This window comes from Rhizobium sp. WYCCWR 11146, from assembly GCF_013591995.1.
Taxonomy (GTDB): domain Bacteria; phylum Pseudomonadota; class Alphaproteobacteria; order Rhizobiales; family Rhizobiaceae; genus Rhizobium; species Rhizobium indicum.
The window spans coordinates 1-57,164 of record NZ_JACCEY010000007.1 but is presented as its reverse complement, the minus strand read 5'-3'; the positions used below and the strand labels follow the sequence as shown (position 1 = coordinate 57,164).

Genomic DNA, 57,164 nt, shown 5'->3' with positions numbered 1-57,164 from the left:
CGCCCACCCGCCTTATGCAAACCGGGCGGTTCAAACGCTTTCGGGCGTAATCGTTTCGAAGGGAACCACGCGCTGAAGGATGGTTGTGCTGTCGCGGTGTTCCAGCGCGGCGATCATCGTGGCGATCAATTCGTCCGATATCTGATCGAGCGGATGGCACAATGCCGCCATGATCAGGCCTTCCGTCAAGCCCTTGCGCGTTTCCGGGCCGATGTCGCGGCAGACGACCCTGACCTTATCTCGCTTTTCGACAGGGGCTTCGCGAAGAGCGCGCAGCACACCGGAAATCCCCCCTCCGACAATGAAAATGCCTCTGAGGTCATCGAGTTCGGAGAGCAGCTGGCTGACGATCCGGTAGGCTTCCTGCGGCTCCTCATGTGTCGGTCTGCTGTCATCCACCTGAAGATGGGGTGCATGCTCGCGCATATAGGATCGAAAGCTCGCATCGGAGACATCTTGGCACTGATAACGATGATTGCCGATGAAGACGGCGATCCGGCCCGGCATCGGCGTGGTCTGAGCCAGAAACCATGCGGCGGTCCGCCCGAGTTTCCAGTTGTCGGTGCCGACGAAGCCGGCGCGATCCCGGGCGGACTGATCGGTTATGTAGGCGACAACCGGCTTTCCCCTCTCCTTGAGGGATTGGATTGTCTGTCCGATCAACGGGTGGTCACCCGCAATGACAGCAACTGCATCACAGCGTTTGCCAAGCGCTTCGAGACGATCTGCAATATTTTGTGGCTCGAGGACATCGACGAAATCGACCACAGCCACGACTTTCTCGTGCTGGCGTCTCGCGGCCGCCTCCGTGATCTTCGAGCCGAACAGCCGGTAGAGCTCACGGCTCGACTGCTGGAGAAGAAAGCCGAAACGGTAATTCGGCAGGAGCCGCTGCCTGCGGTCCTCGATCACGCCTCGGCCATAAAATCCAATCTCTTCCGCGGCATTTTGTACCCTCTCGATCGTTTCCGCGCGCACTGCGCCGGTACCTCCGAGAATGCGGTTGACCGTGGCGATGCTGACGCCGGAGGCCTGGGCAAGATCGGCAATGGTCGGTCTCTTCATGATATATTTCATTCCATTTTCGGATGAAATGAAATGATACATTAATTTCATCAAAACGCAATAAGCATTCCATTTTCAGCGGTCGGTTGATACAAATATTCCAGCGAGTTGGGAGCCTTGCTTTGAGGAATTGTTACTCTCGACCGCCTTTTTGGGAGGAAATCACATGAGTTTTTCAATGCGCGCCGTACGCGGGCTGCTGGCTGGCGCTGTTTTCGTTCTTGGCGCGTCTTCAGTCATGGCCGCGAATATTGCTGTCGTCGGCGGCAAGACCGACGACGAATTCTGGAGCCGTATCAAGAAGGGCGTCGATGACGCCCGGCTCGTCGTCGAGAAGAATGGCGGCTCCGTCAGCTATCTGCAGCTGCAGACCTACGACAATCTCGGGCCTGACGCCGCCCAGCTCGTCCGCACGGCCATCAGCCAGGGCGTGACCGGCATCGTGGTGCCGGACTGGGTGCCCGAGGCGGAAGACGAGGCCATCAAGGCTGCCGTCGCTGCGGGCATCAAAGTCATCCTCATGAATGCCGGCAGCATCGACAAAGCTCGCGAGCTTGGCGCGATCAACTATGTCGGCTCGGATGAATACACCGCCGGCAAGGCAGGCGGCGAATATTTCGCGTCCAAGGGTGCGAAAAATGTCATTTGCGTCAATACGCTCCCGGGTGCCGCAAACCAGGAGGCCCGTTGCAAGGGTGTCATCGACGGCATCACCGGAAAGGGCGGTGCCGGCAAGCAGCTGCCATTGCCGGCGACCAGCTTCGGCGATCAGACGGCAATCGCCGAGGCCGTCAAGGCGACACTGCTGCAGGACGACACCATCGACGGCGTCCTCAATGTTGGGGCTTCCGACGCCGATGCGGCTGCAAGCGGGATCGTTCAGGCGAACAAGGGCGGCAAGGTCGCGCATGGCACCTTCGACCTGAACGCCTCGGGGCTTGCCCGCATCAAGGATGGTTCGCAGACCTTTGCAATCGACCAGCAGCCTTACCTGCAGTCGCTGCTGGGGGTTTCGCTTCTCGCCGCGCATATCGACTACGGCACCAACCTGCCGACCGCACCGGTGCTGACCGGCCCGGGCATCGTCGATGCCGCGAACATTGACGCCACCCTGGCCGGCGTCAAGGAAGGCGCTCGCTGATCATTCGAAACGGGCTCCGGCCCGCGGGATATCCGCGGGTCGAAGTTTATCGAGCGTGCGGACCACCGCGTCCGCACGCCTGGAGATTCACGCCCAAACTGGGGTAGGCATATGAACAATCTTTCATTCGGCAACCTGTTGCGCCGTCCCGAGGCGGGTGCATTCCTCGGACTTGTCGGCGTCCTCCTGTTCTTCGTCGTATTCGGCAGCACCAAGTTCCTGGAGCCCGCCGGCGCCGCAAGCTGGCTCAACGTCGCCGCCAATCTCGGCATTATCGCTCTTCCCATCGGACTTTTGATGATCGCAGGCGATCTCGACATTTCAATTGGCGCGATGATCCCCGCCGGCTCCATGACGGTCGCGGTCCTCTCGGGCTACTACGATCTTCCCATATGGGTCGGAATGCTCGGTGCGCTTGCCTTCGGCCTCATCGTCGGGCTGGTCAACGGCTACCTCGTCGTGCACACCGCCGTGCCTTCGCTGATCGTAACGCTCGGCACCCTCTTTGCGGTACAGGGCCTGATGCTTGGCACCTCGGTTCTCGTCACCGGCACCACGAGCGTGGCGCTGACGGCCGACCCCTGGGCAAAGTTCCTTTTCGGGCAATTCCTGGGCGGATCGTTTCAGGTGATCATTCTGTGGTGGGTGGCCATCACCGCGATCTTTATCTTCTTCATTCACTTCTCGCCTTACGGGAACTGGATTTTCGCGATGGGCGGAGACAAGGTCAGTGCCCGCAACGCCGGCATTCCGACGACCCGTCTGACGATGGTCCTCTTCGTCCTCTCGGCGATGAGCGCGTCCTTCGTCGGCATGTGTCAGGCCATCCTGTTCAATTCCGCGCAGGTTTCGGGCGGAATGACATTCATCTTCAACTCGATCATCTCGGTCGTCGTCGGAGGTGTGCTGCTGACCGGCGGTTTCGGGTCGGTGATCGGGATCTTCTTCGGCACGATCACCTTCGCCGTCGTCAACCAAGGCATCTATTTCACGACCTTCGACCGCAATTGGTCGAGCCTGATCATCGGCGTGATGCTGCTCGTGGCCGTCCTCATGAACAATACGTTCCGCCAGATGGCGCTGACCTATTCACCCAAGAAGAAGAAGTGAGAGCTGAGACATGGCTGGCCCAATTCTTGAACTTGAAAACGTCAACAAGTCATTCGGCCCGATCGATGTGCTCTACGACATCACATTGAGCGTCCATCCCGGTGAAGTACTTTGCCTGCTGGGTGACAACGGTGCGGGAAAGTCCACCCTGATCAAGACCTTTGCCGGTGTCTACAAGCCGACGAGCGGCGCGGTGAAGTTCGAAGGACAACCCATCGTCTTCCAGAATCCGCGCGAAGCCGCAGACCTCGGCATCGCAACCGTCCATCAGTTCGGCGGCACCTTTCCGCTGATGAGCATCGGCCGTTCGTTCTTCGTGGGGCGGGAACTGACCAAGGGCTTCGGCCCGTTCAAAATCTACGACCGCAAGGCGGCTAATGAAATCGCGGTCAAGGCCGTGCGCGAGTTCGGCATTACCCGCATCGACGATGGCGATCGCCTGATCGGCGGTCTGTCGGGCGGGGAGCGGCAATCCCTGGCAATCGCCCGAGCCGTCCACTTCGGCGCCCGGGTGCTGATCCTCGACGAGCCGACCGCCGCTCTCGGCGTCAAGGAGGCGGCGCATGTGCTGCGTATCGTCCTGGAAGCGCGCCGTCGCGGCCTCGCCGTCATCTTCATCACCCACAACGTCATTCACGCCATGACGGTGGGAGACCACTTCGCGGTGCTCATCAAGGGTGCGAAGGCGGCCGACTTCCGCAAGGGCGAAAAGACGCGCGAAGAGATTACCGACCTGATGGCAGGAGGCGAGGCCATGGCCGAACTCGAAGCCGAAATCGAAGCGTACTCGACGGCGCATAGCGGACATCCCCCGCCGGTCTGACCGACCGCCGCGGATGAACTCCAGAAACTCTAAAGAGCTCGCCTACCCCGGCGGGATGGCCCAGCACAATCATCGGACGGGTAACAGCCATGAAGATTGCAATCGACCCCTTTATGCATCGCCACCTCTCACTCGAAGAATTGCCCTCGAAAGTGGCTGAACTCGGATACGAGTGGATAGAGCTCAGCCCGAGGGCCGATTTTCTCGAGTGGTTCAAGGCGCCGCGCGTGTATCCGGCCCGCGCCAAGGCATTCAAGAAAGCGCTCTCCGATGCCAATGTCGGCATTGCCTCGATCCTGCCGATGTATCGGTGGGCCTCGAACGATGAAAATGAGCGGCAAGCTGCCGTCAAGCACTGGAAGCGCGCCATCGAGATCAGTGTCGAACTCGGCGTCGACACGATGAACTCGGAATTCGGCCGCGGCCCGCATCCGGACAAGGGTTCGTGCTACTGCTGCCATACCGGTTCCATGATCGAGGCCTGCGAAGACGCCTGGTGGCGCTCGATGGAAGAATTGGTGCCGATCTTTGAAAAGGAAGGCATAAACCTGCACGTCGAACCGCATCCCGAGGATTGGTGCGAAACCCTGCAGCCGGCTCTCGATATCATCAGGACGGTCAACTCGAAGAACGTCAAGTTCCTCTATTGCGCGCCGCATACCTTCTATTTTGGCGATGATACCAAGGCGATGCTCCGGGAAGCAAAGGACGTGCTCGCCCATGTCCATGTCGGCGACACCTTCAATCACAAGGCCTCTTCGGGGCTCCGCTACATCCTCAACCCTCCGGGCACACAGGCCAGGGTGCATCAGCACCTGAACATCGGCCAGGGCGAGGTTCCCTGGGAAGATTTCTTCAGCACGCTGGCGGAGATCGGGTTCGACGGCATCATGACCGCATGCGTTTTCGCCTGGGAGGACAAGGCCGACCACTCCGGCAAATTCATGCGCGCCGAAATGCAGCGCTTCGTCGACAAGTACTGGACCGCGAAATAACGCGCGATGCCCCTCTAGCGGTTCGCGATGCAGCCAAGCGATTGGCGCGAGCGACCGCGACCGGGGTTCCGCCCGGAACGCTTAAACATCACAGACATCATTCCTGGAAGGACAGAAGATGATCAACGGAGAAAGATCCATCGAGCGCCCGCTACGCTGGGGCATGGTCGGCGGCGGCCGTACCGGGCAGGTGGGCTACAAGCATAGAACCGGCGCCCAGCGGGACGGCACCTACCGGCTCATCTGCGGAGCCTTCGATCTCGACGCCGAGCGTGGACGCGACTTCGGCACGAAGATCGGCGTTACTGCGGACAGATGCTATGGCGACTATAAGGAGCTGATCGCCAAGGAGGCCGGGCGCGAGGACGGCGTCGAGGTCGTCTCGATCGCCACGCCGAACTTCACCCACTACGAGATCACCAAGGCGTGCCTGGAAGCCGGCCTTCACGTGATCTGCGAAAAGCCGCTGTTCTTCACCGTCGCCGAATGCGACGAGGTCGCGAGGCTCGCCGAAGAGAAGGGCCTGATCGTCGGCGTCACCTACGGCTTCACCGGCCATCCGCTGGTTCATCAGATGGCGGCGATGGTCAAGAAGGGCATGCTCGGCGATATCCGCATCGTCGACATGCAATATAGCCACGGGTTCAACGCGGGCGACGATGTCGGCGCCGGCGAAGCCGTGAAGTGGCGCACCAATCCCAAGACGGCTGGCCCGACCTTCGTTCTCGGCGATATCGGCACGCACCTCTACTATCTCTCCGAAGTGGTGCTGCCGCATATGAAGATCGAAAAGCTGCTCTGCGACCGCAAGGCCTTCATTCCGACCCGTGCGCCGCTCGAAGACCACGCGACCGTTCTCATGCATTACGACAACGGCGCCCGCGGCCGTCTTTGGGTGTCCTCGGTGGATGCCGGGAATATGGGTTCGCAGCGCTACCGTTTCGTCGGCTCCAAGGCCTCCGTCGAATGGTCCGATTCCCATCCCGACCAGTTGATTTACGAAGTGCAGGGTGAACCGAACCGCACCTTGCATCACGGCATGCCCTACCTCGAAGAAGAAAGCCTCGCCTACGATCGCATGGGCGCGCTGCACACCGAAGGCCTGGGCGACAGCTGGGCGAACATCTACCTCTGGATCGCCCAGGCGATCGACGCAAAACGCCGCGGCGACGAGGCCTTCCTCAAGGGCCATCATTATCCCGGCATCGAAGCCGGCACCGAAGGTGTGCGCTGGCTGGAAAACTGCGTCCGCTCGGCAGACGCAGGTTCGGCCTGGGTCGAGTTCAAGTGATCAACAGGGGACGTGCTGGATCTCCTCCATCCTCCTCCCAGGTGCGTCCCCAACCTCTCTTTTGGAAAGACAATGATATGAAACTATCGATCTGCACCGACGTGATGGGCGACCTTTCCTTTACTGACATGCTCGACAAATGCGTCAAACTTGGTGTCGAAGGTATCGAGATGACTGGCGGCGGCTGGTCGCGCGGGCCGCACTTCCGTGCGGACGAGCTGCTGGCCGACAGAGGCCTGCTCAAGACCAAGCTGAAGGAAATCGAAGCCCGCGGCCTGGAAATCGCCGCGCTGAATTGCTCGGCAAACCCGCTCGATCCGGGTGACATGGGCAAGCGCCACCGCAAGGAAATGGAAGACACCATCCGGCTCGCCGGCGAAATCGGCGTGAAGAAGATCGTCACCATGTCCGGCCTTCCAGAAGCCGCCCCCGGCGACACGGTGCCGAACTGGCTGGTCTACACCAAGAGCTGGCCGAACGAGATGCCTGAGCGCGACCGATATCAGTGGGAAGATCGGGCTTTCCCGCTCTGGCACGGCCTGGTCAAGCTCGCCGATGAAGTCGGCGTCGAAAAATATGCGCTGGAAAACTTCTCGGCCATGCTCGTATGGAACCCCGAGACCCTCTTCCGCCTGCGCAACGAAGTCGGTGCGAAGGTCGGCATGAACCTCGATCCGTCGCATCTGATGTGGATGGGCGCCGACCCGATAGCCTCCGCCCGTGCGCTGGGCAATGCCATCCATCATTGCCATGGCAAGGATACCCGCATCGAGCGGGGCCTCGCCGACGTCAACGGCTTGCTCGAGCTCAAGGACGTAACTGACGTCGCCAACCGCACCTGGAACTATGTCGCGGTCGGCGCCGGCCATGACCTGCAATGGTGGAAGGAGTTCTTCTCCGTGGTGCGCATGGTCGGCTACAACGATTGGGTCAGCCTCGAGATGGAAGACTTCACCATGTCGACCGAGGCGGGCATCCAATCCTCCATCGATGCGCTGCAGGCAACAATCAGCCGCTGATGGACTGGCGCGGGCGGTCGTTCGCCCGCGCTCCCTTGCATTGGTCGTTTCTTGTGAAGAGGCCGACGGTGCCCAACCCCGATCAGCATGACCGAATTCAATACTATTTCGAGGAAACCGACATGACCAAGACATTGGACGTGATCACGATCGGGCGCGCCGGCGTCGACCTCTATGGGGCACAGGTCGGAGGACGGCTGGAGGATATGGGATCCTTCGAAAAATATATCGGCGGCAGTCCGACCAACATTGCCTGCGGCACGGCGCGACTGGGCCTCAAATCGGCGCTGATCTCCCGGGTGGGCGATGAGCATATGGGCCGGTTCATCCGCGAGGAGCTTGCCCGGCATGGCGTCGATGGCAGGGGCGTCGTGACGGATCCCGAACGGCTGACGGCACTCGTCATTCTCGGGATCCGGGACGAAGAACGTTTCCCGTTGATATTCTACCGGGAAAATTGCGCCGACATGGCGCTTTGCGAGAAGGATATAGACGAGGCTTTCGTTTCCAGCGCCCGTTCGGTGCTGGTGACGGGAACACACCTCTCCCATCCGCGCACGGAAGCGGCCGTGCTGAAGGCGCTCGGCTTTGCGCGCAAGCATGGCGCCAAGACGGCTCTCGACATCGACTATCGTCCAAATCTTTGGGGTGTGGCCGGCCATGGCGAGGGGGAAAGCCGCTATGTGGCAAGCGGGCAGGTGACCAAAAAGCTCCAGACGACGCTTCATCTGTTCGATCTGATCGTCGGGACAGAGGAAGAATTCCAAATCGCCGGCGGGACGACGGATACCGTGGCGGCCCTGCGCGCCGTGCGCGCCGTGACTGCGGCAACGCTCGTCTGCAAACGCGGCGCCAAGGGAGCGGTCGCATTCGAAGATGCGATACCGGACAATCTGGACGAGGGCATTTCGGGCGAAGGTTTCCCGGTCGAAGTCTTCAACGTTCTCGGCGCCGGAGACGGCTTTTTCGCCGGACTGCTGAAAGGTTGGCTTGACGGCGAAGATTGGCCGACCGCGCTCCGATACGCCAATGCCTGCGGCGCTTTTGCCGTCTCCCGCCACGGCTGCACGCCGGCCTATCCGTCACTTCAGGAGCTGAATTTCTTCCTTAAGCGCGGCATGACGCGTCCTGACCTGCGCAATGATGCCGCGCTGGAGCAGATACACTGGTCGACCAACCGGCATGGCGACTGGTCCGAGATGCGCGTCTTCGCCTTCGATCACCGGATGCAGCTCGAAAATATGACGGGTTACACGCCGTCGAAGGGCGGAGCCTTCAAGGAGCTTTGCCTTCAGGCAGCCCTGAAAGTGCAGAAGGGGCGATCCGGCTACGGGATCCTCTGCGACGACCGTATCGGCCGGCGCGCGCTCCACGCCGCCTCCGGCACCGGTCTCTGGATCGGCAGACCCTGCGAATGGCCGGGGTCTCGGCCGCTTAGCCTGGAGCCGTCGCTCGGTCCCGATTGCGGAGGACTTTTGGAATGGGCGCGCGAGAACGTCGTCAAGGTGCTCTGCTTCTGCCACCCGGACGACGATGATGCGACCTGGGACCGGCAACTGGCGGAAGTGCGGCGGCTTTACGTGGCGTCGCGCCGCAACAGGCTGGAATTCCTGCTCGAGGTCATCCCCTCCAAGGTCGCCAGGGTCACCGCGGATACGACCGCGACACTGATCCGCCGCTTCTATGCCGAAGGCATTTATCCCGACTGGTGGAAGCTCGAGCCGCTGGACGAACCTGAAGCATGGGCGCGGGTCTGCGCCGCCATCGAGGAAAACGATCGCCATACAAGAGGGATTGTCGTCCTCGGCTTGGATGCGCCCGAGGATGCGTTGAAGGCAAGCTTCGAGGTTGCCGCGCGCTTCCCGCTCGTCAAGGGATTTGCCGTCGGCCGGACGATCTTCGGCTCGGTCGCCCGAGGCTGGTTCGAGGGCTCGATCAGTGATGAAGAGGCCGTCGAGGAAATGGCGAAACGATATTCCCGGCTTTGCACGGTCTGGGACGGCGCGCGGGCGCGCGTGCAGGAGGCAGCAGAATGACAACGATACGACAGACAGCCGCGCAGGCCATGATGAAATGGCTCTCGGTCCAGATGACCGAGGATGGCGAGCGCTTCATCGAAGGCGTCTGGGCGATCTTCGGTCACGGCAACGTCGCCGGCATCGGAGAGGCGCTGCATGGGATCGGCGACGTCCTTCCCACATGGCGGGGCCAGAACGAACAGACCATGGCGCATGCGGCGATCGCCTATGCGAAGACACTGAAGCGCCGGCGCGCCCAGGCCGTGACATCGTCGATCGGCCCGGGCGCCACCAATATGATCACGGCCTGCGCACTTGCCCATGTCAACAGATTGCCGGTTCTTTTCATACCCGGCGACGTGTTCGCCAATCGCCGCCCCGAGCCGGTGTTGCAGCAGATCGAGGATATGAATGACGGAACGGTCAGCGCCAATGACTGCTTCCGGCCGGTCTCGGCCTATTTCGACCGGATCGCCCGTCCCGAGCATCTCCTGACTTGCCTGCCCCGCGCCCTGGCCGTCATGACCGATCCCGGCAGCTGCGGCCCCGTTACGCTCGCCTTCTGCCAGGATGTGCAAGCAGAGCACTACGACTACCCGGAAGCCTTTTTCGAACCGAAGGCGTGGCGCATCCGCCGTCCCGAACCGGATCCGCGCGAGGTCGCAGATCTTGCCGATGCGCTCCGGGCTGCGCGCAAGCCAGTCATCATTTCCGGTGGCGGCGTCATCTATTCGCAGGCCGAGGCCGAACTCGCCGCATTCGCAGAGAAGCACCATATCCCGTTTGTCGAAACGCAAGCCGGGAAGGGCGCCAACAGCTGGGAGCACCCGCTGAATTTCGGGTCGCCGGGTGTGACCGGATCGGCGTCGGCCAATGCGCTTTGCGCCGAGGCGGACCTCGTGCTCGGCATCGGCACGCGCTTCCAGGATTTCACCACAGGCAGCTGGGCTCTCTTCCGCAATCCCTCGCGCCGGCTCGCTTCGATCAACCTTGCCGGATATGATGCAACCAAGCATTCGGCATTGCCCTGCGTCGGCGATGCCAGGGTCACGCTGGCGCGCCTGTCCGCCGCGCTCGAGGCGTATCGTGGGCCTGGCATCGACGCCGGGAGCAGGACCGACTGGCACCAAACGGTCGAGCGCGTGACGGCGGCGCCGGAAGCGGACGGGCCTGGAAACCTGCCCACCGATGCGCAGGTCATCGGCGCCGTGCAGCGGGTGGCGACGGAAAAATCCGTGGTCATGTGCGCGGCCGGCACCATGCCGGGCGCATTGCAGGTGCTGTGGCAATCGGCCAAGGGCGGATACCACATGGAATATGGTTTCTCCTGCATGGGGTACGAAGTGGCGGGCGCCATGGGCATCAAGCTCGCCCGCCCCGACAAGGAGGTCATCTGCTTCGTCGGCGACGGCTCCTACATGATGGCCAATTCGGAACTCGCAACCGCCGTCATGCGGCGGGTGCCGTTCACCGTCGTGTTGACCGACAACCGCGGTTACGGCTGCATCAACCGCCTCCAGATCGAGTGCGGCGGCGCCGAGTTCAACAACATGTACAAGGACTGCAATGTCGCCGTGCAGCCCGAGATCGACTTTGTCGCCCATGCCGCCTCGATGGGCGCCCATGCCGAGAAGATAGGGTCCATCGCCGAGCTTGAGGCACGCATTGTCGCCGCGCGGGAACGGAACATTCCGAGCATTCTGGTGATCGACACCGATGCGGTTCCCGGAACCGACGCAGGCGGCCATTGGTGGGACGTTGCCGTTCCGCAGGTCGGCGGGCCGGAGCGGCTCGGGCAGGCTCGCGCGCGTTACAACGAGAATGCTCACAATCAACGTGCGTTTGACTGAAGGACAGGTGCTCCCCGCGGGCGTCTGCGGACGCCCGCGCTCAAAGATCAGTCTGGACACTATTATGGACACGTGTTCTATAAAATGGACAGAATTGACGGGAGCACGCCATGCATCTTTCCATGTGGACTTACCCTTGGGATATCCAGGATCAAGGGCTCGGCGCGTTTGCCGCCGAGCTTACCGGCCGGGCGGGCCTGACGACGGTCAGCCTGGCGACCTCCTATCATGCCGGCCGGTTCCTGCAACCGCGGAGCCCGCAGCAGAAGGCCTATTTCCCTGAAGACGGGACGGTCTACTTCCAGCCGGACGAGAGCCTGTGGCAGGACAAGCTGATCCGGCCGCTGATGGCTGGGAATGTCACTGAGCGCGGTGACATGCTGGAAGCGCTCGTCAAGGAGCGCGAGGCGACGGGTCTCAAGGTCTCCTGCTGGACGGTCTGCCTTCACAATAGCCGTCTCGGCATGCTGCATCCCGATCACGTGACGCGGAATGCCTTCGGCAATGCCAATTATTACAATCTTTGCCCTTCCAGCCCGGCGGCGCGGGATTATGCCGTCACCCTTGTGCGCGACATCACGACGAACTACCGGCCCGACATGGTGGAACTCGAGAGCCCGAACTTCATGGGATTCGCGCATGAATATCATCACGAAAAAGACGGCGTCGGCCTGAACGCCGAAGACGATTTCCTGCTGTCGCTCTGCTTCTGCGACCATTGCACGGCGCGCGCCGAGAAGGCCGGTGTGCCGGTCGAAGGTGCGCGCCGGTCGGTCGCGCGCTTCATCGCCGAACTTTGTGAACGAGCTGTCCCGGAACGGCAATTCCCGGATTTCCCGGCAGCCGGTATCGATGCCTTTCGCGACCAGCCTGATCTGCATGCCTATCTCACCTGGCGCAGCGAACCGGTGACCAGCCTGATCGGTGAGATCAAGGCGGCAGCCGATCCGGCAACCCGCATCGTGCTCATCGACCTGAAGGACGGCTGGCTCGGCGGCGTCGATCTTGCCGCCGCCGGCAAGCTCTGCGACGGGGCGATCCTCTGCTGCTACGACATGGAGCCGGATGCCGTCGGCGATGTCATCCGGACGGGCCGGGCGGCAATCGGACCGGGCAAGTTCCTCGGGGTGGGCCTGCGCGTCTTCTATCCCGAGGTCAGCGGGCCGGCGATCCTGGCCGCACGCGCCAAGGCCGCCGTCGATGCCGGCGCTGACGGCGTGAACTTCTACAATTATGGCCTAATACCGGCAAAGCGTCTCGACTGGGTCAAGGCAGCAGTCGACGCAATCACTTGAACAGATCAGCGTCCCTCAGGATGCGATGGGTTCGGCGACCTGGATCAGGCAGTCGCCGGCCTGGCTGTCGCAGTGCAGCCTGTGGGAAATGACAATACCGCTCTCGGCAAAGCGCAGCTCTTCCTCCGGCTGCTCCAGGCGTTCCAGATCATGATACCATCCGGCAAGCTCGCCGGCGGAAACGGTGGCGCCGAGGGCCACGGCCGGCTCGAACCAGCCTCTGCGGTTCGCATAGATGCCCTGGCTGTGCCGGGATAGTGACAGCAGCTGCAACGGCCCGGGCTCGGTGAGCGGCACACGCGACAGGACCGGACGCTCAACGATGCCGAGTGCGACGAGCAGCCGGTCGATCGCCGCCGCCGTGAAGGCCATTGTCTCAGGCGTCACGGTGCCGCCGCCGCCGAACTCGCCGGAAAGGCCGACGGTCCCGGCCCTTGCCGCAGCCCCCATCGATGTCGGCGCCGTTGGCCCGTTGTCGGCGATGAAGGCATGCGCCGCCCCCATGGCGCGCATCAGCGAAACGGACCGTTCGAAGCGGGCGGTATCGGCCTGCCGCTCAATCAGCGTGCAGGGCAGGTGGGCCATGGAGGTGCCGCCCGAATGCAGGTCGAGCACGACGTCATGGCGAGGAAAGAGCTCGTGTTCGAGGAAGTGCGCGAGGCGCGCCGTTGGTGATCCGCTGGGATCGCCCGGAAACGCCCGATTGAGATTGCCGCCGTCGAAGGGCGAGCAGCGCTTGGCCGCCATCACCGCCGGCAGGTTCGCCATCGGCAGGATGGTGACGGCGCCGCGGATCTCGGCGACATCCAACAGGCGCATCAGCCGGCCGAGCTGGAGTTCGCCCTCATACTCGTCGCCATGGTTGCCGGCCATCAGCAGCAAAGACGGCCCCTCGCCATTCTTCAGGCGAAGGATCGGAATGCGGATCTGATAATAGGGCGAACGGTCGATCGAATAGGGAATGGCGAGGTGGCCGGCTTGCCGGCCCTCGCGCGAAAAGTCGATCGGATTGACGAGACCGCTATGCATGATGTCTCCAGTGCGGGCGGTTGCGATGCCGTTACAACGCCGCGCGTCTTCTTGAGACGCGCAAAGGACGCTGTAACACTTTCGACCTACGCATCGTGCTTTCCGAAAATCGAATCCGATTTTCGGGCCGATGCGTTAAAGCGCGGCGATCGCGGTCATTTCGACGCGCAGGTCAGGATCGGCGAGGCGAGCTTCGGTACAGGCGCGGGCCGGCGGGTTTTCGATGTCGATCCAGTCATCATAGACGCTGTTCATCGCCTCGAAATCGACGATCGCCGGCAGGAAGACGTTGACGGCGATGAGGCGCGAGCGATCGATGCCGGCCTCCTTCAAGAGGGCGTCGATCTTGCCGAGCACGTCGCGGGTCTGGTCCTCGATGCCCGCCTTGCGATTTTCCGCGACCTGGCCGGCAATATAGACGAGGCCGCCGTAGCTGACGGCTTGGCTCATACGCGAACCTTTCTGATAACGCTGGATCATTGCGGGTTTTCCTTTTCTTGCTTTTGGAGGGAGAGTTCAGCCGAAGCTGGTCAGATAGGCTGTCGTCACCGAATGGTCCGGGTCGAGGCCGTAGAGGATGGCATGCCGGTCAAGGCAGGTGCAGGGATGCGAGATGCCGCACTCGATGACGTCGCCCACCATGACGTCGCTGCCATCGGCAAGGGCAACGAAGGCGTGCTGATCGTTGAGGCGAAACACTTCAGCGCTTTCGAGATCGGCAAAATGGGCCCCATCGCGATAGAGCGCCAACGGCCGCGGCAGACCCTGGTCCATCGCCACGTCGCGCATGCCCATGCCGCAGATCGCCAGCCGCGGTTCCGGCCGGGAGAGGACCTCGGCCCAGACCCGCAGCGCCGGACGGAAAGCTGCGGCCGCCGAAACCGTCTCGCCGCCGATGCGGAAACCGCCGCGTGCATCGAGGCCGGCAAGGCCGCGCTCGTAGACGCCATGATCGTGGAAGAAGATCGCGCCGCTGCGCAGCACCAGCCGGCAGGCGGGATCGGCCGCAACGGCGGCTGAAAGCCTGGCAATCACAAGGTCGAAAAACACCGAGCCGCCGGCCGTGACCAGGAGCGGCCGCTCGTCGCCGATGCGGGCGCGCACCTTCGGCAGGAAATCGGATGTCACCGCCATCAGCGCTTCGATGCGACGCATCGTCTCTTCCGCATCGGCGGTCGCGGCCGCACCCTCATAGGCGGCGATGCCGGTCAGCCGGAAGGCCGGCGTCTCCACGGCAAGGATCGCCTCGAGGATTGTCTCGGCGGCGTCGACGCTGCGGGCACCGGCACGGCCGGCGCCGAACTCCACCAGCAGGCCGAGAGGCGGTAGATCTGCGCGCTCCTGCCATGCGGAGCGAAGAGCATCGACGAGCGCCGTCGAATCCACGAAGATATGCAGTTCCGCATCGGGATAGCGGCCAAGCAGGGCCGCGAGCCGGCGGGCAGCGGCCACCCCGCCGATCTCGTTGGCGAGGATCAGCCGGCGTTGTCCCGCCTTGAGCAGGACAGCGGCCTGGCGGATGTCGGCGACCGTCGTGCCCCAGGCGCCTGCCGCCAGAAATGCCTCCGCCAGCGCCGTCGACATCGGTGTCTTGGCGTGCGGGGCGATGTCGGCGCCGTGGCTCTTCACATAAGCCATCATCAGTTCGACATTGCCGGTGAAAGCCTGCCGGTCGAGCGAGATCAGCGGCAGGGCCATCCTGCCGTCATAGGGTTTCCATCCCTGCTTGCCGATGGCATCAAGCGGCAGCGGCGGATTGCCCGGCGGAAAGCCGCGCACCCGCTCGTCGATCAGCATGTTTTCCGTCGTGGTATGAAGGTCAGACATGGCAGCCCCTGATCTCGGCCGGATCGGCGATGCCGAGGCGATAGGTGTCATTGGCGGTGGCAAAGAACAAAGCACGCTGCTCGTTGTAAGAGAGCTGGGAGGCGACCGTGCGGAAAACCTGGTAGACCTCATCGAAAGAGGCATGCAGGCCCGCAACCGGAAAGTCGCTCGCGAACATGGCGCGCGCCGGGCCGAAACACTCGAGGCAATGCTCGATCACCGGCCGCAGGCTTTCGAGCGTCCACGCATTGTCGTAGGCGACGAGGTCGGAGATCTTCAGGCGCGTGTTCTGCTCATTGCCGAGCGCCCGCAGACCACGGCGCCAGAGCGCCATGCCGTCCTCCGTCCGATCCGCCGGGCTGCCACCGTGGTTGAGCACAAAAAGCGTTTGCGGCAAAGCGCGCACCAGTTCGAGCGCCTCACTCATCTGCCAGGGATAGAGCATCAGGTCGAAGACCAGTCCGAGCCGCGTGGCATGGGCAAGCCCCGCCCGCCAGGCGGGATCGCCCATACGGTTCGGGCGCGGCGCAAAACTCTTCGCCGCGTCCGGATGCCAGCTCAAAATATCACGGATGCCGACGACATTCGGGTTCGCCGCCTCCGCCTCGAGCAGGCGCATGGCGTCCGGCCCGTCGAGGGGCACGCGCGCGATATAACGATGCGCCACACCGGAGCTGCGGTCGAGGCCATCCAGCCAGCGGCTCTCTTCCAGCGGGTAGGCAACGGACCAGCCGGCTTCCACATGCACGGTTGCAATCACGTTCTGGCGGGCAGCATCGGCACGATAATCGTCGATGCCATAGTCGCGCAGGATCGGTGCGAGGCTTCCGAAAACCATCTCTTCGCCGGAAGCTCGGGCCTTCTGCAGCCAGGGATGGCGTTGCAGGCTGAGGTCCCAGAGGTGGTGATGCGGGTCGATCACCGGCCCGTCGTAGCGCTCCGTCATCTGCGCGCCTCGCGGCCGGAAACCAGCAAAAGAGCAAGGATCAGCGTGCCGAACATGATCGACCGCCAGCCGGGCGAGGCATTGACGACAGTAATCAGCGCCGTCGTCGTGACGAGCAGGATTGCCCCGGGAATGGTCCCGGCATAGGTGCCGCGGCCGCCGAGGATGGAGGTGCCGCCGAGCACGACGGCGGCGATCGAGGTCAGCAGATAGGGGTCGCCGATGCCGACATAACCTTGCCGGTTCATGCCGAGCACGAGAATGCCCGCAAGCCCTGCGAAAAAGCCCGACAGAGTGTGGACGATCAGCGTGTTGCGCGTGACGCTGACGCCGGAAAGCCGGGCCGCCAGCGGGTTTGCCCCAAGCGCCAGGAAACGCGCGCCGATCGGCATGCGGTGGACGAGCAGCAGGACGACGATCGAGACGACGAGCCACAGAATGATGCCCGAGGGAATGCCGAGCGGCCGCGCCTGCCCGAGCAGAATGACCGCCGGGTTGCTGACGGTAACCGCGCTGCCGCCGGCGACGATGACGAGCAGGCCCTGCAGGAAGGTCGCCATGGCAAGCGTCATGATGATCGGCGGCACGCGAAGATAGGCAGCACCGGCGCCGTTCATCAGGCCGATGCCGGTGGCGATGGCAAGGGCCGCCGCGATGCCGGCGAGGCCAGTCGGGTCCCAGGCGGGCGAAATCAGCGGCAGCAGAATGGCCGTGACTGTTATGACCGCGCCGACGGAAAGATCGATGCCGCCCATCAGGATGACGAGCGTCTGCCCGGCGGCGGCAATGCCGATCACCGCGGCGAGTTCGAGCAGATAACGCAGGTGGCCATAGGCGCCGAAACCGCGCAGCGAGCCGCTTGCGACGATCCAAACGAGCGCGACCAGAAGGAAGGTCAGCAGCGGCGGATTGCGGACCGCGGATCTGATGATGTTCATCGTCTTGCCCTCCATTGCCCGAGAAGTTCCGGCACGGCGACTGCGCCGACGATGATCAACCCTTGAGCGACATATTGCGCGACCGGCGGGAAGCCCAGGAAGAACATGACGTTGATCATCACCGACAGCAACAGGCTGCCGCAGATCGCGCCGCGCATCGTGCCCCTGCCGCCGAGGAAACCCACGCCGCCGAGCACGGCGGCGGCGATCGAGTTCAGCGTGAAGGGTGTGCCGATGACAGGATCACCCGAGCCGGTCTGGGCGGCGACGAAGAGACCGGTCAGGGCGGCGAGAAGACCCGACAGCGCGAAGGCCGCGACCTTCACCCGTTCGACCGGGACGCCGGAGCGGAATGCGCCGACCGGATTGTCGCCGGCCGCGTAGATGCCGAGGCCGAGCGGCGTTGCGAGAAAGGCCTTCCAGAGCACGAGGATCACGATGAGCAGCAGGAAGGCGACGGGCGTATGGCCGGCCAGTGCCGTCGACAGCCAATCGGGAATGAACCCGCCCGGCCGCGGCAGCAGGATGAGCGCGACCCCGCCGATGATGAAGGAGCCGGCAAGCGTGACGATGATTGCTGGAAGCCTCAGATACGTCACGATGGCGCCGATGACGGCGCCGATCGAAAGGCCGGCCAGTGCGACCGCAAGAATGCCGCCCGGCACGCCGAGCGGCCCTTCCATCGTCGTCGCGGCAATCACGGCTCCAAGGCTGACGAGCGGGCCAATCGCCAGCGTGATGCCGCCATTCAGCATGAGCAAAGCCTGCGCCATGGTAACGAGCGCGAGCGGGAACCAGTTCTGCGTGAACTTGGAGAAGCCGCCGATCGAAAGGATGCCGGGAAAGAGCAGCGCATAGAGAATGAGAAAGGCGGCGACAACCAGGTAGAGGCCGGCAAGGCCGCGGTTGCGGCGGAGCTGGATCGAGCCGTAGAGCCGGGATGACGAACTTGTGCTCATGCCGCCTCTCCCCGCGTCGTGGTGGTGATGCCCATTGCTGCGCCGACGATCGCTCCTTCGCTGACTTCATCCTGTGACAGCGCCGCGGCGACGCGGCCCTCGCGCAGAACCACGACGCGGTCGCAGAGATGCACCAGCTCCGGCGTATCGGAACTGGCCAGAATGACGAGCCGCCCCTCGGCGGCGAAAGCGCGGAGCATGAGGTAGATTTCCCGCTTGGTCTCGATGTCGACACCGCGGGTCGGATCGTTGAGGAGCAGAACGGAGGGATCGAGCGGCAGCCACTTGGCGAGCGCCACCTTCTGCTGGTTGCCGCCGGAAAGCGCCTGCACCGCGCGGGCCGTGTCGCCCTTGATCGTCAGCCGGCGCGCGAGATCGGCGACCAGGCCGTTTTCCGCCGGCCCGTCGCGCAGCCCCTTGCGGGCGAGCCGTCCGAGCGAGGGCAGGATGAGATTGGATGCGATGGAGTGGGGCAGCACCAGCCCCTCGTGCTTGCGGTCGGCCGGGACATAGACGATGCCCGCCACATTCGCCTCGCCGACATCAGCGGGCAGGGCGGGTTTACCGGATACCTCCGCCCGAGCGGCCGAGGCTGGAATCGCGCCGTAGAGGCCAAGCAGCAGGTCTTCCTGCCCTTGTCCCACGAGCCCGCCGATGCCGACGATCTCGCCGGCGCGGGCGGAGAAGCCGACGTCACGCACCATGCCGGCGGAAAAACCTTCGACGCTGATGCGCATCGCGCCGGGTGCTGCGGCCAGGCGCGGCGGGAACAGGTCGCCGGTCTCACGGCCGACCATCAGGCGCACCAGCCCTTCGCCGTCGATGCCGGACAGCGACTGGTCGGCGGTGACCAGGCCGTCCTTCAGCACGGTGACGTGCGAGCAGAGCGCCTGCACCTCATTGAGGCGGTGGGAAATATAGAGAAGTGCCGTGCCGCGGTCCTTGAGCGTCTCGATCAGGCGGGCAAGAATGCCGGCTTCGTGCGCGGAGAGCGATGAGGTCGGCTCGTCCAGGATCAGCACACGCGGGTTGCGGAACAACGCCTTGGCGATCTCCACCATCTGACGGCGGCCAAGCGCGAGGTCGGCGACCGGCATGTCGAGCGGCTCGGTGAGCCCCACCATGTCGCAGACGTCTGACACGCCGCGATGAAGCGCTTTGTAATCGATGAGACCGAACCGGCGCGGAAAGGCGCCGAGCCCGATGTTTTCGGCAATCGACAGACTGGCCGTGAGGCTCAGCTCCTGCTGAACGACGGCGATACCCGCACCGCGCGCAGCCGCCGGGCTGAAGCGCTCGACCGGCTTGCCGTCGACGAGGATGGAACCGCCGTCCGGCTGGAGAGCGCCGGACAGGAGGTTGATCAACGTGGACTTGCCGGCGCCGTTTTCGCCGAGCAGGGCGTGAACCCTGCCCGGCAGAAGGGCGATATCAACGCCCTTCAAAACGGGATTGCCGAAAAATCCCCTGAACACCTGCCGGGCTTCCAGCAGGGGTCTTTCTTCCGTCATGACGGCTTTCCTCAACGCGGGGATTACTTGGTGGCAAGCAGCTTGTCGAAGAGCGCCTTGTCGTAGTCCGAGTAGATATAGCCGTCAGCCGGGAACTTGTCGGCCCGGGCGAGATAGCTGCCGATCGTGCTGTCGTCGATGACAGGCAGCGGCACTTTGACGAAGGCCGGAACGTCCTTGCCTTCCAGCGCCTGCACGGCGGTGTAAACGGAAAGCGCGCCGAGCCAGTTGGGCTGCATGGTCGCCCAGCCCTTCAGTCCCTTCTCCTTCCAGAGTTCCAGGAACTGCCTGGCGTTTTCGCCTGTCGTCGGCACCTGGTCGCGGCCCTGGCGCTCGAAGGCCAGCACCGAGCCGGCCGATAGTGCGCCGCCGAGCGACAGCACGCCGTCGATTTCGGGGTTGGCGAAGAGCAGGCTGGTCATCGCTTCCTGTGCCGGGGCGACGTTATATTCCGTGTTCGTCTCGGTGATCACCTGGAGACCGGGATTGGCGTCGAGGACCGGCTGGGCGCCCTTGCGGCGGTCATCGCTCACCGAAATGCCGGCCGGGCCGTTCATGATGATGATCTTGCCCTTGCCGCCGAGCTGGCTGACCATCCACTTGGCAGCGGTCGCGCCCCATTCGTTGGAATCGGTGTTGATCTTCGCCGTCACCTTGTCGGTGTTAACAAGGCTGTCGAAGTTCACGACGGCGATGCCCTTGTCGCAGGCATCTGAAATGACGCGGTCGAGCGCGTTGGAGGAACCGGCGATCACGACGATGGCGTCGACATTGGCGTCGATCATCGACTGGATATGCTGGATCTGCGTCTGGGCGTTGCCCTGCGCGTCCGTGATCATCAGGTCCTTCACCAGGCCCGCCTTCTTCAGCTCCTCCACTTCAGCCGTGATGGTGCCTTCGGTCTGCTTCATCCAGGTCGGCACCGAATAGATGTTCGCCCAGCCAATCGTATAGGGCGCCTTCCTGTCACCCTTGATGCAATTGGCGGCGGCCGAGGCCGTACCGGCCGAAAAGACGAGGAGTGCCGCAGCTGCGGCAGCGCCCGCAAGAAGGCGGCGGCGCAGCGAAGCGGAAATGCCGTTTTCAAGATTCTTCATGTCGATCCCCTTTTTTGTGTGCGGCAGCGTTGACGGCTTGCCATCAATGTCCAATATATCGTACATGTGATCTATATACCGGACGAGGTGATCTTATGCCGATTTTTTTGCCTCGCAAGAGGGGTGCAAAAATTTCATTCGCGACGAATGACGGGATCGATTGACAGATGCGGCAGACGGCTTGAAAAGCTTGGCCGGACAAAAAGGGATCGATAGCAATGGATGCAGTTCAGGACGAAGCAGCCGGCAAACGCGCCCGAGGGCTCGACCGCGCTTTCGAGATCCTCGATTTCCTGCGCCAGAAACGGCAGGCCCTGAAGCCGAATGAAATCGCCGCGCAGATCGGTGCGCCGCGCTCATCGGTTTACGAGCTCGTCAACCTGCTGCTGCAGAATGGCATCCTGGAATTCACCGGCGGCGAGGGGCGTGTCTATCTCGGCCGCAAACTGTATTTCCTCGGCGCAGCCTATGAGAACCATTTCGACTTCACCCGCGAATGCGAGGCGGCGCTGGAACAGCTTGCCGACGAGACGCGGGAAACGGCGCAGTTCTGCATGCTGGATGGAAACAGATACACCGTCGTCCGCATGCGCGAAGGCGCGCGCCCCTTCCGCATTTCGACGGATGTCGGGCAGTCGGTGCCGATCCCGTGGACGGCGTCGGGCCGCCTGCTCGTCGCACACCTGTCGGATCAGGACATCCTGAACTTCATTCCGCCGCAGGATTTTCGCCTGCCGAACGGCGAATGGCTCGAGCCGCAAACCTTCATCGCCGAGGTACGCCAGGCCGAGCGTGAAGGTCTCTTCACCTTCAACAGCATCGTCGACAGCTTCACCCACTGTTTTGCCGTACCGGTGCGGGGCGAGGAAGGCCATGCAGCCGCAACGCTCTGCCTCGTCACGCCACGCGACGATGGCATCGCCAACCGCGACCGCTACCTCGACTGCCTGAAAAAGGCCGCCGCCGGCCTCGACCACGCTCCGACCCGGCCAAAACGAGGCTGATGCCTGAGCACATGGAGGCATTGATCTCAGGTGGCACGGACGTTCGTGCGCAAACCGCCATTCCGTTGCATGCTCGTCAAGCCGGATCCTGCTCGCTCCGGCGGTGCTGCAGGCGGGCATAGGACGCTAAGAAGACCTATTCCTATTTGTCGTCTCAGCCGGGCTCTTCGCCACGCCCGCAGATCCCACCTGCCGGTCCGCGCCCGCATACCCCCGGGGTAGTCGCCCCGACCGTTGATTTCCGATTTCACGCCAAACCGAGAAATCTATTCACCCTTCCTCCGAAACTATGAAATTCAGTTTCTCTATAAATTATATGGAGAACGTATTTTAGCAACCCAACAGCCAATTTAATACTTGGCCCTGGGGAAGACCGGGCTGTTGACGGAAACCGGAGAGGACGCGAAATGACACGGAAAATCAGGCTTGGAGCATTTCTTCCCGGTGGCGGACAGCATGTTGCGTCATGGCGGCATCCCGACCAGCCGGCCGACGGCGCGACCAGTTTCGAGTTTCACAAACGTCTTGCCCTCACAGCTGAGCGTGGCCTCTTCGATGCTTATTTCCTCGCCGACGGGCTGGCTGTCGGTTTCGGCGGTACGCGTGAAGGCGGCAACGCCCGCGTGGCCGGCTTCGAACCCGTGACGTTGTTCTCGGCCCTTGCGCCTTTCACGACCCATCTCGGCTTTATCGCCACGTCCTCGACCACCTACGAAGAGCCTTACACAACCGCCCGCAAATTCGCCTCGCTGGATCTGATCTCGGAGGGCCGTGCCGGCTGGAATGTCGTCACCACGACGGGCGACCTGACGGCGCAGAACTTCAACCGCGATACGCAGCTTCCGCATGCAGACCGATATCGCCGCGCCGCCGAGCACGTCGATGTTGTCCGCAAACTCTGGGAAAGCTTCGAGGACGACGCGTTCATTCGGGACAAGCAATCCGGCGTGTTCTTCGATCCGGCGAAACTGCACGACACCGATCATCGCGGCGAACACTTCAGCGTGCGCGGTCCGCTCAACGTCTCCCGATCGCCGCAGGGGCATCCCGTCATCGTCCAGGCCGGGCAATCCGAAGATGGACGCGGGCTCGCCGCAGCAACGGCCGAAGTCATCTTCACCGCCCATCAGCATATCGAAACCGCCCAGGAGTTCTATCGAGATATCAAGGCACGCGCCCGCGCTCTCGGCCGAAACCCCGATCATATCCTCGTCATGCCCGGCGTATCCGCTTTCGTCGGCAGGACCGAGGCGGAGGCGCGCGAGAAATACGACCGTCTGACGTCGCTCATCGTCGAAGAGGACGGGATCGGCCTCCTCAATGGCCTGACCGGCGGCACGCTCGACCTGCACGGCTATGACCTCGACGGGCCTCTGCCACCGGCGCCGCCGACGGAGGGCATGAAGAGCCGCCAGGCCCTCATCCGCCAGATCGCCGACGAAAACAATTTCACCATCCGCCAGCTCTATCAGTGGATCGCCTCCGCCCGCGGTCACTACACCATCGTCGGAACGCCCGAACAGATCGCCGATACGCTGCAGAAATGGTTCGAGAACGAAGCTGCCGACGGCTTCAACATTCTGCCGCCCTGGCTGCCGACGGCGCTCGACGATTTCGTCGATCTGGTCATTCCGGAACTGCAGCGGCGCGGCCTGTTCCGGACGGCCTATGAGGGCAAGACGCTTCGGGAAAACCTCGGCCTGCCTTTCCCGACCAATCGGTGGGCTGCAGGACAAGCAGCTCTCCAGGCAGCAGAGTGAGGAGCGGTCGATGTCCTATGAAATCAACCAGGTTCTTCCGAGAAGCTTCGGCCGCCTGAAAAGCAGCGAAAGCAATATTTCCACTCTCGCCTCGCATCTGCGCGGGGTGCTCGCATCGCTTTTGCCGCGCTACGGCCTTCTCATCGGCTTCCTCGTGTTCTGGCAGGTGTCGAGCACCAGAGGCTGGGTCAATCCCGCCATCTTCCCGCCCCTGGACGTTATCCTGTCCGCTCTTTGGACCAATCTTGCCAACGGCGCGCTGCTCGATGATATCGCCATCAGTCTGCAGCGATCCGGAACCGCCTTCGCTTTTGCCGTGGTGATCGGCATTCCGCTCGGCCTGTTCATGGGCCAGGTTCGTGCGGTTGAACAGGCGCTCGATCCGATCCTGCAGCTCTTCCGCCAGACCTCGGCGCTGGCGCTCTACCCGGTCTTCATCCTGCTGCTCGGCCTCGGCGAAACATCGAAGATCTTCGTGATCTTCTGGGCCACACTGTTTCCGGTGCTGCTCGCCACGATCGGCGGCGTCAAGGAAGTGGACAAGAAGCTCATCGAGATGGCGCGGACCTATGGCGCCGGACCGCTGACCATCTTCCGCCGCGTCATCCTGCCGGCGTCGGTACCGGCGATCTTTGTCGGCCTGCGTCTTTCGGCGACGACTGCGCTTCTGCTGTTGATTGCCGCCGAGATGATCGGCGCCAACAAGGGCATCGGCTTCCAGGTGATGAATGCCCAGTACAATTTCCAGATCCCGCTGATGTTTGCGGCGATCCTTCTGCTCGCCTTCCTCGGGCTTGCCGCCAATGCCTTGCTCGTTCTCTTGCAGCGCCGTCTCTGCCGCTGGTCTCAGCCGAGCCGCTGACCTGCTTTCCCGATTTTCCTCTTCCGAAAGGTCCCACCAGATGACATTCCATCCCCGCCACCTTCTCCTGCCGGCAGTGATCGCTCTCGGCCTAACCTCACCCGCCGCGGCGGCCGATACGGTGAAGCTGCGCTATCTCGCCAGCCAGGGTGGTCTTGCCGCCCATGAACTCGCTGCCGAACTCGGCTATTTCGACGGAACGGGCATCACGCTCGAAAATGTCGGCTACGCCCAGGGCGGCCCAGCCTCCTTGATCGCTCTGGCATCGGGTGATGTCGAGATCGGCAGCGCCGCAACTTCCGCCGTCCTGAATTCGATCATCGGCGGCAATGATTTCGTCGCGGCCTATCCCTCAAACGGCATCAATAACGAGGTGCAGTCGACCTTCTACGTGCTGGAGGACAGCCCGATCAAGAGTATCAAGGACATTGCCGGCAAGAGCATCGCGGTCAATACACTCGGCGCGCATCTCGACTACACCATCCGCGAAGCCTTGCATTCCGTCGGCCTGCCGGCGGACGCAGCCAATCAGCTTGTCGTTCCCGGGCCGCAGCTCGAGCAGGTGCTGCGCTCCAAGCAGGTCGATATTGCCGCCTTCGGCTACTGGCAGACGACCTTCGAGGGAGCTGCGCTGAAGAATGGCGGCCTGCGTCCGATTTTCGACGATACCGACGTGCTTGGAGACATCGCCGGGGGCTTCGTGGTCTTGCGCCGTGATTTCGCTCGCGAGCATCCTGAAGCTGCAAAGATATTCGTCGAGCAGTCGGCTCGTGCTCTCGATTACGCCCGCGAGCATCCGGAGGAAACCAAGAAGATCCTGGCCAAGGCGCTCAGCGAGCGTGGTGAGAACGCTGATATCGCACAGTACTTCCGAGGTTATGGGGTGCGCGCCGGCGGCCTGCCGGTCGAGCGCGACATCCAGTTCTGGATCGACGTCCTGGTTCGCGAAGGCAAGCTGAAGCAGGGCCAGCTGGCCGCCAAGGACATCCTCTTGACCGTCGACGCCAAGCCGGCAAGCAACTGAGGAATGATGATGAGCATCGCTGAGGACACGCGTCGCGGGGAGGTGACGATCCGTCACCTTTCCAAATCCTACAGGTTGAACGGGACACCTCTACAGGTTCTCAGGGATATCAACCTCCACGTCCGCTCCGGCGAAAGCCTCGCCATCGTCGGCGCCAGCGGCTCGGGCAAGACGACCCTGCTCAGAGTTCTGGCAGGTCTTGAGGATTCCGACACGGGAGAGGTTCTCGTCGATGGAAAGGCGGTGCGAGGCGTCGGCACAGAGCGCGCCGTCATCTTTCAGGAACCGCGCCTTCTGCCCTGGCTGACCGTGCTCGACAATGTCTCCTTCGGGCTGGAAACTAGCGGCCTGTCGCGTGAGCAGGCGAGGGGGCGGGCGCGCCATTATGTCAAGCTCGTCGGCCTGCAGCAGTTCGAGGCTGCCTATCCCCGGCAGCTGTCGGGCGGCATGGCCCAGCGCGTCGGCATCGCCCGGGCTCTGGCCGTCCAGCCCGAGATCCTGCTGCTCGACGAACCGCTCGGCGCGCTCGACGCGATGACCAAGATCGGCATGCAGCAGGAACTCGCACGGATCTGGCGCGATGAGGATGTGACGACCATTCTCGTTACCCATGATCTCGAGGAGGCGATCTACCTGGCCGACAGGATCCTGATCCTGCCACGGGAAAGGGGCGGCGAGCCGCGTCTGATCGAAATCGATCTGCCCCGTCCTCGCGACCGCAGCGCACCGGAATTCGTTCGACACCGCGAGGAGTTGCTGAACCTGTTCGGACTGCACTGAAGTCTTCAAGCGTCAGCGCGCGCCGCATGAGACCTGATCCATGCGGCGCGCGGCAGTAGCAGTAGCGATGCGGAGGACGCCCGCGGACCGCTACCGCGACTTGCTCTTCGAGCCGGCGGTGAGATACGGACGCCGATCCAGTTCCGCCGACCTGTAGGAACTGCGCAGCCGCAGCAGATCCTTGCGGGCGATCAGGCCGCACAATTTCCCTGAGGTCGGATCGACGATCGGAATGCGTCCGTCGCCGGTCGACAGCATCAGATCGGCGATGAACGCGACCGTATCATCGGGATGCCCCACCGGAACGGAATCATCCGTCACGTTTTCCGCAAGCGTCTGACTGGCGAGGTTCGGATTCCCCTGCCAGAGCAAAGCGTCGGCTCTCGATACGACGCCGGCTAGCCTGCCTGCTGCATCGACCACCGGATAGATCCGGTGCGTTTTCTGCTGCGAGGCGAAGAAATCGCACGCTTCTCCCACAGTCATGGTGACGGGAAGAGTATCGACATCGCTGATCATGATCTCCCTTGCGCGCGACAGTTCGAACGGGTCGACGCCATATTCGCGGGTAATGTGCTGGCCGCGGCGGGCGATCTTCTCGGTGAGGATCGAGCGGCGCAGCAGCAGGACCGTGACGGCATAGGCCACCACGGTTGCCGCAAGCAGCGGAACGAGCGTGCTGACGTCACCAGTGATTTCCATCGCAAAGAAGGTTCCCGTCAGCGGCGCACGCATGGTTCCGCCCATCATCGCCGCCATTCCGAGCAGCGCCCAGAAGCCGGGATCGTTGCCCGGCATGACAAGGCCGACCAGCCATCCGAGAGCACCGCCGAAAATCAAAAGCGGCGCGAGGACGCCACCGGAGGTGCCCGACGACAGGGCAAACAGCCAGATGATGGTCTTCACCAGCAGGATCGACATCACCGCCGGGGCGAGCAGCCGGTTGTTGAGCAAGCCATCGATGATGTCGTAGCCGACGCCCATTGCCCGCGGTTCGATCAGGCCGCCGAGACCGATGACGAGACCGCCGAGTGCCGGCCACCACATCCAGTGGATCGGCAAGGCTTCGAACAGGTCCTCGATCCGGTAGAGCAGCGTCGTCAGCAATCCCGATTGCAGACCGGAAATGATCCCCATCGCCGCGCAGGCAAAAATACCCCACCAGGGCAAGGCCACCTGGAAGTGGGTCGGGAACAGCGGGCCTACACCGAACAGCAGCGGACGCCAGCAGATCGACACGCAGGCGGCAACGGCGACCGGAATGAAGCTGCGCGGCTTCCATTCGAACAACAGCAGTTCGACCGCCAGCATGACCGCGGCGATCGGCGAACCAAAGATGGCCGTCATGCCGGCGGCCGCACCAGCGACGAGCAGCGTCTTCCGCTCGGCAGCGCTCATGTGAAAGAATTGCGCGAACAGCGATCCGATCGCACCGCCGGTCATGATGATCGGCCCCTCGGCGCCAAACGGGCCGCCGGTTCCGATAGAGATTGCCGACGACAGCGGCTTGAGGACCGCGACCTTCGGCGACATCCGGCTGCCACCGATCAGGATGGCCTCGATCGCCTCGGGAATGCCGTGGCCGCGGATCTTCTCCGACCCGAAACGGGCCATCAGTCCGATGACAAGTCCACCCAGCGGCGGAACCAGCACCACCCACAGCGAGCGTGGCACGGCAGCCAGAGAGGCGGGCTGGATGCCGATCTCCCCGAACCAGATGACATTCGTCACGAGCGCGATGAGGCTGACGAGACACCAGGCGGCAAACGCGCCGGCGGTGCCGACAATGATGGACATGCCGACCAGGAGGAGGACCCGCCTGTCGGTGGTGAAATCGCCGGCCTCGCGCCGGGAAAGACCGCCGGTGAAATCGTGCGGCCGGTTGTTTGGTGGATGCTGCGCCATGGAAGCCTCTGCTACGCCGGAATGGATACGCTTGAGGCGCGTCAATAGATCGTGATACGATATAAATCAATGGGTGAAAGCATGAAGGCGAAAATGTCCCATGAGGATGCCTCACTTGACCGGCTGGCGACTGCCCATCTATTCGATGATGGCGGCATGGGCTGCCGACCCTGGCAGCCGTTGCGGCAGAGGAGAAGTGCTTTGAAGAAGACCGCGCCGCCGCTGAGGCAAGAGGATTACGAAGCTCTCGCCGACCTCCGATTCGCCCTTCGCCAGTTCATGGACTTCAGCGCCTCTGCCGCCCAGTCGGAAGGATTGCCCCCGCAGCAGCATCAGGCCCTTTTGGCGATTAAGGGACAACGCGGCGAAGCCATGACCATCGGCATGCTGGCCGAGCGGCTGATCATCGCGCCGCATACGGCGACCGAGCTTGTCGGGCGGCTGTCGGATGCCGGACTGGTCGAACGTCATGCCGATCCGGCCGACGGGCGCCGCCAGACGGTTCTCCTGACGGACAAGGCGGATGCGCTTCTGACGCGACTGAGCGCCGTCCACCTTTCGGAAATCAGGGAGATGGCCCCGAAGTTGATCGACCTTCTCCTTGAGCTCCAGAATACGGCGGCGAAAGCTGAATAGCATTGCGGCGGCGTAACCGCCTTGCCGCCTCAACCCAAAAGCGTCTTCTTGAGCCGATGGATATGGGCGGCGCCGATACCGCAGCAGCCGCCGATGATCGTCGCGCCGGCCTCAGCCCAGGAGCAGGCATAGCGCGAATAGGCATCGTCATTCAGATCGTTGCGGGTCTCATGCAGGCCTTCATTGGCGGCTGCCTCGCCTTGCTCCCCTTCGAAGGCATTGGCATAGACGCCAATTTCGATGCGCGCGTCCATTTTCCGGAACACCCGCGCTGCCGTCTCCACCGCTGCCTGCATGACCTCAGGCTTGCTGCAATTGAACAAGAGGGCTTCGGCGCCCGATGAAGCCACCCAGGATGCCGCCTCCTCGACCCTTTCTTCGGAGCGCAGCTTCGGTTCGCCGCCCCTTATGGCTGCCTCGTCATCGGCCAATGTGAACGAAATCCAGAACGGTTTGCCTGATGTCGCCACCGCCTTGCGGACAGCCTCTGCCTCGGCGATCAGGCTCAATGTCTCGCCGAGCCATATATCGACGAAGGGAGAAAGGTTTTCGACAAGCACATCGAGATAATCCTGCACCCGTGAAGGCTGAAAGTTCTGCGGCTCGTATGAGCCGAAGATCGGCGGCAGCGAGCCGGCAACCAGCACCTTGCGATCCGTGGCCGCATCGGCGGCCTCGCGCGCCAGGCGACCGGCGAGGCGCATCAGCTCTGCCCCCTCGTTCTGGAACCGGTCTTCACCGATATGAAAGGGTACGAGCGCGTAGCTGTTTGTCGTAACGACCTCAGAGCCGGCGACGATGAATTCCTGGTGTACCCTACGGACGATATCCGGCGCATTGATCAACGCCAATGCCGACCATTCCGGTTGTTTCAGCTCGGCGCCCAGCCGCAACAGTTCGCGGCTCATGCCGCCATCGAGAATTCGCATCGTGCTCATGAAGAGGTCTCCATTCATACTGTCGCGCCGTCAGCGGCGGCGGGCTTTTGCATAACAAGGTGGGCGAGATGTACGTGGTTCGTGCGTGAAGGAACTCATGACCAGTCTCTTTTCCCGTCGGCCTAGCGGCGAACCGGCACCTGCGCTTCGAGACGTCGGAATACGCGGGCGATGACGGCGGTCAGGGCGAGATAGAAGAAGGTGACGACCAGCAGCGGTTCATAGACGAGCAGCGTGTCCTGCCGAACCTTGTTGGCCACGGCATAGAGATCCATCACCGTCACCGTAAAGGCGAGCGGCGTCGCTTTGAGCTGCATGACGATCTCTCCTGCAATCGTCGGCAGGGCGATGCGAATGGCGCGCGGCAGCCAGATGCGACGGATCAGCATCCTGGGCGACAGGCCGAAGGCCCGGCCCGCTTCGAGCTCGCCCTTGGGAACGGCAAGCAGCGCGCCGCGCAACACCTCTGCCTCATAGGCTGCGTAGTTCAGGGTAAAACTGACGGCGGCGAAGAAGAAGCCCTCGCGCAGAATCGGCCAGAACAGGCTCTGGCGGATGCCGGGGACCATCGGCAGCAGCGAACCCACCCCGTAGTAAAGAAGCCACAGCTGTATCAGCAGCGGCGTACCGCGGAAGAAGGTGCAGTAGCCACGGGCGAGCAGCCGCGTCAGTCTGCCGCCGCTGACCTGCGCGAAGGCGAGGCCTATGGCGAGGACGAAGCCGAACACCACGGAGATCACCAGCAGGCAAACAGTCTGCCAGGCGCCGGTCAGAAGCAGCGGCCAGTAGGAAGAGATCCAGGTGAAATTCATGGGGCGCTTTCTTCAGGCAAGACGCGGCTGCCCCCGCCGTACCCGTCCCTCGATCAGTTTGAAGACGACGTTGGAAACAAGCGTGATGGCGAGATAGAGAAGGGCCGAAGCAAGGAAAAAGACGAAGTAATGCTTGGTGCTTGCCCCGGCAAGACGGGTGGCGAGCGCCAGTTCCTGGTAGCCGACGACTGCCACCAGCGCGCTGTCCTTGGTGACCGACATCCACAGATTGGCAAGACCCGGCAGCGCGTTTGGCAGGAGCGCCGGCAGCAGGACCCGGCGGAACCTCAGCACCGGCCCCATGCCGAAGGCCTTGGCGGCCTCGATCTGGCCGACGGGAATGGCAAGGATCGCGCCTCGCAGCACCTCCGTCATGTAGGCACCCTGGACGAAGCCGAGCACGGCGACGGCCGCGACGAAGCCGTTCACATTGACCGGCGGCAGCTCCAACGCGGCGAGCAGCCGGTTGAGGCCATCGGTGCCGGCATAATAGAGCCCGACGATCAGGATCAGCTCGGGAACAGCGCGGATCAGCGTGGTATAGAGATCGAGCAGCAGGCGCAGTATGCGATTGCCCGAAAGCTTTCCCAGCGCGCCGCCCGTGCCGAGCAGCAAGCCGATCGCGAAAGCGCAAGCAGAGATGGCAACCGTAGAGACCGCACCTGCCAAAAGAACGCCGCCCCATCCCGGAGGATAGGGAGACAGCAGGTCCAGAATACCTTGTTGCGTGGTCGCCATCGTTCCGGCTGCTTACTTTGCGCCGTAGATGTCGAAATCGAAGTATTTCTTATTGATGGCGTCATACTGGCCACTGGCACGGACGGCAGCGATCGCCGTGTTCAGCTTGGCCTTCAGCTCTGTGTCTTCCTTGCGCAGGCCGCCCGAAACGCCGGCGCCGAGAATCTCCTTGTCGTCGGCAACGTCGCCCATCTTGGCGCAGCAATCCTTGCCGCCATCGCTTTTCAGGAAAGCGTCGAGCGCCAGTGAATCGCCGAAGACATAGTCGATACGGCCGGAGGCGAGATCCTGGAACGCTTCGTCGAGCGTTTGGTAGGTCTTTTCCTCGGCAGCCTCGGCGAAATACTTCTTGTAGTATTCCGACTGGATCGTCGACACCTGGATGCCGATGGTCTTGCCTTTCACGTCCTCGGCAGTGGCGCCCGGCTTCTGGTCCTTGGGGCCGATCAAGGTGCTCGGCGTGTTGTAATATTTATCGGTGAAGTCGATCACCTTCGAGCGTTCCGCGGTGTTCGACATCGACGACCAGATCACGTCGAACTTCTTGCTCTGGAGAGCCGGAATGAGACCATCCCAGGAAATTTCGACGATCGAGCATTTCTCTTTCATCTCCTCGCACACAGCGTTCATCAGGTCGATCTCCCATCCCTGCCATTGGCCGGAGGCATCCTTGGCGAAGAAGGGCGGATAGGATTCGTTCATGACACCGAAGCGGACCTCTGCCTGTGCGGTGACGGCAGAAAGCACGAGTGCCGCGCCGGCAAACAGTGTGGGGAGCAGTTTCATTCGCAGGATTCTCCTGGTTTGTGTTGGCGATGAGAGTTCGGAGTGCATCAATGGGCGCTGAGGCCGGTGAATTCCCGGCAGCGGGCGCTGACGGGCGCGCCGAATATCTGCTCCGGCGGACCTTCCTCCTCGATCCGTCCCTGATGCAGGAAGAGAACACGGCTGGAGACATCGCGGGCGAAGCGCATTTCATGCGTGACTATCAGCATGGTCCGGCCTTCTTCCGCGAGATCACGGATGACTTTCAGGACCTCGCCGACCAGCTCCGGATCGAGCGCCGACGTCGGCTCGTCGAACAGCATGACGGCAGGGTCGACGCAGAGGGCTCTCGCAATCGCCGCGCGTTGCTGCTGACCGCCGGAGAGGAAAGCGGGATAGGCATCGCGCTTGTCGAACAGCCCGACCTTGTGGAGCAGGGCCTCGGCCTTTTCGATGGCTTCGCGCCGCGAAATGCCCATGACGTGCACCGGCGCCTCGATGACGTTCTCCAGCACTGTACGATGAGCCCAGAGATTGAAACTCTGGAAGACCATCCCCAGTCCGGTCCGTATCCGTTCGATCTGCCGCCAGTTGCGCGGCTGCAGCCGGCCGCCCCGCCCCATCTTCAGCGCGATTTCCTCGCCGTTCACGGCAATGCGGCCGCGATCCGGCGTTTCCAGGAAATTGATGCATCTGAGAAAGGTGCTCTTGCCGGAGCCCGACGAGCCGATGATCGAAATCACGTCAGACTTTTCGGCCTGCGTCGAGATACCCTTGAGAACCTGTTGCGAGCCGAAGCTTTTATGGAGATCATCGACGCGAAGAGCAGGAAAGGGTTGATCTGGCATGCATGGTTCCGGGTGAATTGAGCTTGCGAAGGATAATGATAAAATAACGCGGTTTTTTCGCGCAGTTTTCATCTATTATGCATATTTTATGCAAAATATTCTTCTTCGCGCGACAAGTACGGCAGAATGCGCGAATTGCTGCGGCGAGAATTAGGATTGGACAATGGAACAGCTGGATCGTTTTGACCGTGACATTCTCGATATCGTTCAGCGCGATTGCCAGCTGAAAGCCGAAACGATCGCCGAACGGATCGGACTGTCGGTCTCGGCCGTGCAGAGGCGGCTGAAGCGGCTGCGCGAGGAAGGCATCATCAAGGCAGAGGTGGCCGTCGTCGACCGCAAGGCGACGGGAACAGCAATGGTGTTCATCGTCGGGATGGAGATCGAGCGGGACAATTACGACGCGTTGGCGAAGTTCCGCCTCTGGGCGGAAAAGCAGGATCACATACAGCAGGTCTATTATGTCACCGGCGCAGTCGATCTGATCGCGATCGTCACCGCCCGCGACGTCGAGCATTATGACGACATCGCCGCGCTGATCATGGCTGACAATCCGCAGATCCGCCGCATGCACACGAATGTCGTGTTGCGGGACGTCAAGCTCGGTCTGTTCGTTCCGCTGGATTAGCGCGCACGCGATGCGCGCCGGCATTGGTTCCGGCTGTCACAGATCGGGCACCGACAAGCCGCTGGACTCGCATTTGACAAAGGGCATAATTCCCGGCGCAAATTCTCGGGAGGAATGATCGTTGACGTTACGACACCAGATCATCGCATTGGCGATCGTTCCGCTCGTCATTTCGATCCTTGCGATCACCACCTTCATTACCTGGCAATCGGCAAACCTCGCCAAGAACAGCATCGACACGTTCGAGCAGAACATGCTGAAGACCAAGGAAGCCGAGATCCTCAATCTGACCAACCTTGCCCTGTCCGCCATCCAGACGATCTATGACAATGCCGGTGCCGACGACGAAGCCGCCAAGCAAAGGGTGGCGGCGATCCTGACTTCGCTCGACTACGGCAAGGACGGATATTTCTTCGTCTACGATTACGACGGCAACAACATCGTCCATCCGCGCCAGAGTTTCCGCCATGGGCATAATTGGCTCGACCTCACCGATCCGGATGGCGACAAGGTCATTGCCGAACTGATCGCCACGGCAAGAGCGGGCGGGGGCCTGCATCAGTACAAATGGCAGAAGCCATCGACCGGACAGATCGCCGACAAGCTCTCCTTCGTCGTCAGTCTCGACAAATGGCACTGGGTCGTCGGCACCGGCGTTTACCTGGACGACGTCTTTGCCCAAAGTGCCGCCGCCAACGCCGGAATGCGCGCCAACATAAGACGGACCTTCATCATCGTCGCGCTGATCGCCGTACCTTCGGTGCTTGTCGTTTTCACGACCTGCATGCTGCTGACGTTCCATGAGCGCCGCATGGCCGACAGCCGGCTCAAGGCGCTGACGCAGCGGGTCATCGATGCCCAGGAAGAAGAGCGCGCGCGGCTGGCCCGCGAGTTGCATGACGGCATTTCCCAGAATCTCGTCGGCGTGCGCTATGCGATGGATCTTGCCGGCCGCAAGGTCAGGACCAATGTCGACGATGCCGCACTGACCATCGATCGCGGTGTCGAGGCGCTGAACGGCGCCATCAAGGAAATCAGACGGCTGTCGCACGATCTGCGCCCGCGCGTGCTCGACGATCTCGGCCTGACGGCCGCGCTGGAGGCACTCTGCTATCACTTTGCCGAGCGGACGGGGATCGAGACGAAGATCGACGCCTCAAGCTTCACCGACACGCTGAAGGCCGAAGCCAATACCGCGCTTTATCGTGTCGCACAGGAAGCGTTCAACAATGTCGAACGCCACTCGAGCGCCTCCAAGCTTGCGGTCAAGCTCTGGAGCGACAACGGCCGCGCCCGCATGACGGTCACCGACAATGGCACTGGCTTCGACGGCGCCAAGGACGGCCTATCCGGCAGATCGGGTCTCGGCCTGCGCAATATGCAGGAGCGGATGGCTCACTTCCGCGGCCTGCTGCTGATCAACAGCAGCGAGGCCGGCACGACGCTGACGGCGATGATGCCGAAATCGGCCAATCTCCCCGCCGGCAAGCAGGCAGAAGCCGCATGACGGAACGCCCGAAAATCAGGGTGCTCTTGATCGACAACCATCCGCTGGTGCTGGACGGGTTGAAGGCCGTGCTCGAAACATTCGACCATATCGAAGTCGCCGGCACGGCCGGCCTCGCGCAAACGGGGCTCGAGATCGGCCGGCAGGTCCTGCCGCAGGTCGTGCTGATGGACATCAACATGCCGAAGCTGAGCGGCATCGATGCGATCGAATTGTTCAGGAACGAACTTCCCCAGGCGCGGGTCGTGATGCTCTCCATGCATGACAGCCGCGAGTATATTTCCTCCTCGGTCATGCATGGCGCTGCCGGTTACATCCTGAAGGACGTTTCGACCGACGAGATCGTCTCGGCCATCGAGACCGTGGCGGGCGGGGGGACATATTTCTCGTCCGGCGTCTTCGACGCGCTGATGGGCGAACGGGCGGAGGAGGGTAGCGACCCCCTGACCCCGCGCGAACGCGACATTCTCGGGCTGATCGTTGCCGGCAGAAGCAACAAGGAGATCGCCGAAACGCTCGGGATCACCTCCGCCACGGCGGAAACCCATCGCAAGAACCTCAAGAAGAAGCTCGGTATCTCCACCACAGCGGGCCTCATCCGCTATGCGCTCGATCACGGCATCGTCTCGAAAGTCGGGTAAATCGCGTCTACCCACTTCTGGGTAGGCCCCGGCATTTCAGCGCCGCGCCCATCTTGTGAGAACAAAACCACCGCCATAGGACTCCATCCACGGCTGGCCAAGTGCGAGCCGTTGGGAGGAATTCACATGCGTTACATCAGCTTCCGATCGGTCGGAAAACCTCGAGCGACCCGAGCCGGGCCTGCCGCGGCCGCCGGCTGACAGACCTGCCTTCCACGCCGACAACTGGAACATGGCGACCGCCGACGCGGCGCCTGAAAGGTATCCCGACATGGAAAAACCACGTAGCAAGGCAGCGCTCTGGCTGCTTGTCATTCCCTATCTAGGTCTGCTCTGGCCACCATTTTACAATGTCCGCGAGCCATCTCTTTTCGGCTTTCCCTTCTTCTATTGGTATCAGCTTCTCTGGGTGCCGATCACCGCAGCGCTGACCTGGATCGCCTATCGGAGCACTCGCCATGACGACTGACATCAACGGCACGGCGCTTGCCGTCTTCATCTTCTTTTTCGTGCTCGTTACCGTCATGGGCTTCGTCGCCAGCCGCTGGCGCAAGCCCGAGACACTGGCCCATATCGATGAATGGGGCCTCGGCGGACGCAACTTCGGCACCTGGATCACCTGGTTCCTGGTCGGCGGCGATTTCTATACCGCCTACACGGTGATCGCCGTCCCGGCGCTGGTCTACACGGTCGGCGCCTACGGCTTCTTCGCGCTGCCCTACACCATCGTCGTCTATCCCTTTGTCTTCATGGTCATGCCTGTGCTGTGGAAACGCGCCAAGGATTTCGGCTATGTGACGGCTGGCGACGTCGTCCACGGTCAGTACGGATCGCGCGGTCTCGAACTCGCCGTGGCGGCAACCGGAGTCATTGCCACCATGCCCTATATTGCCCTCCAGCTGGTCGGCATGACCGCGGTGCTGAAGGCCCTCGGGCTGCATGGCGAACTGCCGCTGGCGATCGCCTTCATCGTGCTGGCGCTCTACACTTATTCCGCGGGCCTGCGCGCGCCGGCGCTGATCGCCTTCGTCAAGGACATCATGATCTATATCGTCGTGATTGCGGCCGTCGCACTGATCCCGTCGAAACTCGGGGGTTACGCCAATGTCTTCGCCTCGGCCGATGCGGCCTTCCAGGCCAAGGGTTCCGGCAACCTGCTGCTCGGCGGCAATCAGTATGTCGCCTATGCAACACTCGCTTTGGGTTCGGCGCTCGCGGCTTTCATGTATCCGCATACGCTGACCGGCATCTTTGCCTCCAACAGCGGCAAGACGATCCGCAAGAATGCGATCATGTTGCCCGCCTATACGCTGCTGCTCGGCCTTCTGGCGCTGCTCGGCTATATGGGGCATGCCGCCAACCTGAAGCTCGACAGCGCCAATGACGTTGTTCCGACGCTGTTCAAGACGCTGTTTTCAGGCTGGTTCTCCGGCTTTGCCTTTGCGGCGATCGCCATCGGCGCGCTGGTTCCGGCAGCGGTGATGAGCATCGGCGCCGCCAATCTCTTCACCCGCAATTTCTGGAAAGCCTATGTCGATCCCAAGGTCAGTGACGCGGGCGAGGCGAAGGTCGCAAAGATCACCTCGCTCGTGGTGAAGGTTGGCGCGCTTCTCGTCATCATCTTCCTGCCGACACAATTCGCCCTCGACCTGCAGCTGCTCGGTGGCATCTGGATCCTGCAGACGCTTCCGGCCCTGGTCTTCGGCCTGTACACCAACTGGTTCCGTGCACCCGCTCTGCTTGCCGGCTGGTTCGTCGGCTTCGGCGGCGGCACTTTCCTCGTCTGGGATGCCGGTTGGAAGCCTCTGCATCTGATCAGCCTCGGCGGCGAACCCTTCACCGTCTATACGGGACTGCTGGCGCTTGCGGCCAACATCGCCGTTGCGGTCGTGGTCAACGCCTTGCTTCCGGCCAAGGCTCCGGCCCGGGCCTAGAGCATGATGCCGAAAAGTGTGAGCAGTTTTCGGACAACATCATGCTCACCTTCTTTGATCCGAAAATGCGAAGGGCAGCAAATGCTGCCCTTCGCAAGAATCATATGGCTTTGCTTTCCAGTGTCAGCCGGAAAGAGATCCGGGCGACTTAAAACTCTTCCCAATCGCCGGCCAATGCCGCATTCCCGTTCGTCTGGAACGACTTACCCACCTTGGCAATCATCTGACGCGCAGGCGAGGACGCCGGTTGAGCATGTGGCGCCGCGGCAGCGGGCTGCGATGTGCGCTTCGGTGCCACCACTCCGCCAATGTTGAACTGGCCCAGAAGCTGGAACAGCGCGTCGGCTTCCTTGGCAAGGTTATGAGCGGCCGCTGTCGCTTCTTCCACCATGGCGGCGTTCTGCTGCGTCCCCTGATCCATCCTGTTGACGGCGGTATTGATTTCTTTCAGTCCCGTCGCCTGCTCTTGCGAAGCGCCGACGATGGCCCCCACATTGCCGTCGACCTGCTGCACCTGCTCGGCAATCTCCTTCAGCGCCTTTCCGGTCTCGCCAACCAGGGCCACACCGCTTTTGACGTGGCCATTCGAAGCGTTGATCAGTTCCTTGATTTCTTTTGCCGCCTTGGCGGAACGTTGCGCCAACTCGCGCACTTCCTGAGCGACGACGGCAAAGCCCTTGCCTGCCTCACCGGCACGGGCGGCTTCGACGCCGGCATTCAGCGCCAGCAGATTGGTCTGGAACGCGATTTCATCGATGACGCCGATGATGCTGCCGATTTCGGTGGCGGAGGATTCGATCTTGCCCATGGCGTCGACCGCATCCCGAACGACGCTGCCCGAGCGCTCCGCACTCTCCTTCGTCTTGCGAACGAGCTGGCCGGCTTCCTGAGCCTTGTTGCTCGAGTCGGCAACGGTGGTCGTAATCTCTTCCAGAGCAGCGGCGGTTTCCTCGACGGAGGCTGCCTGCTGTTCGGTCCGCTTGGCGAGATCGTCCGAGGCGGAGCGGATCTCCTGTGCACCGCCCGCGATGGCGCTGGCGTTCTGGGCAACCTTCTGCATGGCGGCACGGAGCTTTTCGACTGCAGAATTGAAGTCGGCTCTGAGCTTTTCCAAGGACGGAATGAACGGAGTGCCGATCTGCTGTGTGAGGTCGCCGTTAGCTAGCGCCTGCAATGCATCACCAAGCTGACCGACGGCTTGGTCCGTCTGCTCGGCAAGGGTGCGGCGTTCATCTGCATCCTGCTCGAGCCGATGCCGCTCCGACACGGCTCGCTTCGCCTCGGCGTCGGCTTCCCGTTCCGCCTTTGCCGAAATTGCGTCGCGCAGCCCTGCCACCGCCCGTGCAAGCTTGCCGATCTCGTCGCCGCGCGCTTCGAGGCGGCGATCGCCGTTAAGATTGCCGTCGGCCATCGCTTTCAGCGAAAGCTGAAGTTTTGCCAGCGGACCGACGATCGTGCGTGCCGTCACGGCGGCGGCAACCAGTGAAAGAACGGCCGCAATGCCAAGCGCTGTCAGGGCCAATGGCTTGAAGCCGCTTGCCGTGCTGCGAACCTCGCCGCCAATCGATTTGTTCAGCGCTTCCTGATAGTCGATGAATTTGTTGATGGCGCCAAGCCAGGCAACAAAAGCCGGCCGAGCCTGTTCGAGTAGGATCTTGCGGGCGGCCTCGCCATCGCCTTTCTCCTGCAGCGCAATGATCTGGGCGACCAGAGGATTGGTCTTCGCCTGGATGTCTGCAATCTCGCTGAGAATGGTCTTTTCCTGTTCCGTCGCGCCGGCCGGAGAAGCAACCATATCCGCCATGCGCTTTTCATTCTCGGCGTAAGACGCTGCCAGCTTTTCGATCAATGCCTCGGCCGTCTTCCGTTCATCGGCAGACGTCACCAGAGTGACGTCGCGGATGGCAATCGCCCGATCATGCACGCTGCCGCGATAGTTGATGGCAAACCGCTGCTTAACGCTGTTGACGTCGTTGATGGTTCCAAGCTTATCGTTGATCTGCGCAACTTTGTCCGTCGAATAGATGGTCAAGCCAACCATCAGCAAAAGGAGAACGCTGAAGCCAAGCGCCAGGCGGGCCACAACCCCGAAACTCATGATATTCTTCATATGCACTCTCCCCTCGCGGTGAGGTTTGTTGGAAGGATGTCTCGGCAGCCAGGATTGCTTGTCATATCTCGTTCGAATGCAGCGCCTCGGTGTCTCCGAGTGCATCCGACGGGCACCCCCGTGCCCGGAATCGCGCTCGAGATACGGGACATCCGTCAAAGCAATAAAAGCCGATTTCATGCGAAATTCGGGTGCCTGGCCCGCTATCATGGCGGAGGTGACGAACCTAAAGAACGTCGTCCCGATATCTAAAAAAAATTAGAGGAATATATTTTAGAGAGTGTAAACGGAGCCGACGGAGCTTGCTATATCGCCATATCTGGATAGCATTTGCGCTTTTCGGATGGACAATTCGACGAGCGCTCTCCCGATGGTTGCGAAATCACCAACCTCCCCCGCATAGCAAGGTTTTGCGGCTTGCCCGTGAACTGCGCGACGCTCTGAACGATCTCGGCAATCGGCATGAATTGCAGCTGCGGTACCGGAGCGCCGTTGCTCCGGCTTCAGCCGCGCAGCAGCGGAAGAAGCTGATCGCCCTGCCGCTTGATTTCGGAGAGATAGGGCGTGTCGGACAGCACGAAGTGGGTGATGCCGAGATCCTGATATTTGCGCAGCGAGCGGGCGACGTCTTCCGCCGATCCGACCAGCCAGGTGGTGCCGGCGCCGCCACCGCCGAACTTGCCCGGCGCGGTATAGAGGTTGTCGTCGAGGACGTCGCCGCGCTCATGCAGATCAAGCAGCCGCTGCTGGCCGACGGCGAGCGCGCGCTGGTGATCGTGCCAGCCGGTGCCCTTGCTTCTCGCCATCTCGGCGACCTTCGCCTCGGCGTCGGTCCAGGCCTGTTCGGTGGTGTCGCGGACCAGCGTCGTGATCCGCAGGCCGAATTCCAGCGGCGGGAGATCGCGGTCCAGTTCCCGGCTCAACGCCTTGAGCCGCGCGATCCGTTCCCGAACACCATCGAGCGGCTCGCCCCAGAAAAGTTGGACATCGGCCTCGGTCGCGGCCACCCGTTCGGCCGCCTCCGAGGCACCGCCAAAATAGAATTTGGGGTGCCGACGGTCGCCGCGGACCTGGATGCGCGGCACCACGATGGAGTCAGCGACCCGGAAGTTCTCGCCCGCGGATGTGACGTTGTCTTCTGTCCACAGTCTGCGGACCAGCCGCATGAACTCCTTGGTCCTGGCATAGCGGTGTGCCTGATCGCCCTCGCTGTCGCCGTAGGCAGAGAGGTTGTCCTTGCCCGACACGATGTTGATCCGCACGCGGCCGCCGGTCAGATGGTCCAGCGTCGCCGCCGCGGAAGCGAAATTCGCCGGTCGCCAATAGCCGGGACGGATCGCAATGAGCGGTTCGAAGGTGGTCGTCCGGGCGGCGAGCGAGGTTGCGACGGTAAATGTGTCGGGGCGGCCCCAACCGGTGCCGATGAGCGCGCCCTTCCAGCCATGCTCCTCCAGTGCCCTGGCGTGGCTGGTCAGCGTATCCAGGCTGTTGTGGTTCTCGACGGCGGAATCGCCGCGATGACCGGCTTTGACGTCGTTCGGAATATACCAGAGAAATTCGGAATTATTGCTCATGCGATGCTGCAGTTCTGTGTGTGATTGGAACAAAGCCAGGGGGAGGGAAGCCCCCTCAAGAGATCATACGGCCGCCTGCACCTGCTGCTGCCCCGCCTGAACCACAAAGCCATTCGGCGGGCGTTGGAGGCCAAGGTTCTCCCGCAGCGTCGTGCCTTCATATTCGTGCCGGAACAGGCCGCGCTTGCGCAGGATCGGGACGACCTGATCGACGAAATCGGTCAAGGCGGTGGGCAGGATCGGCGGCATGATGTTGAAGGCGTCGGCAGCACCGTTCTCGAACCAGCTCTGCATCGCATCGGCGATCTGCTCGGGTGTCCCGACCACCGTCCGATGGCCGCGAGCGGTGGCGACCGCCAGATAGAACTGGCGCAGCGTCAGATTGTTGCGCGATACCAGATCGGAAACCAGCTTGAGGCGGCTTTTGTTGAGTTCGGTATTTTCAGGCAAGGGAGGGGCGGGATCATCCAGCGAGTAGCCGGAAAGGTCGACGCCCTTGTAGTGGCGGGCAAGGATATTCCAGGCGATGGAGGGATGAACCAGCGATTGGATATGGTCGTAGTTTGCCTGGGCTTCCGCTTCCGTCCCGCCGAGAACAGGGAATATGCCGGGACTGATCAGCAGTTGATCCGGCCGGCGTCCGTAGCGGTCGAGCCGTCCTTTGACGTCGGAATAGAATTCCTGCGCATCCTCGAAGGTCTGGTTGGCGGTAAAGATCATCTCGGCCGTGCGGGCGGCAAGTTCGCGCCCCGGTTCCGATGCGCCCGCCTGCACGATGACAGGATAGCCCTGAACCGGACGGCCAACGTTGAGCGGACCGGCCACCGAGAAGAACTTGCCCTTGTGATCGACAAGATGCACCTTGTCGGGATCGAGATAGACGCCGCTTTCCTTGTCGCGGATGAAGGCGTCGTCCTCATAGGAATCCCACAAACCCTTCACCAGGTCGACGAATTCCTCGGCCCGCTCATAACGATCGGCATGGGCGGGATGGCCCGATATGGAAAAGTTCTTCGAAACATCCGCGCCCGTCGTGACGACGTTCCATGCGGCGCGGCCCTTGGAGATATAGTCCAGCGAGGCGAACCTGCGGGCCAGCAGGTAGGGGTCCTCGTAGGTCGTCGATGCCGTGGCGACGAAGCCTATATGTTTGGTCACCTGCGAGAGGGCAGCCCAGAGGGTCAGCGGCTCGAAATGTGCGCCCTGGGCGGTGCGGCGAAGCGCTTCCGGGTCCTTGGCGCGGTCCCATCCCGCCGGACTGTCGGCGACGAAGACGAGATCGAATTTTCCGCGTTCGGCGGTCTGCGCGAGCTCGCGGTAGTGATCGATATTGAGGCCGGCATCGGCCTGCGCCTCCGGATGGCGCCAGGCGGCGATATGATGGCCGGTCGCCATGATGAACGCGCCAAGCCGCATTTGCCTTTTCGATGTGCTCATTGGCTTATCTCCAGATCAAATTGAGCTGTTGCTGATGTCAGGCGGCCTTGCGGCCCGGAAGCTCGACCCCGAGCCGGCTGAGAAGATGGATTCGGAATTGCGCAAAGCGCGGATCGCCGTGATCGCGCGGCGTCGGCAGATCGATCTTGAGATCCTCGATGAGACGCCCTTCGTCGAGAACCAGTATCCGGTCGGCCAGCGAAATCGCCTCGTCGACGTCGTGGGTGACGAGCAGCACGGCAGGACGGTGTCTTGCACACAACTCCCGCAGCAGATCGTGCATTTTCAGCCGGGTCAGCGCGTCGAGCGCGCCGAACGGCTCATCGGCGAGAAGCAGGGCCGGCTCGCGCACCAGCGAACGGGCAAGAGCGACCCTCTGCTGCTCGCCACCCGAAAGCTGGTTCGGCCACGCCGTTTCCCGGCCTGCAAGTCCTACCTCCGCCAAAGCCTTCCGTCCGGCTTCCTGGCCGGAGGCGCCGGTCAAGCCGAGCGTGACGTTCTGGATGACGGTGCGCCAGGGCAGCAGGCGGGCGTCCTGGAAAACCACCGAAAGGCTCTCCGGCGTCTCCAGGGTGCCGGTTCCCTCGACACCATGATCGAGACCGGCAAGCGCCCTGAGGAACGTGCTTTTGCCGGAGCCGCTGCGGCCGAGCAGTGCAACGAACTCGCCTTCCTCGATATCGAGATCGACGCCGTCAAGAATCGTCTTCGTCGCAAACCGGCGTGCGAGGTCTCGCACGTGGACGGCTTTGTTTGCGGGCTTCAGTTTGCCAGGGTGCGGCGCCATGAGAGGGTCCTCCGTTCAAGCAGGCGGACGAGACCGTCCGAAACGAGACCGAGCAGCACATAGACCACCAGGCCGACGAGAATGACGTCGGTCTGCCCGTAATTGCGGGCAAGATCGATCATGTAACCGAGCCCGCTGGTGGCGTTGATCTGCTCGACCACGACGAGAGAAACCCAGCAGAGGGTGACGGCAAACCGCAGACCCAGAAGAAAGCCCGGCAAAGCACCAGGCAGCACGACCTGAAGGATGAAGTCCTTCTGGCTCATCCGCAGGGTTTCGGCCAGTTCGACATAACGGCTGTCGATGCTGCGGAGCGCATTGTGGGTGTGGATGTAAATCGGCACGACGACGGCAAGCGCGATGGTCGTAACCTTCATGCTCTCGCCGATGCCGAACCACAGGATCAGCAAGGGGATCAGGGCCAGCGTCGGTATCGCGCGCTTGATCTGGACCGGCCCGTCGATCAGGGCTTCGCCGATCCGGGAAAGGCCGGCGATCACCGCCAGGATCGTGCCGATCAGCAATCCGATGCTAAGGCCGAGCAGGGCGCGTGTCGCCGACGTCACGAAATTGTCCTGCAGGCGACCCTGCTCTATCAGCCTTACGAAGGCCTCGACCACCGTCCACGGCGCCGACAGGATCCGCGGGTCGATCCATCCGAGCGCCGAGCCGACGACCCAGGTCAAGACGAGCAATACCGGCCCGATCTGCAACCCGAAAGGGATCGCGGGTCCGGGACCCAGCCTGCGCCGGGCGCGGGGGCCAGTGGAGCCAGCCGGTTTTACGAGGCGAGAACCTGCCCGCACAATTCTACCGCCGGACGACCGCGACAGTTTCGCCTCATCTGCATCCCAAGTGGTTGCCATGCTTCAAATCTCCTCTCCGAAGGGGTGTCGAGCGTTACTGGCTCTTGGCCAAAGCCGCGGCGCCGAGCTTCTCGAAGCGATTGTCGAAAATCTGCTCCACATTGAGCGGCTTGTAGCCGAGCTCGTCTGCCAGCAGGTCGATGGTTTCCTGGTGGCGCTTCTTCACTTCGCTCCAATCGCTGGGAACGACCTGTTCGCCGGTCAACTTGACGAGATATTCCCCGTCCTCCTGGCTCAACCCCTGCTGACCGACGTAATATTCCTTGATCCAGAGGTCCGGGTTCCGGTTCACCCATTCAGTGGCGCGTGCCCACAGGCCGACATATTCGGCGAGAGCTGCCGCCTTGGCGGGATCGTCCAGAACCCATTGCGGCGCGTAAAGATGGCTCGGATCGTCGCGCAGGCCATGTTCCACGAGGGTCGCCCCATCAGGCCCGTATTGGGTGATATAGCGCCTGATGTAGACGCCGCCGAGCGGCGCGATGTCGACCTGCTTGCTCGCCAATGCCTTCGGGTAGACGTCACTGGTGCTCGGCAGCTCCACCAGAGTGACGTCGCCGCTCTTCAACCCTGCGGCATGGAGGGCACGCAGAACGAGCGTGCCCTGTGCCTGACCCGGGCTGAAGGCGATGCGCTTGCCGCGGAAGTCCGCGAGCGTCTTGACGGCCGCGCCTGGCGCGATGCCGAAGCGGTAGATGGGATTGGCGATCGGGTCACGGCGTTCGCGATAGGCGATGTTGCGGACGGGCAGATTGTTCCAGTTGGCGAAGATGGAGGGTATCTCGGCCACCGATCCGACATCGAGTGCATGGGCGCGGAAAGCTTCCGACGTCTGCGGCCCGCCGCTGATATTGGCCCATTTGACCTCGAAACTGAGCTCCTTGCCGAGGCCGGACACTTCGAGCGCTTTCTGGGTGACCGGATCGCCGATTGTCAGCACCGTGCCCGGCGGCACTTTGGGAAGGAGGGGAGCGTCTGCCTGGGCTGCCGCCGGACCGTGAATGGCACTGAGACCAAGCAGACTGAACAACGCAATTTTGAATGTCTTTGCCAATGTCATCGTCGATCTTCCCGTTTCGGATTGCTAATTGCAGGAGCGATGCACGGTAAGATGGAATATAATCTACTAAATCGATAGACTATTTAGTTTAATGAAAGTGGCGCTGAGGGAAAATTGTCCTCAAAAGTCGGGCAACCGGAACGATCGCATCCGGCGCGTCCGAAGGATGCTCGGCGCGTCCCGACATGAAAAAAGCGCCTGGGACGTTCGTCCGCGGGCGCTTTCCGGGTCTTTGTTCAAACCCTTACTTTTGTTTAAGGCCGGGCAGCGGACCGCAGCGACCGCCCTTCAGACGCCAAGCCGTCGCGGACGTCGGGATCGCCTTATGTCAGGCAATATGCGGTGCATATTCGTTGGCCGCGAATACGTGATGATGCACCTTGCCGGTAAAGAGCTGCAGGAGTTCGCCGGTGACCTCGCGGCTCTGCGACCGCACATCGGAGAGAAGTGCCGTGTTCACCGCGTCCATATCGGGATAACGAATGGCCAAGGCCATGGCATAGATCGGGGCGCCTTCGTCGCGCTCCATCCCGTCCAGCACCCGGATTTCCTCGGCGCCCGGAAATTTCGTCCAGAGAGGGACGAGCCGCTGCCGCACGAATTCGCGGAATTCCCCTTCTTTACCGGGATGGATTTCGCCTTCAAACAAAGCATAACGAATGATCATGGGTTCTCTTTTCCAAAACTCGCCGGAGCTGGATCGATGGTGGCGGGCTGTCGTAGGATCAGGGCGTATCGATCGATACGCCCTGATTGAGAGGGTTATTTACCCCAGATTTTCTTGTATTGATCGCGATAGCCGTTGTCGGGATCGAAGCTGTTCTTCGGTCCACCGTCAAACTCGACGTTTTGGCTGGTCACCACATGGAGCGGCGACACGTAGCCGGACCATGGAGCTTTCGCAAAGGCGCGGTTCAATTCGTCGACGAGCTGCCAGCCCTGGAGGTTGAGCGGCTCGGCGACCGTGACGGCCTGGAATTGCTTGGCGCGGATACGCTGATAGGCGCTCTCCGAACCGTCACCGGCTGCCACGTTCACCGGTTTTCCATCGCCTGCAATGCCGGCCGAGGCGAGCGAAGGTCCCATGAAGTCGTAATAGAGGTCGTTGATCGCCAGCGAATGCGTCCACTTCGCGCCATACTTTTGCAGAAGCGACGTGGTGAGCTGCGGCATGCGCTGAGAGGTTTCGGCGATCGGCGTGTCGACATATTCGAGCACGGTGCCGCCGAGATCCTCGATCTCCTTCTTCATGCGATCGGCCTTGGCAATCGCGATCGCATAGGTGGAGTCGGTAAAGATGATGACGCCCGGCTTGCCGCCGGCATCGGCAAAGGCCCAGTCCGCCGCGGACTTCGACACTTCCATCGCATCGGTGGTCACGTTTGCGAAGACACCGACTTCGGGAACCGGACCGACCGCCGAGGCAGCGTGCCAGGAAACCATCGGAATGCCGGCAGCCTTGGCTGCTTCCATCGCCGGCTTCTGCTCGACCGCGTCAAAGCCGTTGATGATGATGCCATCCGGCTTCAGCGCCATGGCCTGGCCGAAAGCCGCGGTCCGTCCGCCGATCGAACCGGCGCCGTCAAGCGCCTTCACCGTCCAGCCGAGCGCGCCTGCCGCTTCCTGAACGCCATTGACCACGCCGAGGATGCCGCCATTTTTCATATCACCGGCCAGAATGACGATGTTCTTTCCGGCAGCGCCCTTGGGGCCGCTCGTCGGGCCATCCCAGGCGCTCACCTTGGAAGCATACTTTTCGACCACGGCCTTGGCGTCGGCCATGGAATCGGCCAATGCCGGCATGCTCAGCATAACGGCGACGGTTGCGACCGTTGCCTGCAATAACGTTCTACGCTTCATGTTCACTCCTCCATTTTGTTTGTTGTGAAATGCCGGGACGAGCCGGCATCCTCATTTGGATGCGGGTGTGATCCTCCTCACAGCTCCGCGCTTGCGCTGGGCGTAACCTGCTATGCCGATGGCAATCAGCAGGGTAACACCGTTGAACAGCGGTTCGACGAAGAACGACCCGCCGAATTGCTGAATTCCTGATATTCCGACCGCCAGGATGATGACGCCGATCAAGGTGCCCCAGACGTTCACCCGTCCCGGCTTGATCGTCGTCGATCCGAGGAACGCGCCGACAAGCGCCGGCAGGAGATATTCAAGGCCGACGCTCGCCTGGCCGATACGCAGCTTCGAGGCGAGCAGGACCCCGGTCAGAGCCGCGAGCAACCCCGAGGTGACGAAGGCGCCGATCACAAATTTGCGGACCGGAATGCCATTGAGGGCCGCCGCCTTCGGATTGGCGCCAATGGCGTAGAGGTAACGGCCGATCGGCAGGTATTCGAGCACGATCCACATGCAGATGGCGATCAGGAGCACGTAGAAGCCGGTGATCGGTAGGCCGAACAGCATCGTGCCGTTCAGCGCATAGAAACCATCAGGCAGGACGCCGACCACCTGCCGGCCGCCGGTGTGCCAAAGCGCGAGCGCGTATAGGACGGTTCCGGTGCCGAGCGTCGCGATGAAGCTGTCGATCTTCGCAACCTCGACCAGCAGGCCGTTGATGCAGCCGGTCAGAACGCCGAGCGCGAGCACGATGACCACCGCGACCGGCCAGGGCAGGCCGTAGGCCGTCTGCAGGCTGATGGCGAGAATGTGCCAGAGCACGATGCCATAGCCGACGGTCAGATCGATGCGACCCGATGCCATCGGGATCATCGCAGCCAACGATAGAAGCGCGATGATTGCCTTGTCGGACACGATCGAGCGGACATTCAACACGGTCGGGAACGTATCGGGCAGAAGGATCGAGAAGATCACGATCAGGCCGACGGTCAGGATCACCAACCCGTAAACCGGGATCAGGCGTCCGATCTTCTGTCCTGTGGACAGGCCGGCCATTTCGCTCTTGGTTGGCTCCAGCGCCGTGGATTCAATGGATTGCATGGCTGTTCTCCCGATGGCTCAAGCGGCTTCCGATGCGGATGCGGCCGTGATGACCGCCTCCGTCGTCAGAGCGCTTCCAGTCAGTTCGCTGACGATTTTCCCGCGCGAGAAGACCAGCGCGCGGTGGCAGATATGGGCGATTTCCTCGAAGTCCGTCGACACCACGACAACCGCGAGACCGGCCTCGAGCGCCTGGGTGATCAGACGGTAGATCTCTGCACGCGCCCCAATGTCGACGCCGGCGGTCGGATCTTCGGCGACCAGCAGCTTGCGGCCGGTCGCCAGCCAGCGGCCGACGACCACTTTCTGCTGGTTGCCGCCCGACAGGGCCTCGACCGGCAGATCCGGGTCGTTGGGCCGCAGGCCGACGGAATGGCCGATCTTGTGGGCAAGGTCGGCTTCGCCGCGCGGCGACAGGAAGGACAAAAGCCCACGCCCGACGGCTCCCGGATTAAGGTAGGTATTTTCCCGAATGGACAGCGAGAGCGCCACCGATTCCTCCGTCCGGTCACGGGCAATCAAGCCGATGCCCGACGCCATTGCCCCTCGTGGGCTGGAAAGGTTGGGGGCCTCGTCATGCAGCAGAACCGAGCCGTTGAAGGGCTCGCAACCAAACAGGGCGCGGCCGATCCGTTCCTGACCGGCGCCACGCAATCCTGCCAGTCCCAGAAGCTCGCCCTCGCGGATATCGAAGGATATCGGGCCTGTGCCGGCGCAGACGAGATCGCGGACCTCGACGATCGCCTTGCCGGGCGTGATCGCCGTCTTGGAAAAGAGGCTGTCGCCGCTGCGGCCGATGATCATCGTCACCAGCTCCTCGGGGGTGGTCTCGCTGACGGGCTTCTGTCCCACCATGCATCCGTCACGCAGAACGGCGACCCGATCGGCAATCCGGAAGATTTCGTCCAGCCTGTGGGAAACGTAGATCATGCCGACTCCCCGATCCTTCAACGGACGGATCGCATTAAACAGCCGATCGACTTCATCGGCGGGAAGGCTCGCCGTCGGCTCGTCGAGCACCAGCACGTCAGCTTCGACGGCAAGTGCACGGGCGATGGCGACAAGCGACTTTTCGGTGCGCGACAATGCCGAGACCCGCGTCGTGGGGTCAAAGTCGCAACCGACCAGTTTCAAGGCCTCGTTGGCGCGCGCCTGCGTCCTGTTCCAATCGATGAGGCCGCGACGCATCGAGAAACCCTGCGACAAGCCCATGTTCTCGCCGACCGTCATCCACTCGATCAAACCGAGATCCTGGTGGATGAAGGCAACCGGCTGCCGCTCGTTCGGCTTCGGGGGACGATGATGGTAGCTCTGGCCGCGAAACAGGATGTCGCCGCTATCGGGCTTGTAGATGCCCGCAAGCGTCTTGATGAGCGTCGATTTGCCGGCACCGTTTTCTCCCAGCAGCGCGAGGATTTCTCCTTCGCGCAGGTCGATCGAGACGTCCCGCAGCGCCTGCGTGCCGCCGAAGCTCTTGGTGATCGACTGGAATTCCAGCAGTCTCTTGGCTTCCACTGTGGCTCCTCCCAAAGCTGCGGTTTTCATGGATGTATGTTATCGATAACATTTATGGATGGTCAAGCGGAAAGATGACGATCTCGAATTTCCCGAAGAGATTGACGTCAATCGGCCTGAAATCCATCGAGAAGGCGCATCATCTCGGCCGAGTCTTTTGGCCCAAGCCCGGCGGCGCAGAGCAGACGGTGAATCTCGACCACCGAGCCAGTCATCGGCAATGGCGTCTTCGTCTTGAGCGCAAAGGCTTGAAGCGAATCCAGGTCCTTCAACATGTTGTCGATTCTGCCTGTCGGCGAGAAATCCCGGGCGGCGAATTTCGCCATGAATTCCTGCAATATGCGGCTGTCCGCCCTGCCGCCGGCAAGGGCGGCCGGAATGGCGGCCGGATCGACGCCGCCGGCTTCAGCGAGCTTGACCGCCTCCGCGACGGCCTGAAACAGCACGGCGCAAAACAATTGATTGATCAGCTTCGTGGTCTGCCCCGCGCCGGATACACCCATCAGCGTGTAATTGGCGGCAAGATGCCGCATCACCACGCGTGCCCGTTCGAAATCCTCTGGGCTGCCGCCGGCCATGATCGTCAGGCGTCCGCTCAACGCACCCGGCACGCCGCCGGAAAGCGGGCAATCCACCCATGCCATGCCGGTTTCTCGACGCAGCCGCGTCGCCATGTCGGCCGTGTCGGCCGGGTCGATCGACGACATATCGATCAGCACCTTGTCGGCATTCGCCGCCGCCGCAACGCCCTTTTCGCCGAAGACGACGGCGCGGACGATGTTTGCGTGATTGAGGCTGAGCACGCAAAACCCCGACCATGAGACCGCTTCCTCCACGGAGCCGGCCGCGCGCGCCCCCTTGGCCTGCAAAGCCGCAACTTTTTCGGTATCCAGGTCGAAGACCGATACCTTATGCCCGGTTTCGATCAATCGGGTGACGATCGCCGTTCCCATGATGCCGGCACCGATGACGGCGACATCTGCTCTGTAGTCATCCTGCATGATAATCTCCTCCCTTGACGGCCATGCCGCTCAGTCCCTTGCAAGCCAGTGCCACGATATCATCCAACGCATTGTCGATCGCCACCATCACGACATTAGCTTCACCGGTCGGCGGCTCCAGCGTCTGCAACTGGCTGTCGAGCAAAGTCGCGGGCATGAAATGGCCCTGACGGGCCTGCATCCGCGACAGCAGCAGATCACGGGATCCCTCCAGGAAAACAAAGGCGAGATGCCCGTCCGCCGCTTGCCTCAACCTGTCCCGATAGCTTCTCTTCAGCGCCGAACAGGAAATCACCAGCCCTTGCGATACTTCTTGCGCGGTCCTTATTTCCTCGCCGATCCGGTCGAGCCAGGGCAGGCGGTCGTCGTCGGTCAGCGGTATGCCCTGCGCCATCTTCTCGACATTGCCAGCGGGGTGGAGTTGGTCGCCCTCCAGAAACAGCATGCCGTTTCGAGCGGCGAGATGCTCTCCAACCGAAGATTTTCCGCAGCCGCTGACGCCCATGACGACGACGGCCAGAGGTGGCGCCCTTTTCTCGAAATCCATGGTCTCGTCTCTATCAGAGGCAGGTCGTGATGCCGCCGTCGACATAAAGCGTGTGCCCGTTGATGAAGGACGAGCCCTGGCCCGACAGGAAAACGGCGGCGCCGACCAGTTCCTCGACATTGCCCCAGCGTCCGGCCGGCGTCCGCTTCTCGAGCCAGGACGAGAACTCGGGATTGTCGACAAGCGCCTGATTGAGCGGCGTCTTGAAGTAGCCCGGCGCAATCGCGTTGATCTGCAGGCCGTACTTGGCCCAGTCGGCGCACATGCCGCGGGTCAGATTACGCACCGCGCCCTTGGTCGCGGTGTAGGGAGCAATGCCGGGGCGCGCCAGTTCGCTTTGAACGGAGGCGATGTTGATGATCTTGCCCTGTCCGCGGGCGATCATGGGTTTGGCCGCGGCCTGGCCGACATAAAATACGCTCGAAATATTGGTGGTCAGCAGCAGCTCCCATTTGTCCGCCGGGAAATCTTCCAGCGGCGTGCGAAACTGCATGCCGGCATTGTTGATCAGGATGTCGAGCGGCCCGATATCGGCTTCGATTGCGTCTATGCCTTCTTTGGCAGCATCCTTGCTGGTCACGTCGAAGATCGCCGCATGGGCAGACAGGCCTTGATCCTTGAGGCTCTCGACCGCGCGGTTGACGCTTTCGGGCGTGCGGCCGTTGATGATGACTTCGGCGCCATACTGCGCCAGGCCTTCGGCCAGGGCATAGCCGATCCCCTGGCTCGAGCCGGTGATCAGGGCACGCCGTCCGGAAAGATCGAACAAGTTCTTCATGCAAATAACTCCTCCGGTTCCGCCGCGGGTGACGGCTTCAACTGCCGCTGACGGTGAAACTCACTTGACATCCCTCTTCCGAATTATATGTTATCGATAACATAATCAACTGTCAAAATGCGGGATGGAAACGGAATGCCTAAAGAAGAAATCTTGATGACCGGAGCTTATCCGGAATGGGACATGGTGGATCTGGAGGCGAACTACCGCGTCCATCGCTTGTGGGAAGCGGCAGACCGACAGGAGCTGATATCAAGGGTCGGCAAGGATATCCGCGCCATAGCGACCCGTGGCGAACTCGGAGCCTCCGCAGAGTTGATGGCGCAATTGCCGAAACTGGAAATCGTCTCCTGTTATGGCGTCGGCACCGACGCCATCGACTTGTCCTATGCCCGCGCGAACGGCATTCGCGTCACCAACACGCCTGATGTGCTCACCGAAGATGTCGCCGATATCGCCATCGGACTGCTGCTTGCGACGGCAAGGCAGGTCCCGCAGGCAGATGTTCTCGTCCGCTCCGGCCAGTGGGGCAGTGTCGCCATGCCGCTGGTGACACGCGTCTCGGGCAAGAAGGTGGGGATCGCCGGCATGGGGCGGATCGGCAAGGCGATCGCCAAGAGGGCTGCCGCTTTCGGCTGCGACATCTCCTATTTCGCCCGCCATGATCACCAGGATGTTGCCTACACCTACGAGCCAGACCTGATCGCGCTTGCCGGTTGGGCCGATTTTCTGATCGTCATCGTCCCCGGTGGGGAGGCGACCATGAAGATCATCAACGCTGAAGTGCTTGAAGCACTCGGGCCAAACGGCATCTTGATCAATGTCTCGCGCGGAACGACCGTAGACGAAGAGGCGCTGATCGCAGCCCTTCAAAACCGCACGATTCAGGCTGCGGGCCTTGATGTCTTCCTGAACGAACCCCGGATCGATGCGCGTTTCCTGACCCTCCAAAATGTCGTGTTGCAGCCCCATCACGGCTCTGGCACTGTCGAGACCCGCAAGGCCATGGGCCAACTGGTCAGAGACAATCTCGCTGCGCATTTTGCAGGTAGCTTGCTTCCAACTCCCGTCGTGTGAGGGTCCCGATATGAAAGCCATCGTCATTCATGCCGCCAAGGATCTCAGGATCGAAGAGCGCGAGCCGGAGGTTGCCGGTGCCGGGCAGGTGGAGATTGCCATCGAAGCCGGCGGCATCTGCGGTTCCGACCTGCATTATTACAATCATGGCGGTTTCGGCACCGTTCGCCTGCGCGAACCAATGATCCTCGGCCATGAGATCGCCGGCACGGTCAAGGCGCTCGGTTCCGGCGTCGCCGACCTTACTGTGGGAGACCGTGTTGCGGTTTCTCCGAGCCGGCCGTGCAACCATTGCCAATATTGCCTGAAGGGGCAGCAAAACCACTGCCTCAACATGCGGTTTTACGGCAGCGCCATGCCGATGCCGCACATTCAGGGTGGCTTTCGCCAGCGGCTGGTGGCGGAGCGTTGGCAATGCCACAAGGTCGCGGACGGCATTTCCATTCACGAGGCCGCCTTTGCCGAACCCTTTGCGGTGACGCTGCATGCGGCAAACCGCGCCGGATCGCTGCTCGGCAAACGGGTGCTGGTCACCGGTTGTGGCCCCATTGGGATGTTGGCGATCGTCGCGGCGCGCGTCCTCGGCGCCCGTGAGATCGTCGCGACCGACGTGACCGACAGCGTTCTGGCGATTGCCCGCACCAGCGGCGCCGACCGAACGATCAATGTTGCCACGCATGCTTCCGACCTCGCGGCCTACAGTGCCGAAAAGGGATATTTCGATGTCATGTTCGAAGCGTCGGGAAATGAGCGGGCGGTGCGCGCCGGCTTGGAGACGCTTAAGCCCCGCGCTGTTCTCGTGCAGCTCGGCCTTGGCGGCGATGTTTCCATTCCGCAGAACATGATCGTTGCGAAGGAAATCGAGATGCGCGGCACATTCCGTTTTCACGAGGAATTTGCGCTCGCCGTTGAACTGATCAACGCGCGTCGCGTCGATCTGAAGCCACTGCTGACAGGTGTCTTTGGGATCGAAGAGGCCGTCGCCGCCTTCGAGCTGGCGGGCGATCGCAGCAAGTCCATGAAAGTCCAGATCGCCTTTTGACCGACTGTATAATTCCTTAAATCGGAATCGATTTGAGGATAAAATTATCCAGACATTCAAAACGTTACAGCGCCGCGCATCCGAAAAGACGCGCGGCGCTTTAGTCTCAAGCGGTCGGCGCGCCGTTTCGGTCCGTGCTTTCGCGCAAGACAACCTTGTAGCCGGTCAATGTGATCTCATCGCCGGTCGCCTCGCCGGTATGGAGGGTATCCAGCAGGCGGGCGGCCGCCTGGCGACCGATGCCATAACAGTCGACATTGATGGTGGTGATGCGCGGATGACAGATGGACGAGATCTCATAGTCGCCGAAACCGGCAACAGCGATGTCCCGCGGAACCTTCATTCCCCTGCGCGTGCATTCCATGATGGCGCCGAAGGCGGAAAGGTCGGAAACGCAGAGAACCACTTCCGTGTCCGGCCAGCGCTCCAGCAGGCTGACGATTGCCTGGCCACCCTGTTCCATGGTGATGGGCGGGACGCCGAAGGAAATCATCCGTCCCGGTCCCAGGCCGAGTTCTTCAACCGTCTTCTGGAAACCGCTACGCCGCTGGCTGCCGCGCGTATCGCGCGCCGTCGTTCCCCCGATATAGCCGAACTTCCGATATCCCTGACTGGCAAGCGTCCGCACCAGCAGGGCCATCGCCTCGCTGTTGGAAAAGCCGACGACCTGATTGATCGGATTTTCCGGAAGCTCCCAGGTCTCGACAACGGGAATGCCGGCTTTTGCCAGCATGCGCCGCGCGCGCGCTGTGTGCGAACCACCGGTCAGGATGATGCCTTCCGGGCGGCGGCGCAGCATCGCCTCGATCAGCTCTTCTTCCTTCTCCGCCGAATAGTCGGTATAGCCGAGAAGGAGCTGAAGGCCGGTATTCTGCAGCGCATCGGTCATGCCCCGTGCGGTGTCGGAAAAATTCGAATTGTTGATCGAGGGCACCAGCGCAGCGATGAAGCCGCTCCGCCTCGACGAGAGACTGCCGGCAGACAGGTCGAGCACATAGCCGAGTGCGTCGACGGCCTCCATGATGCGCTTCCGGGTCTCCTCGGAAACGCTCGCATCCTGGCGAAAGGCACGCGACACGGTCATGGCAGATACGCCGACATATTTGGCGACCTCCGCCATCGTCAGCTTTTGAGCCTCTCCCGGCTTGAGACGCTTGTCTTTCGGCTCATCCTCGTTTTTCACTGATCTCCGCTTTCACAAAGCTTCCGAATTGGGTAGTCCAAGACACAATAAAGTTATCGCTATCATCGTACAATCGATATTATTGCAGGAATGCACCATTCCAACGTCCAAAAATCAAGATTCCCTGGGCATTTTCGCAAAGGTGGGCAGATCGGTATCTGTACCGAGCCCCCAAAACACGACAGTATGATATCGATAACAATTGATGATACGGAGGAGCACCATGTTCGGGCAAATTGACGGTACAGGGTTTGAGGTTCTCGACCCTCGCTTTGAAAGCTGCTTCGTCGGTCACGCTCGCGTTGAGCGACTTTGGACGGGTGGCCGCTGGCTGGAGGGACCGGCCTGGTTTGCCGCCGGGCGGTATCTGGTTTTCTCGGATATCCCCAACAACCGGATGATGCGCTACGACGACACCAGCGGGCATACATCAGTCTTCCGCTCGCCCAGCAACAATTCGAATGGCAACACCGTCGACAATCAGGGTCGGCTGATCACCTGCGAGCATCTGACGCGCCGTGTCACGCGCACGGATTTCGACGGCAGGATCACCGTTCTGGCCGATCGAATTGCAGGCAAACGCCTCAATTCTCCAAATGACGTCACCGTCAAATCCGATGGGACCGTCTGGTTTACCGACCCGAGCTACGGCATCCTTCACGACTACGAGGGCGACTATGGCGAAGCGGAAGTCGGCGGATGCCACGTCTATCGGCATGATCCGGCAAAAGGCACGACCGATCAGGTGACCTCCGATTTCGTCAAGCCGAACGGGCTGGCTTTCTCCCCGGATGAGACGGTGCTCTACATTGCCGACACCGGCGCAACGCACCTGCCCGGCGGTCCGCGTCATATCAGAAAGCTCGCGGTCTCGAATGAGGGAAGGCTGACCGATCTCGGCGTTTTCGCAGAATGTACTGCAGGTCTGTTCGATGGTTTTCGCGTCGATCGCAAGGGCAGGATATGGACGAGCGCCGGCGACGGTGTGCACGCCTACGATCCGGATGGTACCTTGATCGGCAAGATCCATATTCCTGAGGGCGTCTCCAACGTCACTTTCGGCGGCGAGAAACTGAACCGTCTCTTCATCACCGCGAGCACGTCTCTCTATGCTGTTTATCTCACGGCCAACGGATCGAGACTCGGATAATCGTTGAAGAGCCGAGGCCGCCCTTTTAGGACGGCCTCTCATTTTGTGCCTCTTGCCTCACCGTTGACTGAGGCCGTCCGCCAGCCGAACGAGGCTGAGGAAATCCGACCTGTAGCCGAAGGCATCCGTTCCTCGCGATGCCGCGGCGAGAGCGGCAATCGCCTGGTAGGAATAGGAATCGACGGCCGCGACATGGCTGAGTTTCTGGCCGAAGGCTGCAACGGCCACCGAGAAGCGGACATCTTGCGGCGCGGCATCGACGGTGGCGACTGCGTTGCTATCGTCGACAGGCGTGGTGATGAGGACGCTCTTGTCCTCGCCCCGCCGCTTGTAGCGCATCTTGACGAAGGCAAGTTCGCCGTGATGGGCGCTGTCGGGCGCCGCGGCGG

Annotated in this window: 53 protein-coding genes; 23 read left to right on the top strand and 30 right to left on the bottom strand. The window is 62.0% G+C overall.

Translation table 11 applies throughout. The features are described from left to right. Nucleotides 1–30: 30 nt before the first annotated feature. Nucleotides 31–1,068: a LacI family DNA-binding transcriptional regulator gene (locus tag HX899_RS03290; RefSeq protein ID WP_081250661.1), complete on the bottom strand. Its 1,038-nt coding sequence runs from the start codon at nt 1,066–1,068 to the stop codon at nt 31–33. 163 nt (nt 1,069–1,231) lie between these two features. Here HX899_RS03290 and HX899_RS03285 point away from each other — a divergent pair, with 163 nt between their 5' ends. The 9 genes from HX899_RS03285 to HX899_RS03245 all read left to right on the top strand — a co-directional run bounded on the left by HX899_RS03285 (nt 1,232) and on the right by HX899_RS03245 (nt 12,607). Then, complete coding sequence (locus HX899_RS03285) at nt 1,232–2,206, top strand: substrate-binding domain-containing protein (protein ID WP_181291619.1); 975 nt, start codon at nt 1,232–1,234, stop codon at nt 2,204–2,206. Nucleotides 2,207–2,317: 111 nt separating this feature from the next. Continuing rightward, a complete protein-coding gene (locus HX899_RS03280; protein WP_129421273.1) occupies nt 2,318–3,316 on the top strand; it encodes an ABC transporter permease in 999 nt (332 codons plus the stop codon). Nucleotides 3,317–3,326: 10 nt separating this feature from the next. Beyond that, nucleotides 3,327–4,139 (top strand): ATP-binding cassette domain-containing protein, encoded by an 813-nt coding sequence (locus HX899_RS03275; protein WP_129421274.1) that lies wholly within the window; start codon nt 3,327–3,329, stop codon nt 4,137–4,139. Nucleotides 4,140–4,228: 89 nt separating this feature from the next. Beyond that, the gene (locus HX899_RS03270) at nt 4,229–5,134 is read left to right on the top strand and encodes a sugar phosphate isomerase/epimerase family protein (protein WP_181291618.1); all 906 of its coding nucleotides are present in this window, start codon (nt 4,229–4,231) and stop codon (nt 5,132–5,134) included. A gap of 118 nt (nt 5,135–5,252) precedes the next feature. Next, the gene (locus HX899_RS03265; protein ID WP_181291617.1) at nt 5,253–6,425 is read left to right on the top strand and encodes a Gfo/Idh/MocA family protein; all 1,173 of its coding nucleotides are present in this window, start codon (nt 5,253–5,255) and stop codon (nt 6,423–6,425) included. Nucleotides 6,426–6,502: 77 nt separating this feature from the next. Next, nucleotides 6,503–7,444, top strand: a complete 942-nt coding sequence (locus HX899_RS03260; protein WP_181291616.1) for a sugar phosphate isomerase/epimerase — start codon at nt 6,503–6,505, stop codon at nt 7,442–7,444. A 122-nt stretch (nt 7,445–7,566) separates the two neighbouring features. After that, nucleotides 7,567–9,480, top strand: coding sequence for a 5-dehydro-2-deoxygluconokinase (gene iolC / locus HX899_RS03255; protein ID WP_181291615.1), 1,914 nt, complete (start codon nt 7,567–7,569; stop codon nt 9,478–9,480). Then, a complete protein-coding gene (gene iolD / locus HX899_RS03250) occupies nt 9,477–11,312 on the top strand; it encodes a 3D-(3,5/4)-trihydroxycyclohexane-1,2-dione acylhydrolase (decyclizing) (protein ID WP_171600034.1) in 1,836 nt (611 codons plus the stop codon). The genes iolC and iolD overlap by 4 nt, the downstream gene beginning before the upstream one ends. Nucleotides 11,313–11,422: 110 nt before the next feature. Next, nucleotides 11,423–12,607, top strand: a complete 1,185-nt coding sequence (locus HX899_RS03245) for a hypothetical protein (protein WP_171600035.1) — start codon at nt 11,423–11,425, stop codon at nt 12,605–12,607. Nucleotides 12,608–12,622: 15 nt separating this feature from the next. Here HX899_RS03245 and HX899_RS03240 read toward each other — a convergent pair whose 3' ends face one another. The 8 genes from HX899_RS03240 to HX899_RS03205 all read right to left on the bottom strand — a co-directional run bounded on the left by HX899_RS03240 (nt 12,623) and on the right by HX899_RS03205 (nt 20,914). Further along, nucleotides 12,623–13,636, bottom strand: coding sequence for a succinylglutamate desuccinylase/aspartoacylase family protein (locus tag HX899_RS03240; RefSeq protein ID WP_181291614.1), 1,014 nt, complete (start codon nt 13,634–13,636; stop codon nt 12,623–12,625). Between the two features lie 135 nt (nt 13,637–13,771). Further along, a complete protein-coding gene (locus HX899_RS03235) occupies nt 13,772–14,116 on the bottom strand; it encodes a RidA family protein (RefSeq protein WP_166479099.1) in 345 nt (114 codons plus the stop codon). 36 nt (nt 14,117–14,152) lie between these two features. Next, nucleotides 14,153–15,463: an alanine racemase gene (locus HX899_RS03230; protein ID WP_181291613.1), complete on the bottom strand. Its 1,311-nt coding sequence runs from the start codon at nt 15,461–15,463 to the stop codon at nt 14,153–14,155. After that, nucleotides 15,456–16,409 (bottom strand): amidohydrolase, encoded by a 954-nt coding sequence (locus HX899_RS03225; RefSeq protein ID WP_181291612.1) that lies wholly within the window; start codon nt 16,407–16,409, stop codon nt 15,456–15,458. Before HX899_RS03225 ends, HX899_RS03230 begins: the two co-directional genes overlap by 8 nt. Further along, nucleotides 16,406–17,347 (bottom strand): ABC transporter permease, encoded by a 942-nt coding sequence (locus HX899_RS03220; RefSeq protein WP_171600038.1) that lies wholly within the window; start codon nt 17,345–17,347, stop codon nt 16,406–16,408. The genes HX899_RS03225 and HX899_RS03220 overlap by 4 nt, the downstream gene beginning before the upstream one ends. Further along, nucleotides 17,344–18,306 carry an ABC transporter permease gene (locus HX899_RS03215; RefSeq protein WP_181291611.1) on the bottom strand — a complete coding sequence of 321 codons (963 nt, stop codon included), beginning with the start codon at nt 18,304–18,306 and terminating at the stop codon, nt 17,344–17,346. The genes HX899_RS03220 and HX899_RS03215 overlap by 4 nt, the downstream gene beginning before the upstream one ends. Then, nucleotides 18,303–19,817, bottom strand: a complete 1,515-nt coding sequence (locus tag HX899_RS03210) for a sugar ABC transporter ATP-binding protein (protein ID WP_181291610.1) — start codon at nt 19,815–19,817, stop codon at nt 18,303–18,305. The genes HX899_RS03215 and HX899_RS03210 overlap by 4 nt, the downstream gene beginning before the upstream one ends. A gap of 23 nt (nt 19,818–19,840) precedes the next feature. Next, nucleotides 19,841–20,914: an ABC transporter substrate-binding protein gene (locus tag HX899_RS03205; RefSeq protein ID WP_032999069.1), complete on the bottom strand. Its 1,074-nt coding sequence runs from the start codon at nt 20,912–20,914 to the stop codon at nt 19,841–19,843. A gap of 218 nt (nt 20,915–21,132) precedes the next feature. On the opposite strand from HX899_RS03205, the gene HX899_RS03200 reads away from it, so the two are divergent. The 5 genes from HX899_RS03200 (at nt 21,133) to HX899_RS03180 (ending at nt 26,344) form a co-directional block, all read left to right on the top strand. Next, nucleotides 21,133–21,918, top strand: a complete 786-nt coding sequence (locus tag HX899_RS03200) for an IclR family transcriptional regulator (RefSeq protein ID WP_012760654.1) — start codon at nt 21,133–21,135, stop codon at nt 21,916–21,918. A 407-nt stretch (nt 21,919–22,325) separates the two neighbouring features. Beyond that, nucleotides 22,326–23,678: an LLM class flavin-dependent oxidoreductase gene (locus tag HX899_RS03195; RefSeq protein WP_181291609.1), complete on the top strand. Its 1,353-nt coding sequence runs from the start codon at nt 22,326–22,328 to the stop codon at nt 23,676–23,678. 10 nt (nt 23,679–23,688) lie between these two features. After that, nucleotides 23,689–24,540 (top strand): ABC transporter permease, encoded by an 852-nt coding sequence (locus HX899_RS03190; RefSeq protein WP_130721200.1) that lies wholly within the window; start codon nt 23,689–23,691, stop codon nt 24,538–24,540. 40 nt (nt 24,541–24,580) lie between these two features. Next, nucleotides 24,581–25,564 (top strand): ABC transporter substrate-binding protein, encoded by a 984-nt coding sequence (locus tag HX899_RS03185; RefSeq protein ID WP_113544853.1) that lies wholly within the window; start codon nt 24,581–24,583, stop codon nt 25,562–25,564. 9 nt (nt 25,565–25,573) lie between these two features. Further along, complete coding sequence (locus HX899_RS03180; RefSeq protein ID WP_138334707.1) at nt 25,574–26,344, top strand: ABC transporter ATP-binding protein; 771 nt, start codon at nt 25,574–25,576, stop codon at nt 26,342–26,344. 90 nt (nt 26,345–26,434) lie between these two features. On the opposite strand, the gene HX899_RS03175 is transcribed toward HX899_RS03180, so the two are convergent. Beyond that, nucleotides 26,435–28,249 carry a chloride channel protein gene (locus tag HX899_RS03175; protein WP_181291608.1) on the bottom strand — a complete coding sequence of 605 codons (1,815 nt, stop codon included), beginning with the start codon at nt 28,247–28,249 and terminating at the stop codon, nt 26,435–26,437. Nucleotides 28,250–28,450: 201 nt separating this feature from the next. On the opposite strand from HX899_RS03175, the gene HX899_RS03170 reads away from it, so the two are divergent. Further along, complete coding sequence (locus HX899_RS03170) at nt 28,451–28,885, top strand: MarR family winged helix-turn-helix transcriptional regulator (protein ID WP_181291699.1); 435 nt, start codon at nt 28,451–28,453, stop codon at nt 28,883–28,885. 29 nt (nt 28,886–28,914) lie between these two features. On the opposite strand, the gene HX899_RS03165 is transcribed toward HX899_RS03170, so the two are convergent. The 5 genes from HX899_RS03165 to HX899_RS03145 form a co-directional block, all read right to left on the bottom strand. Next, the gene (locus HX899_RS03165; RefSeq protein ID WP_171600047.1) at nt 28,915–29,823 is read right to left on the bottom strand and encodes a homocysteine S-methyltransferase family protein; all 909 of its coding nucleotides are present in this window, start codon (nt 29,821–29,823) and stop codon (nt 28,915–28,917) included. A gap of 122 nt (nt 29,824–29,945) precedes the next feature. After that, nucleotides 29,946–30,635 carry an ABC transporter permease gene (locus HX899_RS03160; RefSeq protein ID WP_138390135.1) on the bottom strand — a complete coding sequence of 230 codons (690 nt, stop codon included), beginning with the start codon at nt 30,633–30,635 and terminating at the stop codon, nt 29,946–29,948. Nucleotides 30,636–30,647: 12 nt separating this feature from the next. After that, the gene (locus tag HX899_RS03155; RefSeq protein ID WP_033184140.1) at nt 30,648–31,373 is read right to left on the bottom strand and encodes an ABC transporter permease; all 726 of its coding nucleotides are present in this window, start codon (nt 31,371–31,373) and stop codon (nt 30,648–30,650) included. Nucleotides 31,374–31,385: 12 nt separating this feature from the next. Continuing rightward, on the bottom strand, nt 31,386–32,159 hold the full coding sequence (locus HX899_RS03150; RefSeq protein ID WP_017997599.1) for a transporter substrate-binding domain-containing protein: 774 nt from the start codon (nt 32,157–32,159) through the stop codon (nt 31,386–31,388). A 47-nt stretch (nt 32,160–32,206) separates the two neighbouring features. Then, complete coding sequence (locus HX899_RS03145; protein ID WP_138334701.1) at nt 32,207–32,986, bottom strand: ABC transporter ATP-binding protein; 780 nt, start codon at nt 32,984–32,986, stop codon at nt 32,207–32,209. 163 nt (nt 32,987–33,149) lie between these two features. On the opposite strand from HX899_RS03145, the gene HX899_RS03140 reads away from it, so the two are divergent. The 5 genes from HX899_RS03140 (at nt 33,150) to mctP (ending at nt 37,696) form a co-directional block, all read left to right on the top strand. Then, the gene (locus HX899_RS03140) at nt 33,150–33,614 is read left to right on the top strand and encodes an Lrp/AsnC family transcriptional regulator (RefSeq protein WP_003555489.1); all 465 of its coding nucleotides are present in this window, start codon (nt 33,150–33,152) and stop codon (nt 33,612–33,614) included. Between the two features lie 121 nt (nt 33,615–33,735). Further along, nucleotides 33,736–35,121 carry a sensor histidine kinase MctS gene (gene mctS / locus HX899_RS03135; RefSeq protein WP_181291607.1) on the top strand — a complete coding sequence of 462 codons (1,386 nt, stop codon included), beginning with the start codon at nt 33,736–33,738 and terminating at the stop codon, nt 35,119–35,121. Then, complete coding sequence (mctR, locus tag HX899_RS03130; protein ID WP_181291606.1) at nt 35,118–35,762, top strand: two-component system response regulator MctR; 645 nt, start codon at nt 35,118–35,120, stop codon at nt 35,760–35,762. Before mctS ends, mctR begins: the two co-directional genes overlap by 4 nt. A 271-nt stretch (nt 35,763–36,033) precedes the next feature. After that, the gene (locus HX899_RS03125) at nt 36,034–36,231 is read left to right on the top strand and encodes a DUF3311 domain-containing protein (protein ID WP_003555492.1); all 198 of its coding nucleotides are present in this window, start codon (nt 36,034–36,036) and stop codon (nt 36,229–36,231) included. Then, complete coding sequence (gene mctP, locus HX899_RS03120; RefSeq protein ID WP_138390131.1) at nt 36,221–37,696, top strand: sodium:solute symporter family monocarboxylate transporter; 1,476 nt, start codon at nt 36,221–36,223, stop codon at nt 37,694–37,696. The genes HX899_RS03125 and mctP overlap by 11 nt, the downstream gene beginning before the upstream one ends. A gap of 148 nt (nt 37,697–37,844) precedes the next feature. On the opposite strand, the gene HX899_RS03115 is transcribed toward mctP, so the two are convergent. The 13 genes from HX899_RS03115 to HX899_RS03055 form a co-directional block, all read right to left on the bottom strand. After that, nucleotides 37,845–39,806 (bottom strand): methyl-accepting chemotaxis protein, encoded by a 1,962-nt coding sequence (locus HX899_RS03115; RefSeq protein ID WP_181291605.1) that lies wholly within the window; start codon nt 39,804–39,806, stop codon nt 37,845–37,847. A gap of 503 nt (nt 39,807–40,309) precedes the next feature. After that, on the bottom strand, nt 40,310–41,380 hold the full coding sequence (locus HX899_RS03110; RefSeq protein ID WP_181291604.1) for an LLM class flavin-dependent oxidoreductase: 1,071 nt from the start codon (nt 41,378–41,380) through the stop codon (nt 40,310–40,312). Between the two features lie 63 nt (nt 41,381–41,443). Continuing rightward, the gene (locus HX899_RS03105; RefSeq protein ID WP_033184148.1) at nt 41,444–42,817 is read right to left on the bottom strand and encodes an LLM class flavin-dependent oxidoreductase; all 1,374 of its coding nucleotides are present in this window, start codon (nt 42,815–42,817) and stop codon (nt 41,444–41,446) included. Nucleotides 42,818–42,854: 37 nt separating this feature from the next. Beyond that, nucleotides 42,855–43,604, bottom strand: coding sequence for an ABC transporter ATP-binding protein (locus tag HX899_RS03100; RefSeq protein ID WP_130671266.1), 750 nt, complete (start codon nt 43,602–43,604; stop codon nt 42,855–42,857). Next, nucleotides 43,580–44,470 (bottom strand): ABC transporter permease, encoded by an 891-nt coding sequence (locus HX899_RS03095; RefSeq protein ID WP_138334695.1) that lies wholly within the window; start codon nt 44,468–44,470, stop codon nt 43,580–43,582. The genes HX899_RS03100 and HX899_RS03095 overlap by 25 nt, the downstream gene beginning before the upstream one ends. 34 nt (nt 44,471–44,504) lie before the next feature. Continuing rightward, nucleotides 44,505–45,530, bottom strand: a complete 1,026-nt coding sequence (locus HX899_RS03090) for an ABC transporter substrate-binding protein (protein WP_138334694.1) — start codon at nt 45,528–45,530, stop codon at nt 44,505–44,507. 328 nt (nt 45,531–45,858) lie between these two features. Next, nucleotides 45,859–46,197, bottom strand: a complete 339-nt coding sequence (locus tag HX899_RS03085) for a hypothetical protein (protein ID WP_138334693.1) — start codon at nt 46,195–46,197, stop codon at nt 45,859–45,861. A 95-nt stretch (nt 46,198–46,292) separates the two neighbouring features. Next, nucleotides 46,293–47,390 (bottom strand): substrate-binding domain-containing protein, encoded by a 1,098-nt coding sequence (locus HX899_RS03080; protein ID WP_029873594.1) that lies wholly within the window; start codon nt 47,388–47,390, stop codon nt 46,293–46,295. Nucleotides 47,391–47,441: 51 nt separating this feature from the next. After that, nucleotides 47,442–48,482 (bottom strand): ABC transporter permease, encoded by a 1,041-nt coding sequence (locus HX899_RS03075; RefSeq protein ID WP_003555504.1) that lies wholly within the window; start codon nt 48,480–48,482, stop codon nt 47,442–47,444. Nucleotides 48,483–48,500: 18 nt separating this feature from the next. Further along, nucleotides 48,501–49,997, bottom strand: a complete 1,497-nt coding sequence (locus HX899_RS03070) for a sugar ABC transporter ATP-binding protein (protein ID WP_138334692.1) — start codon at nt 49,995–49,997, stop codon at nt 48,501–48,503. Nucleotides 49,998–50,104: 107 nt separating this feature from the next. Beyond that, complete coding sequence (locus HX899_RS03065) at nt 50,105–50,998, bottom strand: NAD(P)-dependent oxidoreductase (RefSeq protein ID WP_181291603.1); 894 nt, start codon at nt 50,996–50,998, stop codon at nt 50,105–50,107. Continuing rightward, nucleotides 50,988–51,545 carry a gluconokinase gene (locus tag HX899_RS03060; RefSeq protein ID WP_138334690.1) on the bottom strand — a complete coding sequence of 186 codons (558 nt, stop codon included), beginning with the start codon at nt 51,543–51,545 and terminating at the stop codon, nt 50,988–50,990. Before HX899_RS03060 ends, HX899_RS03065 begins: the two co-directional genes overlap by 11 nt. Before the next feature lie 13 nt (nt 51,546–51,558). After that, nucleotides 51,559–52,323, bottom strand: a complete 765-nt coding sequence (locus HX899_RS03055) for an SDR family oxidoreductase (protein WP_181291602.1) — start codon at nt 52,321–52,323, stop codon at nt 51,559–51,561. Between the two features lie 135 nt (nt 52,324–52,458). Between HX899_RS03055 and HX899_RS03050 the strand changes: the two genes are divergently transcribed. Both HX899_RS03050 and HX899_RS03045 read left to right on the top strand, forming a co-directional pair. Then, nucleotides 52,459–53,400, top strand: a complete 942-nt coding sequence (locus tag HX899_RS03050) for a 2-hydroxyacid dehydrogenase (protein WP_138390121.1) — start codon at nt 52,459–52,461, stop codon at nt 53,398–53,400. Nucleotides 53,401–53,410: 10 nt separating this feature from the next. Beyond that, entirely contained in the window at nt 53,411–54,442 is a 1,032-nt protein-coding gene (locus tag HX899_RS03045; protein WP_138334688.1) for an L-idonate 5-dehydrogenase, read from the top strand. Between the two features lie 106 nt (nt 54,443–54,548). Here HX899_RS03045 and HX899_RS03040 read toward each other — a convergent pair whose 3' ends face one another. Beyond that, nucleotides 54,549–55,625, bottom strand: a complete 1,077-nt coding sequence (locus tag HX899_RS03040; RefSeq protein ID WP_138334687.1) for a LacI family DNA-binding transcriptional regulator — start codon at nt 55,623–55,625, stop codon at nt 54,549–54,551. Nucleotides 55,626–55,848: 223 nt separating this feature from the next. Here HX899_RS03040 and HX899_RS03035 point away from each other — a divergent pair, with 223 nt between their 5' ends. Next, on the top strand, nt 55,849–56,775 hold the full coding sequence (locus HX899_RS03035; RefSeq protein WP_138334686.1) for an SMP-30/gluconolactonase/LRE family protein: 927 nt from the start codon (nt 55,849–55,851) through the stop codon (nt 56,773–56,775). A gap of 57 nt (nt 56,776–56,832) precedes the next feature. On the opposite strand, the gene HX899_RS03030 is transcribed toward HX899_RS03035, so the two are convergent. Then, nucleotides 56,833–57,164 (bottom strand): YfbK domain-containing protein (locus tag HX899_RS03030; protein ID WP_181291601.1); only part of this gene is annotated, 332 nt, incomplete at its 5' end.

Bases quoted from the DNA above. Each gene is read 5' to 3' on its own strand.
- HX899_RS03100 (WP_130671266.1), bottom strand. From the start codon at position 43,604: ATGGCGCCGCACCCTGGCAAACTGAAGCCCGCAAACAAAGCCGTCCAC.
- HX899_RS03035 (WP_138334686.1), top strand. From the start codon at position 55,849: ATGTTCGGGCAAATTGACGGTACAGGGTTTGAGGTTCTCGACCCTCGC.
- HX899_RS03270 (WP_181291618.1), top strand. From the start codon at position 4,229: ATGAAGATTGCAATCGACCCCTTTATGCATCGCCACCTCTCACTCGAA.
- HX899_RS03205 (WP_032999069.1), bottom strand. From the start codon at position 20,914: ATGAAGAATCTTGAAAACGGCATTTCCGCTTCGCTGCGCCGCCGCCTT.
- HX899_RS03160 (WP_138390135.1), bottom strand. From the start codon at position 30,635: ATGAATTTCACCTGGATCTCTTCCTACTGGCCGCTGCTTCTGACCGGC.
- iolC (WP_181291615.1), top strand. From the start codon at position 7,567: ATGACCAAGACATTGGACGTGATCACGATCGGGCGCGCCGGCGTCGAC.
- HX899_RS03240 (WP_181291614.1), bottom strand. From the start codon at position 13,636: ATGCATAGCGGTCTCGTCAATCCGATCGACTTTTCGCGCGAGGGCCGG.
- mctR (WP_181291606.1), top strand. From the start codon at position 35,118: ATGACGGAACGCCCGAAAATCAGGGTGCTCTTGATCGACAACCATCCG.
- HX899_RS03180 (WP_138334707.1), top strand. From the start codon at position 25,574: ATGAGCATCGCTGAGGACACGCGTCGCGGGGAGGTGACGATCCGTCAC.
- HX899_RS03080 (WP_029873594.1), bottom strand. From the start codon at position 47,390: ATGAAGCGTAGAACGTTATTGCAGGCAACGGTCGCAACCGTCGCCGTT.
- HX899_RS03225 (WP_181291612.1), bottom strand. From the start codon at position 16,409: ATGACGGAGCGCTACGACGGGCCGGTGATCGACCCGCATCACCACCTC.
- HX899_RS03145 (WP_138334701.1), bottom strand. From the start codon at position 32,986: ATGCCAGATCAACCCTTTCCTGCTCTTCGCGTCGATGATCTCCATAAA.
- HX899_RS03235 (WP_166479099.1), bottom strand. From the start codon at position 14,116: ATGATCCAGCGTTATCAGAAAGGTTCGCGTATGAGCCAAGCCGTCAGC.
- HX899_RS03285 (WP_181291619.1), top strand. From the start codon at position 1,232: ATGAGTTTTTCAATGCGCGCCGTACGCGGGCTGCTGGCTGGCGCTGTT.
- HX899_RS03085 (WP_138334693.1), bottom strand. From the start codon at position 46,197: ATGATCATTCGTTATGCTTTGTTTGAAGGCGAAATCCATCCCGGTAAA.
- HX899_RS03140 (WP_003555489.1), top strand. From the start codon at position 33,150: ATGGAACAGCTGGATCGTTTTGACCGTGACATTCTCGATATCGTTCAG.
- HX899_RS03275 (WP_129421274.1), top strand. From the start codon at position 3,327: ATGGCTGGCCCAATTCTTGAACTTGAAAACGTCAACAAGTCATTCGGC.
- HX899_RS03165 (WP_171600047.1), bottom strand. From the start codon at position 29,823: ATGAGCACGATGCGAATTCTCGATGGCGGCATGAGCCGCGAACTGTTG.
- HX899_RS03220 (WP_171600038.1), bottom strand. From the start codon at position 17,347: ATGAACATCATCAGATCCGCGGTCCGCAATCCGCCGCTGCTGACCTTC.
- HX899_RS03280 (WP_129421273.1), top strand. From the start codon at position 2,318: ATGAACAATCTTTCATTCGGCAACCTGTTGCGCCGTCCCGAGGCGGGT.
- HX899_RS03065 (WP_181291603.1), bottom strand. From the start codon at position 50,998: ATGCAGGATGACTACAGAGCAGATGTCGCCGTCATCGGTGCCGGCATC.
- HX899_RS03125 (WP_003555492.1), top strand. From the start codon at position 36,034: ATGGAAAAACCACGTAGCAAGGCAGCGCTCTGGCTGCTTGTCATTCCC.
- HX899_RS03050 (WP_138390121.1), top strand. From the start codon at position 52,459: ATGCCTAAAGAAGAAATCTTGATGACCGGAGCTTATCCGGAATGGGAC.
- HX899_RS03105 (WP_033184148.1), bottom strand. From the start codon at position 42,817: ATGAGCACATCGAAAAGGCAAATGCGGCTTGGCGCGTTCATCATGGCG.
- HX899_RS03185 (WP_113544853.1), top strand. From the start codon at position 24,581: ATGACATTCCATCCCCGCCACCTTCTCCTGCCGGCAGTGATCGCTCTC.
- mctP (WP_138390131.1), top strand. From the start codon at position 36,221: ATGACGACTGACATCAACGGCACGGCGCTTGCCGTCTTCATCTTCTTT.
- HX899_RS03215 (WP_181291611.1), bottom strand. From the start codon at position 18,306: ATGAGCACAAGTTCGTCATCCCGGCTCTACGGCTCGATCCAGCTCCGC.
- HX899_RS03060 (WP_138334690.1), bottom strand. From the start codon at position 51,545: ATGGATTTCGAGAAAAGGGCGCCACCTCTGGCCGTCGTCGTCATGGGC.
- HX899_RS03190 (WP_130721200.1), top strand. From the start codon at position 23,689: ATGTCCTATGAAATCAACCAGGTTCTTCCGAGAAGCTTCGGCCGCCTG.
- iolD (WP_171600034.1), top strand. From the start codon at position 9,477: ATGACAACGATACGACAGACAGCCGCGCAGGCCATGATGAAATGGCTC.
- HX899_RS03045 (WP_138334688.1), top strand. From the start codon at position 53,411: ATGAAAGCCATCGTCATTCATGCCGCCAAGGATCTCAGGATCGAAGAG.
- HX899_RS03055 (WP_181291602.1), bottom strand. From the start codon at position 52,323: ATGAAGAACTTGTTCGATCTTTCCGGACGGCGTGCCCTGATCACCGGC.
- HX899_RS03095 (WP_138334695.1), bottom strand. From the start codon at position 44,470: ATGGCAACCACTTGGGATGCAGATGAGGCGAAACTGTCGCGGTCGTCC.
- HX899_RS03155 (WP_033184140.1), bottom strand. From the start codon at position 31,373: ATGGCGACCACGCAACAAGGTATTCTGGACCTGCTGTCTCCCTATCCT.
- HX899_RS03265 (WP_181291617.1), top strand. From the start codon at position 5,253: ATGATCAACGGAGAAAGATCCATCGAGCGCCCGCTACGCTGGGGCATG.
- HX899_RS03175 (WP_181291608.1), bottom strand. From the start codon at position 28,249: ATGGCGCAGCATCCACCAAACAACCGGCCGCACGATTTCACCGGCGGT.
- HX899_RS03200 (WP_012760654.1), top strand. From the start codon at position 21,133: ATGGATGCAGTTCAGGACGAAGCAGCCGGCAAACGCGCCCGAGGGCTC.
- HX899_RS03245 (WP_171600035.1), top strand. From the start codon at position 11,423: ATGCATCTTTCCATGTGGACTTACCCTTGGGATATCCAGGATCAAGGG.
- HX899_RS03230 (WP_181291613.1), bottom strand. From the start codon at position 15,463: ATGTCTGACCTTCATACCACGACGGAAAACATGCTGATCGACGAGCGG.
- HX899_RS03150 (WP_017997599.1), bottom strand. From the start codon at position 32,159: ATGAAACTGCTCCCCACACTGTTTGCCGGCGCGGCACTCGTGCTTTCT.
- HX899_RS03195 (WP_181291609.1), top strand. From the start codon at position 22,326: ATGACACGGAAAATCAGGCTTGGAGCATTTCTTCCCGGTGGCGGACAG.
- HX899_RS03115 (WP_181291605.1), bottom strand. From the start codon at position 39,806: ATGAAGAATATCATGAGTTTCGGGGTTGTGGCCCGCCTGGCGCTTGGC.
- HX899_RS03260 (WP_181291616.1), top strand. From the start codon at position 6,503: ATGAAACTATCGATCTGCACCGACGTGATGGGCGACCTTTCCTTTACT.
- HX899_RS03090 (WP_138334694.1), bottom strand. From the start codon at position 45,530: ATGACATTGGCAAAGACATTCAAAATTGCGTTGTTCAGTCTGCTTGGT.
- HX899_RS03210 (WP_181291610.1), bottom strand. From the start codon at position 19,817: ATGACGGAAGAAAGACCCCTGCTGGAAGCCCGGCAGGTGTTCAGGGGA.
- HX899_RS03110 (WP_181291604.1), bottom strand. From the start codon at position 41,380: ATGAGCAATAATTCCGAATTTCTCTGGTATATTCCGAACGACGTCAAA.
- HX899_RS03075 (WP_003555504.1), bottom strand. From the start codon at position 48,482: ATGCAATCCATTGAATCCACGGCGCTGGAGCCAACCAAGAGCGAAATG.